Genomic DNA, 56,287 nt, shown 5'->3' with positions numbered 1-56,287 from the left:
TCCAAGTCGTTCGGCGAGGACCTCGCCCAGTTCTACTGGGACAAGCACGGCATCGAGACCGTCTCGGTCCGCATCGGCTCCTGCTTCCCCGAGCCGACCAGCGTGCGGATGCTGTCGGTGTGGATGAGCCCCGCCGACGGCGCCCGGCTCTTCCACGCCGCCCTCACCGCCGAGCACGTCGGCCACACCGTCGTCTACGGCTCCTCCGCCAACACCCGGCTGTGGTGGGACCTGACCACCGCGCGGGCGCTCGGCTACCAGCCGCAGGACGACTCGGAGCCGTACGCGGCCGAACTCGTCGCCGAGCAGGGCGAACTGGACCCGGCCAACCCGGCGCACGCCCGCCTCGGCGGCCACTTCGTCACCGACCCGCCGATCTGGCCGTACTGACCGCCGGCGCACGGCCCGGCTGACCGAAACGGACTGCCGCACGGCAGGGGACGGGCACCGAACGGGCCCGTCCCTTGCCGCATTCGGGCATCCGCACTGCCCGACCAGACCCGCCGCCGCGCCCCAGCCCAGGTCCACGACGGCCGCCCGCGCGCCGGAACGGGCCCAAACGGGCAGTATCGGCTCCGCAACAGACCTGGTCAGCGCCGCGCACCGGCGGTAGAACTCTCCCCAAGGGCCCCACCGGGCCCGAACGGGCAACGGCGCGCGTGAGGCAGGTGTGGCATGGGCACGAGATCGGCGGAAGAGCGCCAGCGGGAGATCGTGCTGGCCGCCCGGGCCGCCGGCTCGGTCGACGTCACCGCGCTCGCGGCCGAACTCGGCGTGGCCAAGGAGACCGTACGCCGGGATCTGCGCGCCCTGGAGGACCACGGTCTGGTCCGCCGCACCCACGGCGGCGCCTACCCGGTGGAGAGCGCCGGGTTCGAGACCACCCTCGCGGTCCGCGCCACCAGCCACGTCCCCGAGAAGCGCCGGGTCGCCGCCGCGGCGGCCGAACTGCTCGGGGACGCCGAGACGGTCTTCGTCGACGAGGGCTTCACCCCCCAGCTCATCGCCGAGGCGCTGCCCACCGACCGGCCGCTGACCGTGGTCACCGCCTCCCTGCCGGTGGCCGGCGCGCTCGCCGGGCGCGGCGACACCTCGGTGCTGCTGCTCGGCGGCCGGGTCCGGCCGGGCACCCTGGCCACCGTCGACCACTGGACCACCAGGATGCTGGCCGGTTTCGTCCTCGACCTGGCGTTCATCGGCGCCAACGGCATCTCCCGCGAACACGGCCTGACCACGCCCGACCCGGCGGTCAGCGAGGTCAAGGCGCAGGCCGTGCGGGCCGCCCGGCGCACGGTGTTCGCCGGGGTGCACACCAAGTTCGGAGCGGTCAGCTTCTGCCGGTTCGCCGAGATCGGCGCCCTGGAGGCGATCGTCACCAGCACCCAGCTGCCCGCCTCCGAGGCCCACCGCTACTCACTCCTCGGCCCCCAGGTCATCCGCGTCTGACCCCGCCCCATGCCTCCCCCTCGTGGGGCGGGGTCACCTCCCATCGCCCGTTACCTCCCCATATGTTCAGGAGCGATCCATGCGAACCCAGAGCCGACACAGGCCGCGAGCGACGCTCGCCCTGGCCGCCGCAGGGACGCTGCTCGCCCCGCTGCTCTCCGGCTGCTGGGTCGGGGCGGGCGGGGCGGGCTCCGGCGGCAACGCCATCAACGTCCTGATGGTGAACAACCCCCAGATGGTCGAGCTCCAGAAGCTCACCGCCGACCACTTCACCAAGGAGACCGGCATCAAGGTGAACTTCACCGTGCTGCCGGAGAACGACGTCCGCGACAAGATCAGCCAGGACTTCGCCAACCAGGCCGGCCAGTACGACGTCGCCACCCTCTCCAACTACGAGATACCGATCTACGCCCAGAACGAGTGGCTGCACGAGATGGACTCGTACGCCGCCAAGGACACCGCCTACGACGAGCAGGACGTCCTCAAGCCGATGCGCGAGTCGCTGACCGGCGCGGACGGCAAGCTCTACGGCCAGCCCTTCTACGGCGAGTCCTCCTTCCTGATGTACCGCAAGGACATCTTCGCGAAGAAGGGCCTGACGATGCCCGCGCACCCCACCTGGCAGCAGGTGGCCGAGCTCGCCGCCGAGGCCGACGGCGCGGAACCCGGCATGAAGGGCATCTGCCTGCGCGGCCTGCCCGGCTGGGGCGAGGTGATGGCCCCGCTCACCACGGTCGTCAACACCTTCGGCGGCACCTGGTTCGACCAGGACTGGACGGCCCGGCTGAACTCCCCCGAGTTCGAGAAGGCGGTGAAGTTCTACGTCGACCTGGTGCGCGAGCACGGCGAGTCCGGCGCCCCGCAGGCCGGCTTCGCCGAGTGCCTGAACAACCTGACCCAGGGCAAGGTCGCCATGTGGTACGACGCCACCTCGGCCGCGGGTTCGCTGGAGGCCGACAACTCCCCGGTCAAGGGCAAGCTGGGCTACGCCCCCGCCCCGGTGGAGAAGACCGAGTCGTCCGGCTGGCTCTACACCTGGGCCTGGGGCATCCAGCAGGCGTCCCGCAACCCCGACAAGGCGTGGAAGTTCGTCTCCTGGGCCTCCAGCAAGGAGTACGAGCAACTGGTCGGCGACGAGATCGGCTGGTCCAACGTCCCGGCCGGCAAGCGCGCCTCCACCTACGAGAACCCGGCCTACCGCGCGGAGGCCGCCGCCTTCCAGGAGATGACCAAGGAGGCGATCGAGGGGGCCAAACCGAAGGACCCGGGGGTGCAGCCGCGCCCGGCACCCGGCATCCAGTTCGTCGGCATCCCGGAGTTCACCGACCTCGGCACCAAGGTCTCCCAGGAGATCAGCGCGGCCATCGCCGGACGCCAGTCCGTCGAAGCGGCCCTGAAGAAGTCGCAGGACCTCGCCGAAGAGATCTCCGAGGAGTACGAAGGACGATGACCGCCACGACAACGGCCCCCGTGGCCGCACCCGACGTCAGCACCCCACCGAAGCAGCCCTCCGCGCGGCTGCGCGCCTGGGCCACCCGGGCGCCGCTGCTGCCGGCCCTGATCTTCATGATCGCGGTCACCCAGCTGCCCTTCGTGGCGACCCTGGTGATCTCCTTCTTCGACTGGAACGCCCTCTACCCGGACGCCCGGCACTTCACCTGGTTCGCCAACTACGGCGACGTCCTGACCGACCCCGACCTGCGCAAGTCGGTGTGGACGACGATTGTGCTGACCGTCGCGGTGGTGCTGGCCAGCCTGGTCCTGGGCCTGGCGCTGGCGCTGTTGCTGGACCGGAGGTTCAAGGGGCGGGGCGTGGTCCGCACCCTGCTGATCGCCCCGTTCCTGGTGGTCCCGGTCGCGGCGGCGCTGCTCTGGAAGCACGTCCTGTACAACCCGGAGTACGGCCTGTTGAACGGGTTGCTGCACTACGTGGGCGGCCCCCAGCCCGACTGGATCTCCAACACCCCGCTGCTGGCGGTGGAACTGTCCCTGGTGTGGCAGTGGACGCCGTTCATGATGCTGATCCTGCTGGCCGGGCTGCAGAGCCGGGACCAGCAGCAGATCGAGGCGGCCCGGGTGGACGGGGCGAGCGACTGGCAGATCTTCGTCCACCTCACCCTGCCGCACCTGCGCCGCTACCTGGAACTCGGCGCCCTGCTCGGCTCGATCTACATCGTGCAGAACTTCGACGCGGTCTTCACGATCACCTCCGGCGGCCTGGGCACCGCCAACCTGCCGTACACCGTCTACCAGAGCTTCTACCAGGCGCACGAGAACGGCCTCGCCTCGGCGGCCGGCGTCCTGGTCGTCATCGGCTCGATCATCATCGCGACCTTCGCGCTGCGCGTGGTGTCGTCCCTGTTCCGCGAGGAGGTGGGCCGCGCATGAGCAGCACCGTGGCCGCAGCACGTAGCCGCCGTACCGGCGGTGCCGGCCTGGGCCTGCTGGCCTGGCTGCTCGGCATCGTCTTCTTCCTGCCCATCGCGTGGATGGCGCTGACCTCCTTCCACTCGGAGGAGGACGCCGCCACCAACCCGCCGTCCTTCGCGGCGTCGCTGACGCTGGACGGCTACCGCGAGTTCTTCGGCGCGGGCGGCGGCGCCAGCCCCTGGCCGGCGCTGGCCAACTCGGTGGTGGCGTCGGTGGCGTCGACCCTGTTCGTCCTGGTCCTCGCCCTGCCCGCCGCCTACGCGCTGTCCATCCGCCCGGTGAAGAAGTGGACCGACGTCCTGTTCTTCTTCCTGTCCACGAAGATGCTCCCGGTGGTGGCGGGCCTCCTTCCGATCTACCTGTTCGCCAAGAACACCGACATGCTGGACAACATCTGGCTGCTGGTCATCCTGTACACCTCGATGAACCTGCCGATCGCGGTGTGGATGATGCAGTCCTTCCTCGCCGAGGTGCCGGTCGCGATCATCGAGGCAGCCCGGGTGGACGGCGCGAAACTGCCCACCATCCTGACCCGGGTGGTCGCCCCCATCGCCCTCCCCGGCATCGCCGCGACCTCCCTGATCTGCTTCATCTTCAGCTGGAACGAACTGCTCTTCGCCCGGGTGCTGACGGGTGTGGTCGCCGAGACCGCCCCCGTCTTCCTGACCGGCTTCATCACCAGCCAGGGGCTGTTCCTGGCCAAGGTGTGCGCCGCGTCGCTCGTCATCTCCCTGCCGGTGCTCGCCGCGGGGTTCGCCGCCCAGGACAAACTGGTCCAGGGCCTGTCGTTGGGAGCCGTGAAATGAAGGCCGCCGTCATCGAGTCCGTGGGCCGGGCCGTCGTCGCCGAGATCCCGGACCCGACGCCAGGGCCGCGCGAGGTCGTCGTCCAGGTCGCCGCGTGCGGGCTGTGCGGCACCGACCTGCACATCCTGAAGGGCGAGTTCGCGCCCAAGCTGCCGATCACGCCGGGGCACGAGTTCGCCGGCGCGGTGGTCGGGGTGGGTACGCAGGTCACCGAGGTGTCGGTCGGCGACCAGGTGGCGGTGGACCCCTCCCTCTACTGCTACGAGTGCCGCTACTGCCGTACCGGCCACAACAACCTGTGCGAACGCTGGGCGGCCATCGGCGTGACGACGGCGGGCGGCGCGGCCCAGTACGCGGTGGCCCCGGTCGCCAACTGCGTGAAGCTCCCCGAGCACGTCCGCACCCAGGACGCGGCCCTCATCGAACCCCTCTCCTGCGCGGTCCGCGGCTACGACGTCCTCCAGTCCCGGCTCGGCGCGCACGTCCTGATCTACGGCTCCGGGACGATGGGCCTGATGATGCTGGAGCTGGCCAAGCGCACCGGCGCGGCCAGCGTCGACATGGTCGACCTCAACCCGGCCCGCCTGGAGACGGCCCGGGGGCTGGGCGTCTCGGCCACCGCGGCCACCCCCGACGAACTGGACCGCCCGCAGGGCTGGGACCTGGTCATCGACGCGACCGGCAACGCGGCGGCCATCCAGGACGGCCTGGACCGGGTGGCCAAGGCCGGCACCTTCCTCCAGTTCGGCGTGGCCGACTACGCGACGCGGGTCCAGATCGACCCGTACCGCATCTACAACCAGGAGATCACCATCACCGGCTCGATGGCGGTCCTGCACAGCTACGAACGCGCGGCGGAACTCTTCGCGAACGGCGTCCTCGACCCGGACGTCTTCATCAGCGACCGCATCCCGCTGGACCGGTATCCCGAGGCGCTGGAGCAGTTCGCGGCGGGGGTGGGCCGGAAGATCGTGGTGGTGCCGTAACCGATCTGCTGAACGCCGGACGCGCTGATGTCTTCCAGCCCGTCCGGCGTTTGAGGACGAGGCCGTCCAGACCGAAGCGGGGGTCTGGGGGCGCGGCCCCCAGGGATGGGACGGGTAGGGGCGGCGGGGGCGAAAACCCCTGGTCGGCCGAACAGCCGACGGTAAGGGAACGGTAAAACCCCCTCGCTCGTTCTCCCGGCATGACAGCTATGACCCCCGGCTCGAACATCCCTCTGTCCGCCGCCCGCGTGACGGTGGACGTCGCCGCGCCCGTGCGCCTCGACGTATCGGGCCTGCTGCTCACCGCCGACGGCAAGGTGCGCTCCGACGACGACTTCATCTTCTACAACCAGCCCGCCGGCCCGGGCGTGACCTACCGCTCCGGCGGCGGCACCGCCCCGGACGCGATCACGGTCGACACCTCCGCCCTCCCCCCGGGCATCGAGAAGATCGTCGTCACCGCGAGCCCGGACGCCGCGGGCCAGACCTTCCAGGGCATCGAGCCCACGGCCACCATCCGCGACGGGGACGACAACTCGGTGCTGGCCACCTTCACGCCCCCGCAGCTCGGCACCGAGACCGCCCTGGTGATCGTCGAGATCTACCTGCGCGGCGGCGTCTGGAAGGCCCGCGCGGTCGGCCAGGGCTACGCCAACGGCCTGGCCGGCATCGCCACCGACTTCGGCGTCTCGGTGGAGGAGCCGGCCGCCCCGGCCGCCACCCCGGCCGCCGCCCCGGCCCAGCCGGTCACGCCCCCGGCCCCCGCCGCCGTACAGCCCCCGCCCCCGCCGGTCACCGCACCCGCCGCACCCGCCGCCTCCGCGGCCCCCGCCCCCGGCGCCGGGAAGATCAACCTGGACAAGGGCCGGGTCAGCCTCCAGAAGAACCAGACCGTCTCCCTGGTCAAGGGCGGCCGCCCGGTCCTCTCCCAGGTCAAGATGGGTCTCGGCTGGGAGCCGGCGTTCCGCGGCAAGGACATCGACCTGGACGCCTCGGTCATCGCCTACGGCCCGCAGCGCAACCACATCGACAGCTGCTACTTCGGCAAGCTGTCCATCGTCGGCGGCGCCATCAAGCACTCCGGTGACAACCTCACCGGCGAGGGCGGCGGCGACGACGAGGTGATCGTCGTCGACCTCGGCCGGCTCCCGCAGGAGGTCACCGGCCTGGTCTTCACGGTCAACTCGTTCTCCGGGCAGAAGTTCACCGAGGTCGCCAAGGCGTACTGCCGCCTGCTGGACGCGGCGACCGGCGAGGAACTGGTCCGCTTCGACCTGACCTCCGCCGAGCCGCAGACCGGCGTGATGATGGCCAAGCTGATCCGGCAGTTCTCCGGCGAGTGGGACATGACGGCGATGGGCGAGTTCGTCAAGTCCCGCACGGTCCGCGGGATGGTGAAGCCGGCCGCCAAGTCGCTGTGACCGCGGACGGCCGGGGTCCCCGCCCCGGGGCCCCGGCCGTCCCGCTCAGCGCCGCTGCTGCCGCTTCCAGGGCCCGGTGATCGCCAGCATGATGCCGGGCGTCTGGATGTTGGCGTACAGGGTGCGGCCGTCGGGCGAGAAGGTCACTCCGGTGAACTCGCTGTACTCGGGGTCGTCCGCGCTCCCGAGGTTCAGCTCGTTGCGGGCGATCGGGTACGTCCGTCCGCTGTCGGTCGCGCCGAACAGGTGCTGGACGCCGTCGCCGTCCTCGGCGACGACCAGGCCGCCGTACGGGGAGACGGTGATGTTGTCGGGGCCGTCGAAGGCGCCGTCCGCCGCGGGGTCGGGGTTGACGCCGAGCAGCACCTTCAGGGTGAGGGTGCGGCGCCCCGGGTCGTAGAACCAGACCTGGCCGTCGTGCGGCGCGCCGGGGCTCTCGGAGCGGGCGTAGGAGGAGACGACGTAGGCGCCGCCGTCGGCCCACCACATGCCCTCCAGCTTGCGGGCCCGGGTGACCTGCCCGTCGGTGAACTGCTTGCGCACGGAGACGGTCTTCGCGTCGCGGTCGGGGACCTCGGCCCAGTCGACGCCGTACACGGTGCCGGTCGTCGTCGCGCGGGAGAGGTCGTCGACGAACCGCCCGCCGGAGTCGAAGCACTTGAAGGCTTCCAGCCGCCCGGCGTCGGCGGCGAGGGTGCGCAGCCGGCCGCGGCCGTGCCGGAAGCCCTCCGGCGGGGTCCAGCGGTAGAAGAGGCCGTTGGGTCCTGAGGCGTCCTCGGTGAGGTAGGCGTGGCCGCGCCGCGGGTCGATGACGACGGCCTCGTGGGCGTACCGGCCGAGCGCCTTGACCGGCTTGGGGTCGCGGCCCGCCCGGCGGTCGGCGGGGTCGACCTCGAAGACGTAGCCGTGGTCCTTGGTCATGCCGTTGGTGCCGGCCCGGTCCTCGGTCTCCTCGCAGGTCAGCCAGGTGTCCCAGGGGGTGGAGCCGCCGGCGCAGTTGGTGGCGGTGCCGGCGATGCCGACCCATTCGGCGACCGCGCCGCCGGGGCGGACCTCGACGACGGTGCAGCCGCCGGCCGCCGCCGGGTCGTAGACCAGACCGTCGGTGAGCGGGACGGGGTGCGGCCAGTTGGCGCGGGGGCCGCCCAGTTCGTGGTTGTTGACCAGCAGCACCGTGCCGCGCGGGCCGTCGAAGGCGGCGGTGCCGTCGTGGTTGGAGGGGGTGTACTCGCCCGACTCCAGCCTGGTGCGGCCGCTGTACGTGATGACCCGGTAGGAGAAGCCGGCCGGCAGCGCGAGGACGCCGTCCGGGTCGGGGAGCAGCGGCCCGTAGCCGAGGCCGCCGTGTCCGTGCTCGTCGTCGGCGCCCTCGGTCTCCGTGGCCGCCAGGGCGTTCGGCGCGGTGGCGAGGGCACCGACGCTGCCCGCCAGCGCGACCCCGGCGCCGGTGAGCGCGGAGCCTCTGGCGAAGTCCCTGCGGGTGAGCGACATGGTGTCTCCTGTGGCGGTCGGCGTGCCGGGGCGGGGGGGTGGCCGAGCGGGTGCGGCGCCACCGTCCCGCCCGCTGCTTAACGCCGGTTGAACACCGGGCGACACCCCGGGACCCGGGCGCGTGAATCCGCCGCCGCGCGCGCCGCCCCGCTCAACCCCCTTGCTGGGAGCGCGCCTTGAACGCCGCCTTGCGGGCCTCCTTGGCGATCTTCTTGTCCGGGTGCAGCCGTCCCATCGCCTCCAGCACGTCGGCGGTGGCGGGGTGACCGACCCGCCAGGCGGTGTCGAAGAAGCCGCTGTGCCGCGCGGCCAGCCCCTCCACCAGGGCCTGGAGCTCCTCGGAGTTGCCCTCCGCGGCGAGCTGCGCGGCCACCGTGTCGATGGTCAGCCAGAACACCATGGACTCCGGCGGCGGCGGCACGTCCCGCGCCCCGTGCTCGGCCAGCCAGACCCTGGCCAGCCCGCCCAGCTCGGCGTCGTCGAGGACCTCCCGCAGCGCGGGCTCCGCCTCGGCGCCGACCAGCGCCAGCGCCTGCTGGCAGCGCAGCCGGCGCAGCGGCGCCCCGGCGTCGGTGCCGCGCGCGGCGGCCAGCAGATCCCGGGCGGCGTCCTGCGGCTCGCGGCGGGCCAGCCAGCCCTCGGTCTCGGCGTGCGCGGCGCCCGGCGGATAGCCGGCCGTCCCGTCGAGCAGCGCGTCGGCACCCTTGTCGGCGAACTCCCCGACGGCCGGCGCGGTGAACCCGGCCTCCAGCAGCCGGGCCCGCAGCCCGTACAGGCCGAGCGGGGTTAGCCGCACCATGCCGTAGCGGGCCACGTCGGTGTCGTCGACGGGCGCGGCGGGCTCCTCGTCGGTGTCGGTCATCAGCGCCTCGTCGACCGGCCGGTAGGCGACCAGCCCGATCGGCTCCAGCAGCCGGAACTGGTCGTCCAGCCGCATCATCGCGTCGGACACCTGCTGGAGCACGTCGTTGCTGGGTTCCGCCATGTCGCCGGGGATCAGCACCGACGCGGCGAGCGCGGGCAGCGGCACCGGGGTGTCGCCGGGCGCGTCCTCGCTGACGGTCAGCAGGTACAGGTTGCCGAGCACCCCGTCGAGGAACTCCGCCTCGGCCTCCGGGTCCCAGTCCAGGGCGGAGAGGTCCAGCTCGTCCTCGCCCTCGGCCATCGCGTCGACCAGGGCGCCGAGGTCGGGCGCGCTCGCGTCGGCGAGCACGGTCTCCAGGGCGGCGAGCCAGGCGCCGAGCACGTCCTGCGGGGAGCCGCCGGTGAGCAGCGCCAGTTCCTCGCCGGCCGCGACGGTGCCCGCGTCCTCGTCGGTGATCTCGACCAGCCCGGCGTCCACGGCGACCCGCCACGCCTCGCCCGCGTCCGCCGCGGCCTCCTCGCCGCTCAGCCCGAGCGCCTCCACCGCCGCACCGAGCTGCTCCTCGGCCAGCTCGCCCCCGGCCTCCACCCGGGTGTCCGGACCGGCCCAGCGGGCGAGCCGTACCGCCCGGGAGAACAAGGGGGCACCGAGCGCGGCGCGGGCCAGCTCGGCCTCGGGCTGGAGCCGCGCGGGCGGCAGGGTGGAGCTGTCTGACATCGGCTGTTTCTCCTCGCGCGCCTCGACGGCCGTACGGCCACCTGGACGCCGTACGGCTCAGCCGCTCAGCCTAGACGGGTTTGGACCCATGCCGCCCGGTTCATCTCCCCGTCGGCCGCCGTACATGGCTGAAACCTTGACAACGGGCGTGGCGGCGCAGGAGATTGACGCGCGTAGAAACAGGGGGGCACAAGTGTTCTCACAGTCATGCGCGTCCCCCCTCCCACGCCTCGTCCGTGCTTCCCGGCGCCTGAAGTCACGTCCCCGGAGGGACCCCATGCCGAGCAAGTCGTCCGCGCGCCTCGCCGCGCTCACCGTCGCCGCCGTCTGCTCCGCGGCCTCCACCGTCGTCCTCACCTCGCCCGCGCACGCGGCCGCCGTGCGCGTCCACGACATCCAGGGCAGCACCCGGCTCTCCCCGTACGCCGGCCAGCAGGTCACCGACGTGACCGGAATCGTCACGGGGATACGGGGATACGGCTCCTCCAGAGGCTTCTGGATGCAGGACCCGACCCCGGACGCCGACCCGGCCACCAGTGAGGGCGTCTTCGTCTTCACCAGCTCCACCCCCAAGGTCGCGGTCGGCGACGCGGTCACCGTCGCCGGCACGGTCTCGGAGTACGTCCCCGGCGGCGCCTCCACCGGCAACCAGTCGCTGACCGAGATAACCCGCCCCACGGTCACCGTGGACTCCGCCGGCAACCCGGTCCCGGCCGCGGCCCGGATCACCGCCCGTTCGGTGCCGCGCGCCTACACCCCCGAGGCCGACGGCGGCTCGGTCAACACCCTGCCGCTGCGCCCCACCCGCTACGCCCTGGACTACTACGAGTCGCTAGAGGGCATGAACGTCCAGGTCGCCGACACCCGCGTGGTGGGCGCCACCGACCCGTACACCGAGCTGTGGGTGACGGTGAAGCCGAACGAGAACCCGAGCGCGAGCGGCGGCACGGTCTACGGCTCCTACGCCGCCCAGAACACCGGCCGGCTCCAGATCCAGTCCCTGGGCGCGGTCGCCGACTTCCCCGAGGCGACCGTGGGCGACACCCTGGCCGGCACCACGGCCGGCCCGCTGGACTACAACCAGTACGGCGGCTACACGCTGGTCGCGAACGAGCTGGGCACGCTGCGCGACGGCGGCACGGAGCGCGAGACCACGCGCCCGCAGCAGCGCGACGAGCTGGCGGTGGCCACGTACAACGTCGAGAACCTCGACCCGTCCGACGACACCTTCGCCGCGCACGCCGAGGCGATCACCGACCACCTCTCCTCCCCCGACATCGTGTCCCTGGAGGAGATCCAGGACAACAACGGTGCCACGGACGACGGTACGGTCGCCGCCGACGAGACGGTGACGAAGCTGATCGACGCGATCGTGGCGGCGGGCGGCCCGCGCTACGACTGGCGCTCGGTCGACCCGGCCGACGGCACGGACGGCGGCGAGCCCGGCGGCAACATCCGCCAGGTGTTCCTGTTCAACCCGGAGCGGGTCTCCTTCACCGACCGCGCGGGCGGCGACGCGACCACGGCCACGGAGGTCACCAAGGTCCGCGGCAAGGCGGCCCTCACCCTCTCCCCCGGCCGCGTCGACCCGGCGAACGCCGCCTGGGAGAACAGCCGCAAGCCGCTCGCGGGCGAGTTCGTCTTCCGCGGCAAGACCGTCTTCGTCATCGCCAACCACTTCGCCTCCAAGGGCGGCGACCAGGGCCTGACCAGCCAGTACCAGCCCCCGGCGCGCAGCTCCGAGACCCAGCGCCACCTTCAGGCGGCGGCGGTCAACACCTTCGTCAAGGACATCCTGGCCACCCAGAAGAACGCCGACGTCGTCACCCTGGGCGACATCAACGACTTCGAGTTCTCCCTCACCACCCAGCTCCTGGAGGACGACGGCGCCCTGTGGTCGGCGGTCAAGTCACTGCCGCGCGCCGAGCGTTACTCGTACGTCTACCAGGGCAACAGCCAGGTCCTGGACCAGATCCTGATCAGCCCCTCGATCCGGCGCGGCGGTCACTTCACGTACGACAGCGTGCACGTGAACGCCGAGTTCGCCGACCAGATCAGCGACCACGACCCGCAGGTGCTGCGGTTCCGCCCGTAGCCGTGGCGGAGGTCACCCCGGCACGAGGCCGAGGGCGTGCTCGTACCTGCTGACGACGAGGCCGCGCGGCGCCGGGGCGGCCTCCGCCCACTCCGCGTAGGTGAGCACATGCGTACCGTCGGTGCTCAGGTGGACGTGGGCGGAGATCAAGCCGGGCTCGCGTTCGACCGGTTCGGCCCGGTCGGCGCGCGCGGTGGTGACGAGGCCGGGGACCCTGCTGTCCCCGGCCTCGCGCGCCAGTCCGCCGTGGCGCCGGTACCGCCCGAGCCCCAGCCGCTCGATGCCCGGCACGGCGGTGTCGATCTCGTCGACCCGTTCCTGCCGCCGCGTCTTGACGAACGCCTCGTAGGCGGCCTCGCTCGCCCACTGCGAGTGGTGCAGCAGCGTCTCCCCGTCGTGCCCGGCGTAGACGTGGTAGCTGCGCAGCCCGTCGCCGGGCCAGTCCCTCCGCTCCCACGTACGCGCGATGGCCTCGACGGTCCGCCGCTGCCGCTCCGGCGTACCGACCCGCCACGTACTGAAGAAGGGAGCCTCGACATCCGGGCGGGTGAGATCGGGGTGGGCGGCGGTACGGCGGGTCATGCGGGCCTCCGTCGAGTGGGTGCGCGTCGCTTGCGGTCACCACCCTGCGACCTCAACCGGACTCGAGGTCAAGCCTGCCGGCCGCCCCGCCGCCGCAGCGCCCCCACCGCGACGGCCGCGCCCACCGCGGCCCCGGCGATCAGCACCGGTCGCGGCACTCCGCGCTCGACGGCGTGCCCGGCCTGGGCGGCACTGCTGCGCAACTGGACAGTCATCGCCCCGGCCTTGTCCCGCAGATCGGCGGCCCGGGCCTTGGCCCGCCCCTTCACATCCGTCCGGCCGGCCAGTTCCCCGACGGTGCCACCGAGCCGGCCGCGGGTCTCCTCGATCTGCCGCCGCAGTTCATCGGGCCCCTTGGCCCCCGTCGCCGTACCGCTGTCCGCCATCGGTCCGCCTTCCCTCCCGCTCGCCACGCTCGTACGTGCCTGACGACCCCGGGTACCCTGCCCCGGCGTCCACTACCCCCGGCCCGGTCAGCTCCACAGCCTCAGCACTGCTTACCGATGACCGGTGGTGAAACTGAACGGCGCCGCCCGCTCGCCGGGAGGCGGTGGGCGACCGGGCGACGGTCGGGGCGGGCGTGGGCACCGCCGACACCCACCACACCACGACCCTGGCCCGCGCCGGCCTGGCGTACTGCCCGGGCTGCGACGAGTACGCCCTCGCCCTGTACGCGACCAGCGGCACGGGTCATGTCAGTACGGTCGCGAACGTGATCCCGGACGAGGTGCGCGCGATCCTGGACGCCACGACGCGGGCCGCCCGGCCGGCGGCCGACGCACTGCGGACGGCGTACGACCGCCTGACGGCGACAGGTGTCACCGAGTGACGAACACGGGCTCCCACTCCTGACGGTCGAAGTCGTCGTCCGGCACCCGCGTGCCGGACAACTGCACCACCTCGTCACTCCCGATCGTGACGAGCACCAGCCGCCCCTGGTACTCCTCGATCCCCGGCGTCCGCTCCCAGGCGATGAGCCGACGGTCGTCCGCCCAGGCCAGCAGGGTGCCCCCGCGCACCTTGGTGACCTCCTTGCCGGAGAGCGGGTCCCGGACGGAGGACCACGACTTGTCGGTCCGCTCCTTGGTCAGCCCGAGCGCGGCGAGCCGACCGTCCGGGGAGAGCCGGGCGGGGACGTCGGAGCGCAGGTACCGCTCGTCGGCGGGTGCCCGAACCGCCTCGCCCGACAGGTCGAAGAACTCTTGCAGCCCGTCGCGCTCGCCGATGACCTGGGCGTAGACCAGGTCCCCGGTCCGCGAGAAGGCGAAGTCCCGCCGCGCGGTGCTGTCCTGGCCGGCCGGTACGGCACTCCAGGTGATGTCCTCGGTGACCACGTCCAGGACGAGGAACCCGGTCCGGCTCGGACGGCCCATCAGCGACAACCACCCTGCCTCCCCCTCCGGCCCACCCACCCGATACCGCAGATCGGGATTCTCGTCGTACGTCGTCGCGACGATCCGCCCCCCGTCCCGCGAGTAGGCGAGCCCGCCGACCCCGTGGTCCACCGGCACCCACCGCTCGACCCGCCCGGTCGCCAGGTCGAGGATGCCGATCCGCCGGGCCGGCAGCTCCCGTTCCAGCACGGCCGCCGTCCGCATCCCGGGCGCGACGGCCACGTAGGACCACCGGTCGTCCTTCTCGTACCGTCCGGTGGCCGGGTCCAGCAGCCAGTAGGTACGCCGGTTGACGCCCTCGTCGGCCGTCCGTTCGACCGTCTCGGCCGTGTAGTAGGCGGCCAGCGCCACGTCCCCGGCGGCGATCAGGTCGCGCGGCGGCGACTGGTCGGGATGGGCACTGATCCCGTTGCCCCGCACCGCCGGGGGCCGCTGTTCCCGGCCGGAGTCCAGCAGCGGAACGCCCACCGCGATGGCGACCACGGCGGCGACGACGGCAGCCAGGGAGGTCAGCCCGCGCAGCCGACGCCGGCGCCGCCGTACCGCGAGCACCCGGTCGGCGAACCCGGGCGGTACCGCCCGCTGGCCGGCCGCCTGTTCCCGCAACGTCTCGCGCACCACTTCCTCGACGTTCACGAACGCACCTCCAGTGGCGCGGGGTTGCGGACCGAGCGGTCCCCGGGTGCCCGCAGGGCGGCCAGTTCGGGCGCGACGGCCCGCAGCCGGGCCAGCGCACGATGGTTGGTGGACCGCACGGTCCCGACCGAACACCCGAGGAGCCGGGCGACGTCGCCCTCGGGCAGATCCTCGAAGTACCGCAGGACCAGTACCGTCCGCTGCCGCGCGGTCAGCCGGGCGAGCGCCCCGCGCATGACCAGCCGCAGATCGGCGTCGGCCAGGACATCGGCGTCCGTACCGCTGTCCGGCGGCTCGGGGACGCTCAACTCCCGCCGCGGCCACTTCAGCCGCCAGCGGCTGACCTGCTGCCGGTACAGCACCCGCCGGACGTACGCCTCGGGCTCCTCGACCCGGTGCCAGCGCCCCGCCACCTTGATCAGCGCGTTCTGGAGCAGGTCCTCACCGGCGTGCCGGTCCCCGCCGCTCAGCAGCACAGCGGTCTTCAGCAGCGCGGACGACCGGTTCGCCACGAACTCGCGGAAACTCTCCTGAGCCTGCGCATCCATCGTCACCTTCTCGCACCCCGGGCGGACCCGCTGTCCGGCCCCCGTACCCCTTGTGACGCGCGCGGCCGTCCCCCACTATGCCGGGGCCCGTCGCACGGACCCCGGCAATTTTCACCTCACTGCCAGCGGTAACCGTCCCCGAACAACAGCGTGTGCTCCAGCACGTCCTCCATCGGGTCGTCGATCTGCCCGATGTTGATCAACCCGATCCGGTGCCCGGTGTGCGTCTCATCGGCGTGCGCGACGCCCGCCGGCAGCCAGCAGACCGAGGCCACGGCCCCCACCCCGGCCACCCAACGTCCCACAGCCTTAGCCCGCTCGCTCCTCATACCAGGACCTCATTTCGTCGGTTCGGCGTCTGATCGGACTGAGCGTCCACCTGTTCATCTCCCTGACCCGGGGGAAGGTCACGGTCGGACTGCTGAGCGCCACGCATCAGCCAGGACGAAGGGGACGACCGTCCCACCGAACTCGCTCGGACCAGAACGCCAGGAGTCGGCAAGGGAGCCAACCAGAAGCAGCCCTCACCCATGTACGTCGTCGGCGTCCGGTCGCCGGAGCCGCACCCTCCCCGGGAACCCAGGACTGTGCACGTTCACCCGGTGCGAAGTCCCTCCCGGAACCACTCGACCCGGACGTCTCCGGTCCCGTCCGGCCGGCCGGTTGATCGATAAGGCGACGCAGGTCACGCGCCGCCGCCGGTCAGTTGTGGCTGTGCAGCACGTCGTTCAACCCGCCCCACACCGCGTTGTTCGGCCGGGCCTCCACCGCGCCCGTCACGGAGTTGCGGCGGAACAGGATGTTGGAGGCGCCGGACAGTTCCCGCGCCTTCACGACCTCCCCGTCCGGCATCGTCACGCGGGTGCCGGCGGTGACGTAGAGGCCGGCCTCGACCACGCACTCGTCGCCGAGTGCGATGCCGACGCCCGCCTCGGCACCGACCAGGCAGCGCTCGCCGATGGCGATGATGACGTTGCCGCCGCCGGACAGCGTGCCCATCGTGGAGGCGCCGCCGCCGATGTCCGAGCCGTTGCCCACGACGACGCCGGCCGAGATGCGGCCCTCGACCATCGACGTGCCCAGCGTGCCGGCGTTGAAGTTGACGAAGCCCTCGTGCATGACCGTGGTGCCCTCGGAGAGGTGCGCGCCCAGGCGGACCCGGTCGGCGTCGGCGATGCGCACGCCCTTCGGGGCGACGTAGTCCGTCATCCGGGGGAACTTGTCGACCGAGGTGACCTGGAGGTGCAGGCCCTCGGCGCGGGCGTTGAGCCGGACCTTCTCCAGGTCGTCCACGGCGACCGGGCCCAGCGAGGTCCAGGCGACGTTGGCGAGGTGGGCGAAGATGCCGTCCAGGTTCTGGCCGTGCGGCTGGACCAGGCGGTGGGAGAGCAGGTGCAGGCGCAGGTAGACGTCGTGCGCGTCGATCGGCTTCTCGTCCAGGGAGGCGATGACCGTGCGGACCGCGACCACCTCGACGCCCCGGCGGGTGTCCGGGCCGGCCGCGGCGGTGGCGCCGCCGCCGAGGAGTTCGGCGGCCTGTTCGGCGGTGAGGCGCTCGGTGCCGGACGGGCCGGGCGCCTCGGCGAGTTCGGGCGCCGGGAACCAGGTGTCGAGAACGGTGCCGTCGGCGGCGACGGTGGCCAGGCCGGCGGCCACGGCACCGGTGGTGCGGGAAGCAGTCGTGTCGGTCATGAGGGCAACTTAACCGGCGGGGCGCGCCGAGGGCGAACCAGCCGCCGGGGGCGTCTCACCTGCCGGTCGGTCTCGTCCGCCGGCTGCCGCCGGGCCGAGTACCCGGCCGAGCGTCTCCCGCGCGTAGACCTCGTCGTACGGCGTCCCCGTCAGCAGCACCTGCAAGCAGATCCCGTCCATCAGCGCGACCACCGCCCGCGCGGTGACCGGATCGACGCGGCGGGCGAGCACCCGCGCCACCCCGTCCGCCCACTCCGCGGCCACCGGGCGCAGGGCGGGCCTGCGCAGCGCGGCCAGATACAGCTCGTACTCCAGCTCCACCCCGGTGCGATCACCCGTGCCGTCGCCGGCCAGCCACTCCCCCAGCACCCGGGCGAGTTCCCCGGCCAGGTCGGCGGCCGGGTCGGCCAGCGCCGGGTGGGCCGCCATCACCTCGGCGAACCCCTCGTTGGCCTGCCGCAACGCGGCCACCAGCAGTTCGTCGAGCGTCGCGAAGTGGTACGTGGTCGAACCGAGCGGTACGTCCGCCTCGGCGGCGACCGTGCGGTGGCTGAGCCCGGCGATGCCGCCCCGGCCCACCACCCGGATCGCCGCGTCGATGATCCGCTGCCGGCGGTCGGGGTCGTGGCGGCGGGGCATCAGTGCGCTCCGCCGAGGTTCAGCATCACCACGCCGCCGATGATCAGGGCGATCCCGGCGGCCTTGGCGGCGGTCATGCCCTCGCCCATGAAGAGGATGCCGATGGCGGCGATGGCGGCCGTGCCCAGGCCGGACCAGATGGCGTACGCGGTGCCGACCGACAGGGTCTTCAGGGTCTGGGCGAGCAGGGAGAAGGAGACCACGTATCCCACCACCGTGAGCAGGGACGGCAGCAGTCTGCTGAACCCCTCGCTGTACTTCATGGCGGTGGTGCCGGCGACCTCCGCGGCGATGGCGCCGACGAGCAGCAGGTATCCCATGCGGACGAGCGTACACAGCCATGCGTACGGGCGTACACAGTCAGGCGTACGGGTGTACACGGCCAGGCGTACGGGTGTACACATGTCCGCCCGTCATCCGGTGGCCGGCAGTGCCGCGACCGGGCCCGCCTCCTTCAGCCGGGCCCGCCGGTCGCGCAGCCGGCGCCGGGCGTGGGCCGCGCGGCGCAGGGCCGCCGTCTTGCGGTAGCGGAGCAGTTCGGCGGGGTCGGGACGGACCGCGCCGCTCGGCTGGTAGCCGGCCCGGGTCAGCCGGTCGCCGAACGCGGCCTCGCACAGCCGGATCTGGTCGGGGGTGAGCCGCTGCCGCCAGGTGCCCGCGCGGGAGGCGTCCAGCGCGCCGTGGGTGTGCCGGTGCCAGGTCTTGCGGGCGGGCACGGCGACCTCCGCGAGCCGGTGCGGCTGGGTCATCGACGGGGCGTACTCCTCGCCGAGGTAGGCGCACAGCTCCCGCAGCACCGGTTCGGGGCCGGTCAGCAGATCCTCGTAGCGCAGTTCGTGCCAGCTGTCGGGGCCCAGCCGGCGGGCGTGGCGGCGGGTGGTGTCCATGACCTGGGCCCAGGTGGCGACCGCCTCGTGGAACCCGGCGTGCCACCAGGGCATCCCGAGCAGCGAGGCGACGCAGTCCCGTCCGTCGCGCACCAGGTGCACGAACTGCGCGTCCGGGAAGAGCCGCAGGATCTCGGGGACGTGCAGGGCGTACGCGGGCCGCTTGTCGCCCCAGCGGGACTTGCCGTGCTGTTCGGCGTAGGCCCGCAGGGTCGTCGCCAGGGCCGAGCCGAGGGTCGGGGGGCCGTCGGCGATGGACGCGGCGACGGTGTCCGGGTCCAGGCCCAGTTCGTGGAAGCGGGTCTCGGCACGGCCGGTGATCCACTCGCCCAGGGCGGCCCGGTTGGCGCGCCGGCCGAGGTCTCCGAAGCGCAGCCGCCGCTCGTAGGCCGGGAGCACGAAGCGGTTCTCCGGGGGCAGCGCGATCCTCGGGTGGGCGTGCAGCATCAGCTGGAGCAGGGTGGTGCCGGAGCGGGGACAGCCGAGCAGGAAGACGGGGCGGGCGGAGGCGGTACTCATCACCCGCGCACGCTGCCACCGGCGTCTGAGCGGGCGGTGAGAAACAGCCGAGAACGCGGTGTGAACGGCTGACGGCCCCGGTGATCACCGGGGCCGTCAGCGCGAAACCACCGGTCAGACGTTGAAGCCGAGCGCGCGGAGCTGCTCCCGCCCGTCGTCCGTGATCTTGTCGGGGCCCCACGGCGGCATCCACACCCAGTTGATGCGCAACTCGCTGACCAGGCCGTCGGTGGCGGACTTGGCCTGGTCCTCGATGACGTCGGTCAGCGGACACGCCGCCGAGGTCAGGGTCATGTCGATGGTCGCGATGTTCGCGTCGTCGATGTGGACGCCGTAGATCAGGCCCAGGTTGACGACGTCGATGCCCAGTTCGGGGTCGACGACGTCCAGCAGGGCCTCGCGGACCTCCTCCTCGGAGGCCGGCTTCATCTCAACGGTCTCGGTCATGCCGTCTTCCTTTCGGCGTCGGCGCCGTCCAGTGCCTGGGCCGTCGCGTCCTTCCACGCCATCCAGCTCAGGAGGGCGCACTTCACCCGGGCGGGGTACTTCGACACTCCGGCGAACGCGACGGCGTCCTCCAGGACCTCTTCCATCGCGTCGTCGGGCTCCAGCTTGCCCTTGGACTGCATCAGCTCCAGGAAGGTCTCCTGGATCTTCTGCGCGTCGGTCAGGTCCTTGCCGACCAGCAGGTCGTTCAGCACGGAGGCCGAGGCCTGGCTGATGGAACAGCCCTGGCCCTCGTAGGAGACGTCCTGGATCGTGGTGCCGTCGTACTTCACTCGGAGGGTGATCTCGTCGCCGCACGTCGGGTTCACGTGGTGTACCTCGGCGTCGCCATCGCGCAGACCGCGCCCGTGCGGGTGCTTGTAGTGGTCCAGGATGACTTCCTGGTACATGGAGTCCAGCTTCACGCCTCAGCCCCTCATCCGAAGAAGTTCCGTACGTGCTCCAGGCCGTCGACCAGGGCGTCGATCTCGGTCGGCGAGGAGTACAGATAGAACGACGCTCGGGTGGTCGCAGGAATTCCGTAGCGCAGGCAGACCGGCCGGGCGCAGTGGTGGCCGACCCGGACCGCGATGCCCTGCTCGTCGAGGACCTGGCCCACGTCGTGCGGGTGGATGTCGCCGAGCGTGAAGGAGATCGCGGCGCCGCGGTCCTCGGCCGTGGTGGGGCCGATGATGCGCAGGTCGGGGACCTCCAGCAGACGCTTGACCGCGTACTCGGTCAGGGCCTGCTCATGGGCGTGGATCTTCTCCATGCCGATCGAGTTGAGGTAGTCGATCGCCGCGCCGAGGCCGATCGCCTGGGCGATCGGGGGCGTGCCCGCCTCGAACTTGTGCGGGGCGGGCGCGTAGGTCGAGGAGTGCATCGACACCGTCTCGATCATCTCGCCGCCGCCGAGGAACGGGGGCAGGTCCTCCAGGAGTTCCTGGCGGCCCCACAGCACGCCGATGCCGGTCGGGCCGCACATCTTGTGGCCGGTGAAGGCCACGAAGTCGGCCTGGAGGGCCTGGACGTCCAGCGGCATGTGCGGCGCGGCCTGGGAGGCGTCGATGCAGACGAGCGCGCCGACCTCCTGGGCGCGGCGGACGATCGCCTCGACCGGGTTCTGGGTGCCGAGGATGTTGGAGACCAGCACGAAGGAGACGATCTTCGTCTGCTCCGTGATGACCTCCTCGATGTTCGACAGGTCCAGGCGGCCGTCGTCGGTCAGGCCGAACCAGCGGAGCTTCGCGCCGGTGCGCTGCGCGAGCAGCTGCCACGGCACGATGTTGGAGTGGTGCTCCATCTCCGTGATGACGATCTCGGTGTCGGAGTCCACCCGGTAGGGCTCGTCGGCCCAGCCCAGCATGTTGGCGACCAGGTTGAGCGACTCGGAGGCGTTCTTGGTGAAGATCACCTCGTCGCGCGAGGGCGCGTTGATGAACTCCGCGACCTTGTCGCGGGCGCCCTCGTACAGCGCCGTGGCCTCCTCGGCGAGGACGTGCACGCCACGGTGGACGTTGGCGTTGTAGCTCTCGTAGTACTCACTGAGAGCGTCGAGCACCTGACGCGGCTTCTGCGAGGTCGCCGCGTTGTCCAGGTAGACGAGCTTCCGGCCGTCGTGGACCCGGCGGTCCAGGATGGGGAAGTCCTTGCGGATCGCCTCGCCCAAAAGATTGGACTCAGCGAGGAGGCCCGGCAGCTGTGTCACGCGGATGCGCCACCCTTCGTGTATGCCTCGTAGCCCTCTTCCTCCAGCTTGTCGGCGAGCTCGGCGCCGCCGGACTCGACGATGCGGCCGTTCGAGAACACGTGGACCTGGTCGGGCTTGATGTAGCGCAGGATGCGCGTGTAGTGCGTGATCAGCAGCGTGCCGACCTCGCCGGTCTCGCGGACCCGGTTGACGCCCTCGGACACGACGCGCAGGGCGTCGACGTCCAGGCCGGAGTCGGTCTCGTCGAGGATCGCGACCTTCGGCTTGAGCAGTTCGAGCTGGAGGATCTCGTGGCGCTTCTTCTCACCGCCGGAGAAGCCCTCGTTGACGTTGCGCTCGGCGAAGGCGGGGTCCATGTTGAGGCGCTCCATGGCCTCCTTGACCTCCTTCACCCAGGTGCGCAGCTTGGGGGCCTCGCCGCGGACGGCGGTGGCGGAGGTGCGCAGGAAGTTGGAGACCGAGACGCCGGGGACCTCGACCGGGTACTGCATGGCGAGGAACAGACCGGCGCGGGCCCGCTCGTCGACGGACATCTCGATGACGTCCTCGCCGTCGAGGGTGACGGTGCCGCCGGTGATCGTGTACTTGGGGTGACCCGCGAGGGAGTAGGCGAGGGTCGACTTGCCGGAGCCGTTGGGGCCCATGATGGCGTGCGTCTCGCCCTGCTTCACGGTCAGGTCGACACCCTTGAGGATCTCCTTCGTGGCGTTGTCGGCCTCGACGGTGACGTGCAGGTCTCGGATTTCAAGCGTTGCCATGGGTGCCTCAGGACTCCTGGGTGAGGGAGACGAGCACGTCGTCCCCTTCGATCTTTACGGGATATACGGGGACGGGGCGCGTCGCCGGAAGACTGTCGGGTTTGCCGGAGCGCAGGTCGAAGCGCGAGCCGTGCAGCCAGCACTCGATGTGGCAGTCGTCGACCTCGCCCTCGGCGAGGGAGACGTTCGCGTGCGAGCAGATGTCGCTGATCGCGAAGACGTCGCCCTCGGTGCGCACGACGGAGACCGGCGTGCCGTCGAGTTCCACCCGCTTGGGGGTGTCCTCCTCCAGCTCGCCGACTCCACAGACGCGTACGAAGGTCATGCGACCGACGCCTCCAGCTCCTGCTCGATCTTGGTGATCAGGCGCTCCTCGATGTCCGGGACACCGATCTGCTGGACCAGCTCGGCGAAGAAGCCGCGCACCACCAGGCGGCGGGCGTCCAGCTCGGGGATGCCGCGGGCCATCAGGTAGAAGAGCTGCTCGTCGTCGAAGCGGCCGGTGGCGCTGGCGTGGCCGGCGCCGACGATCTCGCCGGTCTCGATCTCCAGGTTGGGGACCGAGTCGACCCGGGCGCCGTCGGTGAGGACGAGGTTGCGGTTCATCTCGTAGGTGTCGGTGCCCTCGGCCTTGGCCTCGATGAGCACGTCGCCGATCCACACCGCGTGCGCGTCGTCGCCCTGGAGCGCGCCCTTGTAGACGACGTTGGACTTGCAGTGCGGCACGTTGTGGTCGACCAGGAGGCGGTGCTCCTGGTGCTGACCCCGGTCGGTGAAGTAGAGGCCGAACAGCTCGGCCTCGCCGCCGGGGCCGGCGTACTTCACCCGCGGGTGCAGGCGGACCACGTCGCCGCCGAAGGTGACGACGACCGACTTGAAGGAGGCGTCGCGGCCGATCAGCGTGTTGTGCTGGGCCACGTGGACGGCCTTGTCGGTCCAGTCCTGGACGGAGACGACGGTGAGCTTGGCGCCGTCACCGAGGACGTAGTCGACATTGGCGGCGAGCACCGCGTCGCCGGTGTGGTCGATGACGACCACGGCCTCGGCGAACGCGCCCAGCTCGATCACCTGGTGGGCGTAGGCGACCCCGCCCTGGCCGTGCACGGCGATCCGGATCGGCTCGGTGAGCACCGTCTCCTTGGGGACGGTGATGACCGTGGCCCGCTCGAACGCCGAGTACGCCTGGGCGGCGACCCGGTCCACCGGCACGCCGGCCCGGCCGAGCCGCGCGTCGTCGCGGCCGACGGTCTCGACGACGACGCCCTCGGGGGCCTCGATGTCGGCCTTCAGGCCCTCGCCGGTGCCGGTGGCGGTGCCGTCGTGCAGGCCGCGCAGCCGCTCCAGCGGGGTGAACCGCCACTCCTCCTCCCGGCCGTGCGGGACCGGGAAGTCGGCCACGTCGAAGGACGGGGGCGCGCTCATGCGGGTGGCGACGGTCGAGTCGGCCTCGGCGGCCACCGCGATCGCACCGGCGGTGGTGCTTCCCACCGGGATGTTCTGAGCCTCAGCCATGGCTGTCGTAGTGCTCGCTTTCCGTTACGTAAGGGGCTTCAGGGGCGCGGGAGGGGGTCAGCCGACCGCGCCTTCCATCTGGAGCTCGATCAGCCGGTTGAGTTCGAGGGCGTACTCCATCGGCAGTTCCTTGGCGATCGGCTCGACGAAGCCGCGCACGATCATCGCCATCGCCTCGAACTCGGTCAGACCGCGGCTCATCAGGTAGAAGAGCTGGTCCTCGGAGACCTTGGAGACGGTCGCCTCGTGGCCCATGGACACGTCGTCCTCGCGGACGTCCACGTAGGGGTAGGTGTCCGAGCGGGAGATCGTGTCGACCAGCAGAGCGTCGCACAGCACGTTGGACTTGGCGCCCGGGGCGCCCTCGCCGATCTCGATCAGGCCCCGGTAGGAGGTACGGCCGCCGCCGCGCGCCACCGACTTGGAGACGATGTTCGAGGACGTGTTCGGGGCCATGTGGACCATCTTGGCGCCGGCGTCCTGGTGCTGGCCCTCGCCCGCGAAGGCGATGGACAGGGTCTCGCCCTTGGCGTGCTCGCCCATCAGGTAGACGGCCGGGTACTTCATCGTGACCTTGGAGCCGATGTTGCCGTCGATCCACTCCATGGTCGCGCCCTCGTACGCCACGGCGCGCTTGGTGACCAGGTTGTAGACGTTGTTCGACCAGTTCTGGATGGTCGTGTACCGGCAGCGGGCGTTCTTCTTGACGATGATCTCGACCACCGCGGAGTGCAGCGAGTCCGACTTGTAGATCGGCGCGGTGCAGCCCTCGACGTAGTGCACGTAGGCACCCTCGTCGACGATGATCAGGGTCCGCTCGAACTGGCCCATGTTCTCGGTGTTGATCCGGAAGTAGGCCTGGAGCGGGATCTCCACGTGCACGTTCTTCGGCACGTAGATGAAGGAGCCGCCGGACCACACGGCGCTGTTCAGCGACGCGAACTTGTTGTCGCCGACCGGGATGACGGTGCCGAAGTACTCCTTGAAGAGCTCCGGGTGCTCCTTCAGCGCGGTGTCGGTGTCCAGGAAGATGACGCCCTGCTCCTCCAGGTCCTCGCGGATCTGGTGGTAGACGACCTCGGACTCGTACTGGGCCGCGACGCCCGCGACGAGGCGCTGCTTCTCCGCCTCGGGGATGCCGAGCTTGTCGTACGTGTTCTTGATGTCCTCGGGCAGGTCCTCCCAGGACTCCGCCTGCTTCTCCGTGGAGCGCACGAAGTACTTGATGTTGTCGAAGTCGATGCCGGAGAGGTCCGAGCCCCAGTTCGGCATGGGCTTCTTCTCGAACAGCTTCAGGCCCTTGAGGCGGAGCTTGGTCATCCACTCCGGCTCGGACTTCTTCGCGGAGATGTCGCGGACGACGTCCTCGTTGATACCGCGCTTGGCAGCGGCGCCGGCCGTGTCGGAGTCGGCCCAGCCGTATTCGTACTTGCCCAGGCCCTCGAGCTCGGGGTGGGCGGTCTCCGTGGGGAGCGTCATGCGGGGTTCCTCCCGGCCGTGCTGGCGGATGCGTTGTCGGTGGTCTTGGAAGTCTTCGGAATGAACGTCGTGCAGACGCCGTCGCCGTGCGCGATGGTCGCCAGCCGCTGTACGTGCGTACCGAGCAGCTCGGCGAAAAATTCCGTCTCGGCCTCGCACAGCTGCGGAAACTTCTCGGCGGCGTGCGCCACCGGGCAGTGGTGCTGGCAGAGCTGCTCACCCTGCTGGGGGTGGGGCGCGCTGCGCGCCGTGGCAGCGTACCCGTCCGCGCTCAGGGCCTTGGCCAGCGCTTCCGCCCGGCGCTCGGGGGGCGCCGCCTCGACGGCCTTGCGGTACGTACCGCCCTGGGCGGCGATCCGGGCGCGGGCGAAGGCGGCGACCGCCTGCTCCCCGCCCTCACGCTCCGCGATCCAGCGCAGCGCGTCCACGGCGAGCTTGTCGTAGGACTGGTCGAAGGCGTCCCGGCCGCAGTCGGTCAGCGCGAACGCCTTCGCGGGCCGGCCGCGGGTGCGCGCGCCGTAGACCCGGCGGTCGCGGGGCTCCACCACGTTGTCCCCGGTCAGCGCGTCGAGGTGGCGGCGGACCGCGGCGTGGGTGAGGCCGAGGCGGCCGGCCAGCTCGGCGACGGTCGACGGCCCGTGGTCCAGGATGGACCGCGCGACCCGGTTGCGGGTGGACCGCTCCCCGGTCGCGAGCTCCTCCTGCTGGGGTGCCTCGCCGACGTATTTCACAACGCCATTGTTGCGTAATTCCTTGAGCCCCGGCAAGCCGCGTCCGCACGACCCGACGGTGCTGTGCGTCACTTAGGCTTACCTAATCTGACCTGCGGAAACGATCTTTGATCGATCAAAACGGTAGCGCACCCGGCCCGGCTCGGGGACACTCGCCAGCATGCCCACACCCCCTCCCACCGGCCCACTCGTCACCCGCGGCACTCTCGCCGGCGGGCTGCGCGCGCTGGGCGTGCGGTCCGGCGAGACGCTGCTGGTCCACTCGTCCCTGCGCGCCCTCGGCTGGGTGTGCGGCGGCGCCGTGGCGGTGGTCCAGGGCCTGCTGGACGCGCTGGGTCCGGACGGCACCCTGGTCGTACCGACCCAGACCGCCGACCTCTCCGACCCGGCGCTGTGGGAGAACCCGCCGGTGCCCGAGGAGTGGTGGCCCACGATCCGCAGCGCCATGCCCCCGTACGACCCCCGCACCACCCCCACCCGCGGTGTCGGCGTGGTCCCGGAGACGGTGCGGACCTGGCCGGGCGCCCTGCGCAGCGCGCACCCGCAGACCTCGTTCGCGGCCGTCGGCCCAGGCGCCGCCGAGGTCGTCGCGGACCACGCCACCGACTGCCGGCTCGGCACCCGCAGCCCCCTGGCCACGCTGGAGCGGCTCGGCGCCCGGGTCCTGCTGCTGGGCGCCGGCTACGACTCCTGCACCGCCTTCCACCTGGCCGAGTACCGCATTCCCGCGCCGCTGGTCGAAGTGGGCCGGCCCGGTCCGTACGGCTGGGAGCGGGTGACGGAGGTGTCGATCACCTCGGACCGGTTCGACGAACTGGGGCACGACTTCGAACGGGACCGGCCGGTCGTACGCGGCACGGTGGGCGCGGCCGGGGCGCGGCTGTTCCCGGTGGCGGACGCGGTGGCCTACGCGGAGCGGTGGCTGCCGCTGCACCGGCCCCGGGAGGAGCCCGCCGCGGGGCCCGTGCGCGAGGGACCGCGCACCCCGGCGCCTGGGCCGCCGCCGCCGTACCTAGACTCGTGACCCATGCGAAGCGAGCCCGTGGTCCAGGTCCAGGCCCTGGTGAAGCGGTACGGCACGAAGACCGCGGTGGACGGCCTCGACCTGGTGGCCCGGGCGGGTGTGACCGCCGTCCTCGGTCCCAACGGAGCGGGCAAGACGACCACGGTCGAGACCTGCGAGGGGTACCGGAAGCCGGATTCCGGCACGGTACGCGTCCTGGGCCTCGACCCGCTGCGCCAGTCGGGTGAGCTGCGGCCCCGGGTCGGGGTGATGCTCCAGTCCGGCGGTGTCTACTCCGGCGCCCGGGCCGACGAGATGCTGCGCCACGTCGCGAAGCTGCACGCGCACCCGCTGGACGTGCCGGCCCTGATCGAGCGCCTCGGCCTCGGCTCCTGCGGCCGCACGTCCTACCGCCGGCTCTCCGGCGGCCAGCAGCAGCGGCTCGCGCTGGCGATGGCCGTGGTCGGCCGGCCTGAGCTGGTCTTCCTGGACGAGCCGACGGCCGGCCTGGACCCGCAGGCCCGCCGGGCCACCTGGGATCTGGTCCGGGACCTGCGCACCGACGGCGTCTCCGTGATCCTCACCACCCACCACATGGACGAGGCCGAGCAGCTCGCCGACGACGTCGCGATCATCGACGCGGGCCGGGTGATCGCCCAGGGCTCGCCCGAGGAGCTGTGCCGCGGCGGCGCCGAGAACACCCTGCGCTTCACCGGCCGCCCGGGACTGGACGTGGCGAGCCTGCTCAAGGCGCTGCCGGCGGACTCCTCGGCGGCCGAGCTGACGCCGGGCGCGTACCGGGTGGCCGGCAAGATCGATCCGCAGCTGCTGGCGACGGTGACGTCGTGGTGCGCCCAGCACGGGGTGATGCCGGACCGGATCTCGGTGGAACGGCACACCCTGGAGGACGTCTTCCTGGAGCTCACGGGCAAGGAGTTGCGGTCATGACGCCGATCAGTACGGAGCACGGCCGGGGGTCCGGCCCGCGGCGGAGCCGCGATCGGGCACAGCGTCCCCCGGGAGGACACAGCCTGGAGCTCACCGGCAAGGAGCTGCGCTCATGACCGCGGCGACCGGTACCGGAACGTACACGCCGAAGCCGGGCGCCGCCCCGCTCGGCCGCATGATCGCCGCCCAGGCCGTCCTGGAGACGAAGCTGCTGCTGCGCAACGGCGAGCAGCTGCTGCTGACGGTGATCATCCCGGCGCTGCTGCTGGTGCTGTTCAGCTCGGTGGACATCATCGACACCGGCGCGGGCGAGGCCGTCGACTTCCTCGCCCCCGGCATCCTGGCGCTGGCCGTGCTGTCGACGGCGTTCACCGGCCAGGCCATCGCCACCGGCTTCGAACGCCGGTACGGGGTGCTGAAGCGGCTGGCGTCCGCGCCGCTGCCGCGCTGGGGCCTGATGACCGCCAAGACGCTGTCCGTGCTGGTCACCGAGGTGCTCCAGGTCGTCCTGCTCACCGTGATCGCCCTCGCGCTCGGCTGGTCCCCGCACGGCAACCCGTTCGCCGTACTGCTCCTGCTGATCCTCGGCACGGCGGCCTTCTCCGGCCTCGGCCTGCTGATGGCGGGCACGCTGAAGGCGGAGGCGACGCTGGCCGCCGCCAACCTGGTCTTCCTGCTGCTGCTGGTGGGCGGCGGCGTGATCGTGCCGCTGGACAAGTTCCCGGATGCCGCCCAGGACGTCCTGGGTCTGCTGCCCATCTCCGCGCTCTCCGACGGACTGCGTGACGTGCTCCAGCACGGCGCCGGGATGCCCTGGGCCGACCTGGGTGTCCTCGCCGTCTGGGCGGTCGCCGGACTGGCGGCGGCGGGGAAGTTCTTCCGCTGGGAGTAGCCCGGCGGCGGCACCCCTCGTGAAAGCGTGCACAAGCATCCCCCTACGATGGACGGCGTGCCAAACGTGACCCGCGACGACGTCGCAGCCGCCGTGCGCAATCCGCTCGCCTTCATCGCCGCGCGCTGGACCCCGGGGCCCGGGACCGTCCAGCGGTCGGCGCTGTCCGCCCTCGTGATGTCGGTGATCATCGTCGGCACCGGTGGCGCCGTCCGGCTGACCGGCTCCGGCCTGGGCTGCCCGACCTGGCCCAAGTGCACCGCCGAGTCGCTCACCACGACCAGCGAGATGGGCTTCCACGGCGTCATCGAGTTCGGCAACCGGATGCTGACCTACGTGCTGTGCGCGGCGGTCGGCTGGGCGATCATCGCCGCCCGCTCCGAGAAGCCGTACCGGCGCGCGCTGACCCGGCTGGGCTGGGCCCAGTTCTGGGTCGTGATGGGCAACGCGATCCTCGGCGGCATCGTGGTGCTGGTCGGCCTCAACCCCTACACGGTCGCCGCGCACTTCCTGCTGTCGACGGCCCTGATCGCGGTCGCCACCCTGATGTGGCAGCGCACCCGGGAGGGCGACGCGGCCCCCCGGCCCCTGGTCGGCAAGGCCATCCAGCAGCTGGTGTGGGTGCTGGTCGCCGTCGCGGTGCTGCTGATCGCGGTCGGCACGGTGGTCACCGGCGCTGGCCCGCACGCGGGCGACTCCAGCGAGGTCCCGCGGATGCCGCTCGACTGGGAGACGGTCAGCAAGGCACACGCCGTACTGGCCTGGATCGTGGTGACGCTGACCTTCGCCCTGTGGTTCGTCCTCAAGGCGGTCGACGCGCCCAAGGGACCGCTGGCCCGCACCCGTGACCTGTTCCTGATCCTGCTCGGGCAGGGCGCCATCGGCTACGTCCAGTACTTCACCGACCTGCCGGAGATCCTGGTCGGCCTGCACATGGTCGGCTCGTGCCTGGTGTGGATCGGCGTCCTGCGGGTGCTGCTGGCACTGCGCGAACGAGCGCAGGAGCCGGCCCCGGCCGCCGCGCCGCAGGCCAAGGACTCCGGCACCGCCGGCGTGCCGGTCGCGGGGCTCCGGTGACCGGCAGGCTGACCCGGCTCAATCCCGGGGAACTGCACGAGACGCCCGGGTACCACCACATCACCGTGGTGGAGGCCGGGCGGACGGCCCATCTGGCCGGCCAGTGTCCGCTGGACAGCGCGGGCACGCTGGTCGGCGCCGCGGACCTGGTGGCCCAGGTCGACCAGGTGGTGGCCAACACCCGGATCGCGCTGGCGGCGGTGGCCGCCCGGCCCGAGGACGTCGTCCGGTCGGTGATCTACGTGCGCAGTGACGACCGGGCCGACCTGAGCGCCGCCTGGGAGCGGCTGACCACGTCGCCCATCGGCGCCGCCTTCACCTCGGCCAGCACCCTGCTGGGCGTGTCCCGGCTCGGCTTCCCGGGGCAGCTCGTCGAGGTGGACTTCACGGTGGCGCTGCCCGGCTGAGGCGCCCGGCTCAGTCCAGCCCGTACACCCGCACCGCGTTCCCCGCCGCGATCATTCCCGCCACCCGCTGCGCGTCCCCGGGGCACCACGCGCCCTCGGTCACCCAGGTGCCGAGCACCCGGCCGAGCGCCTCGCGGAACAGCCGGGCGCCCACGACGTGCAGTTCGGGCAGGCCCCGGCCGCCGCTGGAGAAGAGGATCTTGCCGAAGGGGGCCAGCTCCAGGATCTCGGCGAGCACGGTGGCGGCCCGGGCGCCGGTGCGCACCAGGGCGGCGCCCGCGTCGGCGTACACATGGGAGAAGACACCGGCCAGGTGGGCGGCGTGCCGGTGGTACGGGTAGCCGTGCAGCAGTACGAGGTCGGTGCCGAGGCCGGCGGTGGCCCGGACGAAGTCGGTGAGCAGCACCGGGTCGGTGCGGTCGGGGTGCGGGCCGGGCTCGCCGAGGCCCGCGTGCAACTGGAGCGGCAGTCCGGAGGCGACCGCGATCCACAGCAGGTGGCGCAGCAGCACCGGGTCGCGCAGCTCGCCGCCGACCGGCCGGGCGGCCAGCCAGCGTCCGGCGGCACCGCGCACCGCGCCCGGTTCCGGCGGCTCGGGCGCCAGCGCCAGACCGTGCCGGGTGCCCGCCACCGAGGTGAAGGCGACGGCGTGGGCGGCGGCGCCGTGCACCGACTCGGCGAGGTTGGCGAGGAAGGACGCCACCGTGCCGGAGGTGTCGGCCACCTGTTCGGCCAGCGGTTCGAGCCGGACGATCTCATGGGCCTCGGCCGCCGCGGCCGAGGCCAGCTCGGCCGGGCTGGTGAGGTCGCCGGGCAGTCCGGTGTCGACCAGGTACGTGGTGATGCCGGTGCCGCGCAGCAGCCTGCGGTCAGCCGCCAGGACGCCCAGTTCGCGGCGCCGGGCCAGGTAGCGGGCCGGCGGGCAGTGCGGTTCCAGGCCGAGCAGGGGCGGACACCAGCGGCGTACCGCGAACCCGGTCTGGGTGTCGAACAGGGTGGTGCCCGGCGCGGGCGGTCCCTCGGTGCGGCCGAGCTGGGCCTCGAAGGTGCCGAGGCCCAGCTCCGTTCTGAGGACGCCGTGGCAGTACTGGTCGACCAGGGACGGCGTTTCGATCATCCGGGCTCCCCGTGTAGGCACCGTGCCGCTCACGAGTCCTAACGGGTGAACCGGGCTCAGGTGTTGCTGCGGGGACCGCCGAGCTGGATCCCGGCCATCCTCGACCATTCGTACGGTCCGGTCCGCACCTTGCCCGCGAACTCGCCGTCGAACGACTCGTGGACCGTGATCCCGGCCTTCTCGACCGCCCGCGAGGCGATCTCGTAGGACGGCGCGACCACGTCGCCCCACTCGCCGTCCGCCCCGACGAGCACGATCCGCGCCCCGCGCTGTCCGAGATAGGCCACCTGGCCCTCGGCTCCGCCGTGCGCCTTGGAGAAGTTCCCTATCCGCCCGGCCAGCCGGGTCACGGTCCGCTCGGCCTTCGCGTCAACAACCTGCTGCGTGTCTGCCATGACCCCGATGCTACCGAGCAGTAGAGGAACGTGTCCCGCAAGGGGATGTCCCGCGAAGGGCGCGGGATGGCATCGATGTGCGGCTTCGCCGCGTGGGGCGCGAGCGGCCACGCCGGCGCCGCGCCGAACGGCTCACCGCAGGAACGGATCAACCGCCACGGCGAGGAACAGCACCGAGACATAGGTGATCGACCAGTGGAACAGCCGCATCTCCTTGAGCTTGCCCCCGGTCGCCTCCGCCTTCGCCCGGTTCTGCAGCCCGTGCGCCTCCCACAGCCACATCCCGCCCGCCAGCAGCGCGACGGCCGTGTAGAACCACCCGGTGTAGCCCAGCGGGGTCAGCAGCAGGGAGACGACCACCATCACCCAGCTGTAGATGACGATCTGCTTGGCGACGACCTTGTTGGAGGCGATGACCGGCAGCATCGGCACGCCGACGCGCGCGTAGTCGTCCTTCACCTTCATGGACAGCGGCCAGTAGTGCGGCGGCGTCCAGAAGAACATGACGAGGAAGAGGATGACCGGCGCCCAGGAGATCGAATCGGTCACCGCGGACCACCCGATCAGCACCGGCAGACAGCCGGCGATACCGCCCCAGACGATGTTCTGCGAGGTGCGGCGCTTGAGGATCATCGTGTAGACGACCACGTAGAAGAGGAGCGCGCCGAGGGAGAGCCAGGCCGAGAACCAGTTGACGGTCAGGCCGAAGAGCAGCGTCGAGACCACCGCGAGGCTGATGCCGAAGGCGAGGCATTCGCGCGGCGAGACCATTCCGGTGACCAGCGGACGCTGGGCGGTACGGTCCATCAGCGCGTCGATGTCGCGGTCGATGTACATGTTCAGCGCGTTGGCGCCGCCCGCGGACAGATAGCCGCCGACACAGGTCAGCAGCACCAGCTTCAGATCGGGCACGCCCTGTTCGGCGAGGAACATCACCGGAACGGTGGTGATCAGCAGAAGCTCGATGATCCGCGGCTTGGTCAGCGCCACGAACGCCTTGACACGGGCCCCGAACGGCCGGTGACTCGGGCTCTGGCTCGTCCCGATTACCCCCGCAGGACGGGATTCAACGGCCGTCACGCACACCCCTGACAGAGACATCCCAGCGAGCTTCCCGTGCATCCCCGTGTGAAGTGCGGGTAAAGGCTCGCGCGTACCACGCCACTTTAGACCGCACCCGTACCCGGGCCTTCGCGGGGGTGGGGTCGTGTTGGCGGACGTGCTCGGACGTGTGTGACCGGAGCCGATTGAGCGGTCAGATGAGCGCCTGCGTATTCATGTGCCGAATGGCGTTTCACCCGGTCGACAGGCGGATCAGACAGACTCCCGGCAGTCTGGAATAGCGGGGAAAAGCGCACGTACTTACGGGGGTAGGCTCGACAGCGGCCGGCCGATGCCGAAAGAACGCCGGCAGCCGGTGGGCGCGCGACGCGCTTACCGGCATCCGACATGTGGAGAGGAGCCCTGACCCAGGGTGAGCACCAAGCCGACCACCGCAGACCTCGAGTGGACCGAGCTGGACCAGCGGGCCGTAGACACGGCCCGCGTCCTGGCCGCCGACGCCGTACAGAAGGTCGGTAACGGCCATCCGGGTACGGCGATGAGCCTGGCCCCGGCCGCCTACACCCTCTTCCAGAAGGTGATGCGGCACGACCCGGCCGACGCGAACTGGGTCGGGCGCGACCGCTTCGTGCTGTCCGCCGGCCACTCGTCCCTGACCCTCTACACCCAGCTGTACCTGGCCGGCTTCGGCCTGGAGCTGGACGACCTGAAGTCGTTCCGGACGTGGGGGTCGAAGACCCCGGGGCACCCGGAGTACGGCCACACCACCGGCGTGGAGACCACCACCGGGCCGCTCGGCCAGGGCGTGGCCAACGCGGTGGGCATGGCGATGGCCGCCCGCTACGAGCGCGGCCTGTTCGACCCGGAGGCACCGGCCGGCGAGTCGCCGTTCGACCACTTCATCTACTGCGTCGCCGGTGACGGCTGCCTCCAGGAGGGCATCTCCGCCGAGGCGTCCTCGATGGCCGGCCACCAGAAGCTCGGCAACCTGGTCCTGCTGTGGGACGACAACCACATCTCGATCGAGGGCGACACCGAGACGGCCGTCTCCGAGGACACCTGCAAGCGCTACGAGGCGTACGGCTGGCACGTCCAGCGGGTCGCCCCGAAGCCGGACGGCGACCTGGACCCGAACGGGATCTACGACGCGATCGAGGCGGCGAAGCAGGTCACCGACCGGCCGTCCTTCATCGCCATGCGGTCGATCATCGCCTGGCCCGCGCCGAACGCGCAGAACACCGAGGCCGCGCACGGCTCGGCGCTCGGCGACGACGAGGTCGCCGCCACCAAGCGGGTCCTCGGCTTCGACCCGGAGCAGTCCTTCGAGGTCTCCGACGAGGTCATCGGCCACACCCGCAAGGCCCTGGAGAAGGGGCAGGCCGCCCGCGCCGTCTGGGAGAAGTCCTACCAGCAGTGGCGGGACAACAACCCCGAGCGCGCCGCCGAGTACGACCGGGTGGCCAAGGGTGAGCTGCCCAAGGGCTGGGAGGAGAAGATCCCGGTCTTCGAGACCGGCAAGGGGGTCGCCACCCGCGCCGCCTCCGGCAAGGTGCTCCAGGCGCTCGGCGCGGTCGTCCCCGAGCTGTGGGGCGGCTCCGCCGACCTGGCCGGCTCGAACAACACCACGATCGACAAGACGTCGTCGTTCCTGCCCGCGGGCAACCCGCTGCCGGAGGCCGACCCGTACGGCCGCACGATCCACTTCGGCATCCGCGAGCACTCCATGGGCGCGGAGATGAACGGCATCGCGCTGCACGGCAACACGCGTATCTACGGCGGCACCTTCCTGGTGTTCTCCGACTACATGCGCAACGCGGTCCGGCTGTCCGCCCTCATGCACCTGCCGGTGACGTACGTGTGGACGCACGACTCCATCGGTCTGGGCGAGGACGGCCCGACCCACCAGCCGGTCGAGCACCTGGCCTCGCTGCGCGCCATTCCGGGCCTGAACGTCGTCCGCCCGGCCGACGCCAACGAGACCGCCATCGCCTGGCGCGAGATCTTCCGCCGCTGGACCAAGGAGTTCGGCAAGGGCCAGCCGCACGGTCTGGCGCTGACCCGCCAGGGCGTGCCGACGTACGAGGCGAACGAGGACGCGGCCAAGGGCGGCTACGTGCTGTTCGAGGCGTCCTCGGGGACGCCGGAGGCCATCCTCGTCGCCACCGGCTCCGAGGTGCACGTGGCCGTCGAGGCGCGTGAGCGGCTCGAAGCCGACGGCGTGCCGACCCGGGTGGTCTCCATGCCGTCCGTGGAGTGGTTCGAGCAGCAGGACCAGGGGTACCGGGACAGCGTCCTGCCCCCGGCCGTCAAGGCCCGGGTCGCGGTCGAGGCCGGGATCGGCCTGACCTGGCACAAGTACGTCGGGGACGCCGGCCGCATCGTTTCCCTGGAGCACTTCGGTGCTTCCGCCGACGGCAAGGTGCTCTTCCAGGAGTTCGGCTTCACTGCGGAGAACGTCGTCGAAAAGGCGAAGGAATCGATCGCCGCGGCCCAGCGCTGACGCTCGTACAACGACACGTAGGAGATGCAATTTCCATGACAGACGCACTTAAGCGCCTCTCCGATGAAGGCGTCGCGATCTGGCTGGACGACCTGTCGCGCAAGCGGATCACGTCCGGCAACCTCGCCGAGCTGATCGACCAGCAGCACGTCGTGGGCGTCACCACCAACCCGTCGATCTTCCAGAAGGCGATCTCGCAGGGCGACGGCTACGACCAGCAGCTGTCCGACCTCGCCGCCCGCCGGGTGACCGTCGAAGAGGCCATCCGCATGATCACGACGGCGGACGTCCGGGACGCCGCCGACATCCTGCGCTCCACCTACGAGGCGACCGGCGGCAAGGACGGCCGGGTCTCCATCGAGGTCGACCCGCGGCTCGCCCACCACACCAAGGCGACGGTCGCCGAGGCCAAGCAGCTCGCCTGGCTGGTGGACCGCCCCAACACGCTGATCAAGATCCCGGCGACCGAGGCCGGCATCCCGGCCATCGCCGAGGTCATCGGCCTGGGCATCAGCGTCAACGTGACGCTGATCTTCTCCCTGGAGCGCTACCGCAAGGTCATGGACGCGTTCCTGACCGGCCTGGAGAAGGCCAAGGAGCGCGGGCTGGACCTGTCCGACATCCACTCGGTGGCGTCCTTCTTCGTCTCCCGGGTGGACACCGAGATCGACAAGCGGATCGACGCGCTCGGCACCGACGAGGCGGCGGCGCTGCGCGGCAAGGCCGCCGTCGCCAACGCCCGGCTCGCCTACCAGGCGTACGAGGAGATCTTCTCCGGCGAGCGCTGGGCGGCCCTGGAGCAGGCCGGCGCCAACAAGCAGCGTCCGCTGTGGGCGTCGACCGGCGTGAAGGACAAGGCGTACAGCGACACCATGTACGTCACCGACCTGGTCGCGCCCAACACGGTGAACACCATGCCGGAGGCGACCCTGTTCGCCACCGAGGACCACGGCGAGATCAAGGGCGACGCCGTCTCCGGCACCTACCAGCAGGCCCGCGCCGACCTCGACGCCATCGAGGCGCTCGGCATCTCGTACGACGAGGTCGTCCAGCTCCTGGAGGACGAGGGCGTACAGAAGTTCGAGGAGTCCTGGAACGACCTGCTCAAGTCGACCGAGGCCGAGCTCCAGCGCCTCGCCCCGTCGGAGGGCTGAGATCCTTGTCGAGCAGCAACCCGCTGCGTGACCCCGCAGACCGACGGCTCCCGCGCATCGCGGGGCCGTCGGGTCTGGTCATCTTCGGCGTCACCGGCGATCTGTCCCGCAAGAAGCTCATGCCCGCCGTCTACGACCTCGCCAACCGGGGTCTGCTGCCGCCGGGCTTCTCGCTGGTCGGCTTCGCCCGCCGCGACTGGGAGCACGAGGACTTCGCCCAGGTCGTGCACGACGCCGTCAAGGAACACTCCCGGACGCCGTTTCGCGAGGAGGTCTGGCAGCAGCTCATCCAGGGGATGCGCTTCGTCCAGGGCACCTTCGACGACGACGACGCGTTCGAACGGCTGCGCGGCACCATCGAGGAGCTGGACCGGGCCCAGGGCACCGGCGGCAACTTCGCCTTCTACCTGTCCGTGCCGCCCAAGTCGTTCCCGGTGGTCATCCAGCAGCTGAAGAAGCACGGGCTGGCCGACCAGAGCGGCGGCTCGTGGCGGCGCGCGGTCATCGAGAAGCCGTTCGGGCACGACCTGAAGTCGGCCGAGGAGCTCAACTCCATCGTCCACGAGGTCTTCGCCCCGGACCAGGTCTTCCGCATCGACCACTATCTGGGCAAGGAGACCGTCCAGAACATCCTGGCGCTGCGCTTCGCCAACACCATGTTCGAGCCGATCTGGAACCGGTCCTACGTCGACCACGTGCAGATCACCATGGCCGAGGACATCGGCATCGGCGGCCGGGCCGGCTACTACGACGGCATCGGCGCCGCCCGTGACGTCATCCAGAACCACCTGCTCCAGCTGCTCGCGCTGACCGCGATGGAGGAGCCCGCCTCCTTCGACGCCGACGCGCTGGCCGCGGAGAAGACCAAGGTGCTGGGCGCGGTCCGGCTGCCCAAGGACCTGGGCCGGGACACCGTCTTCGCCCAGTACGCGGCGGGCTGGCAGGGCGGCGCGGCGGCGGTCGGCTACCTCGAAGAGGACGGCATCGACCCCAAGTCGAAGACCGACACCTACGCCGCGATCAAGGTGGGCATCGACAACCGCCGCTGGGCGGGCGTCCCGTTCTACCTGCGCACCGGCAAGCGGCTCGGCCGCCGGGTCACCGAGATCGCGGTGGTCTTCCAGCGCGCCCCGCACTCCCCCTTCGACTCCACCGCCACCGAGGAACTCGGGTCGAACGCGATCGTCGTCCGGGTCCAGCCCGACGAGGGCGTCACCGTCCGGTTCGGCTCCAAGGTGCCGGGCACGTCGATGGAGATCCGGGACGTGTCGATGGACTTCGCCTACGGCGAGTCCTTCACCGAGTCCAGCCCCGAGGCGTACGAGCGGCTGATCCTGGACGTCCTGCTCGGCGACGCCAACCTCTTCCCGCGCACGGAGGAGGTCGAGCTGTCCTGGAAGATCCTCGACCCGATCGAGGAGTACTGGGACGCCCACGGCACCCCGGCGCAGTACCCGTCGGGCACCTGGGGTCCGGTCGAGGCGGACGAGATGCTGGAGCGAGACGGACGGAGCTGGCGCCGGCCATGAAGATCGACCTCACGGACACCACGGCCAGCAAGATCAACAAGGCGCTGGTCAAGGGCCGCCGGGCCATCGGCACACCGGCCGTCGGCATGGTGCTCACCCTCGTCATCGTCACCGACGAGGAGAACGCCTACGACGCCCTGAAGGCCGCGGGCGACGCCGCGCACGAGCACCCCTCGCGCACGCTCCTGGTCATCAAGCGCGTCTCGCGCTCCCCCCGGGACCGCACCCGGTCCCGGCTGGACGCCGAGGTCCGCCTCGGCGCCGACGCGGGCACCGGCGAGACGGTCGTCCTGCGGCTGTACGGCGATGTCGTCGACCACGCCCAGTCGGTGGTGCTGCCGCTGCTGCTGCCGGACGCTCCGGTCGTGGCGTGGTGGCCGGTGAACGCCCCGCTGGACCCGGCCAAGGACCCGCTCGGCGCGCTGGCCCAGCGCCGGGTCACCGACACCTACGCCTCCGAAGAGCCGGTACGGGAGCTCGCGGCCCGGGCCGGCGCCTACGCCCCCGGCGACACCGACCTGTCCTGGACCCGGATCACGCCGTGGCGCTCGATGCTGGCGGCGGCCCTGGACCAGGTCGACTGCGAGGTGCGGGGCGTCGAAGTGGAGGGCGAGGAGTTCAACCCGAGCTGCGAGCTGCTCGCCATGTGGCTCGCCGACCGCCTCGACGTACCGGTGAAGCGCACCCACTCCCCCGGACCCGGTCTCACCGCGGTCCGGATGGACACCGACTGCGGGCCGATCGCCCTGGACCGGGCGGACGGCACGCTGGCCCACCTGTCCATCGAGGGCCAGCCCAACCGGGCGGTGGCGCTCAAGCGCCGGGACACCGCCGAACTGATCGCGGAGGAACTGCGCCGGCTCGACCCGGACGACACCTACGCGTCGGCGCTGCGGTACGGGGTGGAGCGGCTGCGCGAGGCGCCCGCCGGCGCGGCTGCCAAAGGAGGGGAGGCCCGCGCGGTCCCCACTCCCGTCGCGGACGCCGCCAAGGCACCTGCGAAAGCCGCGACGCAGGAGAAGACGCCGGTGAAGAAGGGAGCGGCGAAGTGAGCACGCACACTCCCCAACTGGTCGTGCACCGCGACAAGGAGCTGATGGCCCAGGCCGCCGCGGCCCGGCTGATCACCCGGATCGTGGACGCCCAGGCATCCCGGGGCTACGCCTCGGTGGTGCTGACCGGTGGCCGCAACGGCAACGGGCTGCTGGCCGCGCTGGCCGGTTCGCCCGCCCGGGACGCCATCGACTGGGGCCGCCTCGACCTGTGGTGGGGCGATGAGCGGTTCCTGCCGGAGGGCGATCCGGAGCGCAATGTCACGCAGGCCCGCGAGGCCCTGCTGGACTCGGTGCCGCTGGACCCGAAGCGGGTGCACGCGATGCCGGCCTCCGACGGCGAGTACGGCCCCGACGTGGACGCCGCCTCGGCGGCCTACGCGGAGGAACTGGCCCAGGCCGCCGGCCCGGAGAACCACGCCCCCGTGCCCACCTTCGACGTCCTGCTCCTCGGCGTCGGCCCGGACACGCACATCGCCTCGCTCTTCCCGGAGCTGCCGGCGGTGCGCGAGACCGAGCGCACGGTGGTCGGCGTGCACGGCGCGCCCAAGCCGCCGCCGACCCGGGTGACGCTCACCCTCCCGGCGATCCGGGCCGCCCGCGAGGTGTGGCTGCTGGCGGCCGGCGAGGACAAGGCGCAGGCCGCGGCGATCGCCCTGTCCGGCGCGGGCGAGATCCAGGCCCCGGCGGCGGGCGCGAAGGGCCGGGCCCGCACCCTGTGGCTGCTGGACTCGGCGGCCGCTTCCCAGCTGCCGCGCTCGCTGTATCCGCCGGCCTCGGCGTAACCGGCCCGCCGGGCCGGTGCGCCACGGACCCCCGTCGCCCCCGGGCGTGCGGGGGTCCGTCGTTTCCCGCGTCGTTTCCCGCGTCCGCTCACTGCCTGCCGCGCAGCTCCCGGTAGGCGTCGACCAGCGCCTTGGTGGAGGCGTCCAGACCGGGTACGTCGGCGCCCTCGGTCAGCGCCGGCTCCACCCGCTTGGCGAGGACCTTGCCGAGTTCGACACCCCATTGGTCGAAGGAGTCGATGTTCCACACCGCGCCCTGCACGAACACCTTGTGCTCGTAGAGGGCGACGAGCTGGCCGAGGACCGATGGCGTCAGCTCGCGGGCGAGGATGGTGGTGGTGGGGTGGTTGCCCTGGAACGTCTTGTGCGGGACCAGTTCCTCGGGCACCCCCTCCGCCCGTACCTCGTCCGGGGTCTTGCCGAAGGCGAGGGCCTGGGTCTGGGCGAAGAAGTTGGCCATCAGCAGGTCGTGCTGGGCCTTGAGCCGGTCGTCGAGCTCGGCGACCGGGCGGGCGAAGCCGATGAAGTCCGCCGGGATCAGCTTGGTGCCCTGGTGGATCAGCTGGTAGTAGGCGTGCTGCCCGTTGGTGCCGGGCGTGCCCCACACCACCGGACCCGTCTGCCAGTCGACCTCGCGCCCGTCCCGCGCGACGGACTTGCCGTTGGACTCCATGTCCAGCTGCTGGAGGTAGGCGGTGAACCTGGACAGGTAGTGGCTGTAGGGCAGCACCGCGTGCGACTGGGCGTCGTGGAAGTTGCCGTACCAGATGCCCAGCAGGCCCAGCAGCAGCGGCACGTTGGACTCGGCGGGTGCGGTGCGGAAGTGCTCGTCGACGATGCGGAAGCCGTCGAGCAGCTCCCGGAACCGGTCCGGGCCGATGGCGATCATCAGGGACAGGCCGATCGCCGAGTCGAAGGAGTAGCGGCCGCCGACCCAGTCCCAGAACTCGAACATGTTGGCCGTGTCGATGCCGAAGTCCGCGACCTTCCCGGCGTTGGTCGACAGGGCGACGAAGTGCTTCGCGACCGCGGCGTCGTCCTTGAGCGCGGCAAGCAGCCAGGACCGGGCCGAGGTGGCGTTGGTGATCGTCTCGATCGTGGTGAACGTCTTGGACGCGATGACGAACAGCGTTTCCGCCGGGTCCAGGTCGCGGGTCGCCTCGTGCAGGTCGGCGCCGTCCACGTTCGAGACGAAGCGGACCGTCAGGTCCCGGTCGGTGAAGGCGCGCAGCACCTCGTAGGCCATCGCGGGGCCGAGGTCGGAGCCGCCGATGCCGATGTTGACGACATTGCGGATGCGCCGGCCGGTGTGGCCGGTCCACGCGCCGGACCGCACCCGGTCCGCGAAGCCGGCCATCTTGTCCAGCACGGCGTGCACCTGGGGCACGACGTCCTCGCCGTCGACCTCGACCGCCGCGTCGGCGGGGGCGCGCAGCGCGGTGTGCAGCACCGCCCGGTCCTCGGTGACGTTGATCTTCTCGCCGCGGAACATCGCGTCCCGCAGTCCGAAGACGTCGGTGGCGGCGGCCAGCTCGCGCAGCAGCCGCAGCGTCTCGTCGGTGATCAGGTGCTTGGAGTAGTCGACGTACAGGTCGCCCACCCGCAGGGTGTACCCGGTGCCGCGGTCCGGGTCCACGTCGAACAGCTCGCGCAGGTGTGTCCCGCCCAGCTCCTCGCGGTGCTTGGCCAGCGCGGTCCATTCGGGTGTCTGGTTGAGCCTGGTACGGCCGTCTGCGTTCATTTCGGAGTTCCGCCTTCTTTTTTCTGCCTGTCCCTGCCGCGCGACCCTGCCGCGTGCCTTGCCCCGCTGCCGGTCCAACCTAATTGATCTGGGGTTGACCTGACTCGTCGTCGGCATGGCACCCGGGTATCAGCGCGGCGACGGACAGGGCGAAGCAGGCGGCGGCGAACAGCGCCGGGGTGTGCGCGCCCCAGGCGGCGGTGACGGCCCCGCCCAGCAGGGCGCCCAGCGGCGCGCCGGCCACCCCGAGGGTGCGGAAGGCGGAGCCGACCCGGCCCAGCATGCCGGCCGGGCTGCGTCGCTGCATCAGGGTGTGCGAACTGACGTTCCACACCATGCCCATGAAGCCGAACACCGCGAGCGCCACCGCCAGTACCGGCAGGCTGCGCACCGAACCCATCACGACCAGCGCCCCGAGCTGCACGGTGCCGGCGACGAGCACCCCGCGCGCGTACCCGGTACGGGCGGTGAGGCGGCGGTGGGCCGCTCCCCCGGCCAGTGAGCCGACGGTGTACGCGGTGATCACCGCCGCGTACCCGGCCGGGCCCGCGTCGAGCCGGTCGGTGACCAGGAGGACGAGGGTGGCGATCAGGGCGCCCATGCCGACGTTGCACAGGGCGGTGGCGGCGCACAGTCCGCGCAGCAGCCGGTCCCGGGCCAGGGCGCGCAGCCCCTCGGCGATCTCCCGGCGCAGGGTGCCGCCCGACGCCGCGGGAGCCCGCTCGGGGGCGGCCGGCCGCAGCGAGGCCACCAGCGCGGCGGCGGCCAGGAAGGTGGCGGCGTCGACCGCGAAGGGCGCGGCGATCCCCGCGGTGAGCAGCAGGGCGGCGACCGGCCCGCCCAGCAGTCCGCCGGCGGCCCGCTGCCCGGTCAGCAGCCGGGCGTTGGCGCTGCCCAGGGCGTCGGGGCGGACCAGGGTGGGCAGCAGGGCCGTGGCCGCGTTGTCGAAGAGGGTCTGGAGCGTGGTAAGGAGGAAGGCCAGGGCGATGAGCAGGGCGATGGAGCCGTGGCCGAGACCCACGGCCGCCGCGAACCCCGCGACCGCCAGTCCGCGTACCGCGTCGACCGCCCACATGGCGCGCCGCTGGTCCACCCGGTCGGCGACCGCGCCGCCGAGCAGTCCGAAGACCAGCCAGGGCAGATAGCCGCAGGCGGTGACCGAGGCGATGAGCAGCGGGTCGCCGGTGAGCGACACGGCCAGCAGGGGCAGCGCGGCGGTACGCAGCGCGTCGCCGAAGGAGGAGAGCACCGCGGCGCTCCACAGCCGCCCGAACCCGCCGCGCCACGCGGGCGCGCACTCGCCCACCGCCTCGACCGTCGCCATGCCCGTCCCCCCACGGTTCGTCATCGATTTCGTCGATGCACAAACCGTAGACGGCACCACTGACAATGGGGTGACGCACGGGTCCGCGGAACGCACCGGCCGGGCACCTCGTGGGTGCCCGGCCGGTGTCAACTCCTAGATCTCGCCGCGCAGTTTGGCGAGCGCCTCGGCGAGGATCGCCTCGCCGTCGGCGTCGCTGCGGCGTTCGCGCACGTACGCCAGGTGGGTCTTGTAGGGCTCGGTGCGCGGTGGGTCGGGCGGGTTGTCCCGGTCCTGTCCGGCGGGGAAGCCACAGCGGGGGCAGTCCCACGTGTCGGGCACCTGCGCGTCGCTGGCGAAGCTCGGCTGTGTCTCGTGCCCGTTGGAGCACCAGAAGGAGATGCGCAGACGCGGCGCGGACTCGCCACGCTCGGCCTCGCCCATCGGCCCCGCTCCGACCCGGCTTCCCCGGATCGCGTTGCCACTTGCCACGGTCGTAACTCCCTGCGTGATGGTGCCGCAAAGCGAGTCGGCGTTTCGCTTCGCTGCGAGCGCCTCAGTCTACGTAAGGCCCAACGCGCGTCCAGTGATTGGAGTTACCGGCCCCACAACAAGACGCAAGCCCCATGATAGGGCGCGCTCAGGAACGCGTACCGAAGCATGGGGCTTTACGTCGAAAACTGTGAACTGTGAACCGCGCGGTGCGGACCGGGGTCGTGCGGGTCAGCTGTTCGTCTTCATCAGCAGAGCCAGCACGATGATGCACGCGAACCAGAGCAGACCGACCACCACGGTGATCCGGTCGAGGTTGCGCTCGGCGACCGAGGAGCCGCCGACGGACGACTGCATGCCGCCACCGAACATGTCGGAGAGGCCGCCGCCCTTCCCCTTGTGCATCAGCACCAGCAGCATCAGCAGCAGGCTGAAGACGATCAGGGCGATCGAGAACCCCATAACCACGGCTGGACCAACTTCCTCGGATTCTGATGGACGACGGGGTCCAGCGAATACCGCTGGACCCCGCCAGAGTACGACGTAACGCCGTTACCGCATACTCGCCGGTGGATCTACTGGTCGCGGAAGCGGACGATCTTGACGAACTCGTCGGCGTCCAGTGAGGCCCCGCCGACCAGGGCGCCGTCGATGTCGGCCTGCGCCATGATCTCGGCGACGTTGCCCGACTTGACCGAGCCGCCGTACTGGATGCGGACCTGCTCGGCCAGCTCCGCGGAGTACAGCTCGGTGAGCTTGCCGCGGATCGCCGCGCAGACCTCCTGGGCGTCCTCGGCGCCGCAGACCTTGCCGGTGCCGATGGCCCACACCGGCTCGTAGGCGATCACGACGGTCTCGGCCTGCTCGGCGGGCAGGTCCTTCAGACCGCCCTCGACCTGGGCGAGGGTGTGGGCGACGTGGTTGCCCGCCTCGCGGACGTCCAGCTCCTCGCCGACGCACAGGATCGGGGTCAGACCGTGCTTGTAGGCGGCCTTGACCTTGGCGTTCACCTGCTCGTCGGTCTCGGCGTGGTACTGCCGCCGCTCGCTGTGGCCGATCGCCACGTACGTGCACTTCAGCTTGGCCAGCATCGGACCGGAGATCTCGCCGGTGTAGGCACCGCCGTCGTGCGCGGAGATGTCCTGGGCGCCGTACTTGATCTTCAGCTTGTCCCCGTCGACCAGGGTCTGCACCGAGCGCAGGTCGGTGAAGGGCGGCAGGACGGCGACCTCGACGGCCTCGTAGTCCTTGTCCGCGAGGGCGAAGGCGAGCTTCTGGACGTGGGCGATGGCCTCCAGGTGGTTGAGGTTCATCTTCCAGTTGCCCGCCATCAGCGGCGTGCGAGTGGTCATGCGGGGTCAGTCCTCCAGTGCGGCGAGACCGGGGAGCGTCTTGCCCTCGAGGTATTCGAGGGAGGCGCCGCCGCCGGTCGAGATGTGGCCGAATGCCGTTTCGTCGAAGCCCAGGGTGCGGACGGCCGCGGCGGAGTCGCCACCGCCGACCACGGAGAAGCCCGGGGACTCGACGAGGGCCTGGGCGACCGCCTTGGTGCCCTCGGCGTAGTCGGGGTGCTCGAAGACGCCCATGGGGCCGTTCCAGAAGACGGTGGCGGCGTCGGCGAGCTTCGAGGCGTACAGCTTGCGGGTCTCGGGGCCGATGTCCAGGCCCTCCTGGTCGGCGGGGATCGCGTCCGCCGCGACGGTGGAGGGGTGGGCCGGGGCCTTGGTCTTGAGGTCCGGGAACTCGGTCGCCACCAGCACGTCGACGGGGAGCACCAGCTCCACGCCGCTCTGCTCCGCGCGCTCGATGTACTCCTTGACGACCGGGATCTGGTCCTCCTGAAGGAGGGAGATGCCCACCTCGTATCCCTTGGCCTTGAGGAAGGTGTACGCCATGCCGCCGCCGATGAGCAGCCGGTCGGCCTTGCCGAGCAGCTGGTCGATGACGGCGAGCTTGTCGGAGACCTTGGCGCCGCCGAGCGCGACGACGTAGGGGCGCTGGACGTCGTCGGTGAGCTTCCTGAGGACGCCGACCTCGGTGGCGATGAGGTAGCCGGCGTAGTGCGGGAGCCGCTTCGGCAGGTCGAAGACGGAGGCGTGCTTGCGGTGCACGGCGCCGAAGCCGTCGCCCACGTAGACGTCCGCGAGGCCGGCCAGCTGGTCGGCGAAGGCGGCGCGCTCGGCGTCGTCCTTGCTGGTCTCGCCGGCGTTGAAGCGCAGGTTCTCGATGACGGCCACCTGGCCGTCGGCGAGGTCGGTGACGACGGACTCGGCGGCGGTGCCGACCGTGTCCTCGGCGAAGGCGACGTCCGTGCCGAGCAGCTCGCCGAGGCGGGCGGCGGCGGGGGCGAGGGAGAAGACCGGGTCCGGGGCGCCCTTGGGGCGTCCCAGGTGCGAGGCGACGATCACCCGCGCGCCCGCCTCGGCCAGGGCCTTGACGGTGGGCAGCACGGCGCGGATGCGGCCGTCGTCGGTGATGGTGGTGCCGTCCAGCGGGACGTTCAGGTCGGCGCGGACGAAGACGCGCTTGCCCGCGACGCCTTCGGAGAGCAGTTCGTCGATCGTCTTCATGCAGCAACTCCTGGGCTGGTGATCGCTCGTGATCCTACGAGGGCGGGTCGTACCGGACGCGCGTCAGGGCCCGGACGGCGCGCACACCGTCCGAGCCCTGCCGGCGCATCGAGAATGCCTGCTCAGTCGATCAGAGCTGGTTGCCGACGAAGACCGTGAGGTCGACGAGGCGGTTCGAGTAGCCCCACTCGTTGTCGTACCAGCCGAGGATCTTCACCGTGCTGCCCTCCTGGACCATGGTCAGGGAGGCGTCGAAGGTGCAGGACGACGGGTCGCTGACGATGTCCGAGGAGACGATCTCGTCCTCGGTGTAGGTCAGGTAGCCCTTGAGGTCGCCGTCGTCGGCGGCCTTCTTGAACGCGGCGTTGACCTCGTCCTTGGTGACCTCGCGCTGCAGGGTGACGACCAGGTCGGTGGCCGAGCCGGTCGGGACCGGGACGCGCATCGCGATGCCGTCCAGCTTGCCCTTGAGCTGCGGGAGCACCAGCGCGGTGGCCTTGGCGGCACCGGTGGTGGTCGGGATGATGTTCTCGGCGGCGGCCCGGGCGCGGCGCAGGTCCTTGTGCGGGAAGTCCAGGATGCGCTGGTCGTTCGTGTACGCGTGCACCGTCGTCATCAGGCCCTTGACGATGCCGAAGTTCTCGTCGAGGACCTTGGCCATCGGCGCCACACAGTTGGTGGTGCAGGAGGCGTTGGAGATGACGTGGTGGTTGGCCGCGTCGTACTTGTCCTGGTTGACGCCCATCACGATGGTGATGTCCTCGTCCTTGGCCGGAGCCGAGATGAGGACCTTCTTGGCGCCGCCGGCGATGTGCTTCTCGGCGTCGGCCTTCTTGGTGAAGATGCCGGTCGACTCGATGACGATGTCGACGCCCAGCTCACCCCACGGGATGTCGGCGGGGTTGCGCTCGGCGAGCACCTTGATCGTCTTGCCGTCGACCGTGATGGTGTCGGCGGTGTGCGTCACCTCGGCCTTCAGGCGCCCGAGGATGGTGTCGTACTTCAGCAGGTGGGCGGTGGTCGCGGTGTCACCCAGGTCGTTGACAGCCACGATCTCGATGTCTGCACCCTGCTCCAGCAGCGCGCGGAAGTAGTTACGACCGATGCGGCCAAAGCCGTTGATGCCTACGCGGATCGTCACGAACCGATCTCCTCGTTGGTACGTCGGCGGCTCGACGCCGACGAGCTGTATGGGATGTCCCCGACCGCCTCCGACCCTACCTCTCCAAGGGCCCGGGGGTGACATCGAGAGGGCCTTGGACGGCATGGCGTTCCGTACCCGTCGGTACGGGTACGGAACGCCATGTGAGCGGTGTGTCGATCACCTGTTTAGGCGTCGGCGGCGCACTCCGCCGGCGCCGGTCGGGTCACTCGTCCAGGGCACTCAGTGCCTTGCCGAGCAGGGCCGTCCGGTCGGCCGCCGCGGTCAGGTGTTCCAGGCCGAAGCCCAGCAGCACGGTGTCGTCCGTGGTGACCGCGCCATAGGTCTGGAACAGGGTTCCGGTACGGGTCCAGTCGCGCAGCACGGCCGGGCTGCCCGGCGGCGGTCCGGCCGCCTGCCAGGCACCCAGCGACGTCTCGAAGCCCTCGGTCCCGGTCGCGGTGCCGCCGACGACGACGGACGCCTCGTCGGCCAGGACGCCGCGGCCGCCGGTGCCGGGGTCGGTGACGTAACTGATCGACACCTCGACGGCCCGGCCGGCGTAGGCGCTCAGGTCGAAGGAGACCTGCTGCCAGCCTCCGGAGGAGCCGGTGAGGCTGTTCCAGGAGCCGCTGCTGCCGGTCGCGGCGCAGCCGTCGTCGGACGGCGTCAGGTAGTGCTCCAGCCAGGGGTGCTCGTTGATGTAGTAGCCGGCCGCGCACTCCGCCGGTACCGCGGTGCCACTGGCGCCGCCGGCCTCCGGGAGCGTCGTCCAGTCGTCGCCGCCCGCGGTGCGGGCCTCGACGATCACGTTGTCGTAGCCCTCCTCGGTGTCCCACAGCAGTCGGGTACGGAGCGCGGGGGCCTGCGCGGCGGTGGTGCCGGTGAGGTCGACGGTGCGGGTGAGGCGCTTGTAGGCGTCGTCGGTGTGCACGGCGGCGGCCATCCAGTCGCCCGCGTAGGGCCCGTACGGGTTGACCGTCCCGGCGAACTGTCCGGCGCCCGCGCTCGCGAACTGCGGGTAGCTCTCGACGGGCAGTTCGTCCGAGGTCACGCTGTAGGTGCCGGCCCGGTCCAGCGGGTTGCCGGGCGCGGCGCCGAGCGGTCCGCCGGTGCCGTCCAGCGCGCCGGAGCCGGTGAAGCCGGTGGCTCCCGAGGTGGCGGTGCGGGTGTAGGCGCCCAGGTAGTACTGGCTGAAGTCGTCCGACGGGTTGCCGCCGCCGAGGTCGACGCTGCCGCCGGCCTGTTCGCCTGCCTCCACCAGTTTGCCGCCCTCGTTGAGGTAGGCGCGCAGCTGGAGCTGGGTGGCGTTGCCGGGGGCGCCGGCGCCGGTGTAGTGGACGACGGTCCCGAAGTGGGAGAGGACGCCGAGCGCGTCGGGCGCGCCCTGGGCGGCGACGTCCCATACGGCGGCCCGGCGGCCGTTGGCCCTGAGCGCGTCCACGTAGGTCCGCGTCTGGGTGGCCGTGGCGCCCTCCTCGGCGACGACCAGGACGTCGGCGCGGGCCCGTTCGGCGACCGTGTAGGTGAAGTGCGCACTGGCGACCGGCTTGCCCTGCCGGCTCCGGCCGGTGAACCACACCTCGACCTGGTCGCCCGGCGCGCCGTCCTCGACCTCGGCGCGGTACTCGTCGAAGTAGAGGTTGTCCTCGCCGCCGTAGGTCTCGCCGCCCCGCCAGGGCCGCAGCGCCGCGTCGTGCGTGCGGCCGCCGTTGACGCGGTACTTCAGTTCCTTGTCGCGCACCGACTTGCGGGCGACGACCGCGACCTCCTGGTCGGCGCCGCGCGCGTAGGACGTGGTGAACGCCTTGGGAGTGAAGTCCGCGGCGTCCAGGCCGACCGACGAGGACGGCCGGTCGGGGTGGGGTGCGGTCTCGGCGACGGAGAGCGCGAACGGGACGTTCTTCTCGAACTCCTGCTGGATCAGCGTCTCGTCGTCGGGGAAGTTGAAGACCGACTGGCAGTCGCCCGCGTTCCACTCGTCGTCGGGGTCGGCGTTCGACGCGGTCTGACAGGTCGACATCTCGGGGGTGAACATCGCCATGCCGTTGACGTTGGCGGCGTGTCCGTCGGCCTCGCCGTTGGTGGTGTACAGCTCCGAGGAGACCTGCGGCCGGTAGCCGGGGATCGCGGAGTTGTCGGGCGTACCGGCGAGGGACCGGTACAGGACGTCGTCGGGCGTGTCGGTGGCCACCTGCCAGCCGACGCCGTAGAGCAGGAGTTCGGCGGCGGAGTGGTAGTTGATGCCGTACGTGAAGCCGATCCGCTTCTCGAAGGCGTCCAGGGCCTTGGTCTCGGGCTCGGAGTTCGGGCCGGCGCCGCGGTAGGTCTGGCTGGTGGGGTTGGGGGACGAGCCTTCGTCGTCGTAGCCCCATTTGTAGGCGAAGTTGCGGTTGAGGTCGACGCCGTCGCCGGTGCTGATGGCGCCGTCCCCGTTGACGTCGCGCAGGTTCTTGCGCCACAGGCGGTTGTCGGTGTTCTCGAAGGTGTAGTCGTAGCCGTCGGGGTTGGCCGACAGCAGGAACCACAGTTCGGTGGAGTCGACGATCTTCTTGATGCGCCGGTCGGACTGGTAGTTGTCCAGGTAGTGGTGCATCAGCCGCCGGGTCATCTCCGGGGTGATCCACTCGCGCGCGTGCTGGTTCGACGCGTACAGGACGGACGGCTTGGAGCCGTCCTTGGTCTGCTTCGCGCCCTTGGTGAGCTTCAGCGCGAGGATGTCCTGGCCCTTGACGGTCTTGCCGATGGAGACGACCTTGGTGAGGCCGGGATGCTCCTGGGCGGTCCGGAGGATCTCCTCCTTCAGCCCGCCGCTGCCGCTGTACGGGCGGAAGACCCCGTCGGCGGCGGCCTCGACGCGCTGTTCGGCGCGGGCGGAGAGGGTGTGTTCGGTGAGGTCGACGCCCTGCTCCTCCAGTTCCTCGGCCTGCCCGCCGGTGAGGTAGACCTCGACGGAGGCCGTGCCCTTGGCGGGCACCTGCTCGCCGAGTTCATGGGCGTCCTGGCCGGCGGCCAGCAGCAGGGGTACCTGCTGCTGGGTGACCTCGGCGCGGAAGACCTTCACTTCCTGCGGGTCCGGGGCGGCGGCCGCGGGCTGCGCCTGGGCCACGGGGGCGAAGCCCGCCGCGCCGAGCAGGAGTGCGCCGAGGGTGCCGGCAGCGAGGATCGGTCTCGCTCTGCGTCGTCCGTGCTGTCCGTGTCGTCCCTGTCTCATGAACCCCCCTCGCGGTGGTTCGCCACAGTGGCGAACAGGTTGCCAGGCTCATGACACTCCATGATCGAGTCAAGAGCGCGGTCACGACACGCGGAGGGCGGTGCCGGCCACCCAAGTGGCGGCCGGCACCGGCTTGTTGAGGTCTTGCGGGCTGGGGGTTGGGGGCCGGCGGGGGGCGGTGCGCCCGGCCGGGGCGGGGGTGGGCGGGGCACCGGCGACGGGGGCTCGGGGGGCTGGCGACGGAGGCTCAGGGGGCTGGCGACGGGGGGCGGGGACGAGTTGGTGACCGGCGGTCGTGCTGTGGTGTCGGCCGTCAGCTGTCCGTGGCCGGCTGTCGTTGCGCAGCCGTCGACCGTCGGCGCGCAACCGTCGACCGTCGGTACGCAGCCGTCAGCTGTCCGCGGCCGGCCGTCGGCGCGCAACCGTCGACCGTCGGCACGCAACCGTCAGCTGCCCGTGGCCGGCCGTCGTGGCCGGCCTCCGCGCCGGCCTGTCGAGGAACCGTCGGGTCAGCCCGCGAGGTTGTCCGCCAGGTCCTCGGAGAGGTTGGCCTCCGTGCCCGGGATGCCGAGGTCGGCGGCCCGCTTGTCGGCCATCGCGAGCAGCCGGCGGATCCGCCCGGCGACCGCGTCCTTGGTCAGCGGCGGGTCGGCGAGCGCGCCGAGCTCCTCCAGGGACGCCTGCTTGTGCTCCATCCGCAGCCGGCCGGCGGCGGCGAGGTGCTCGGGGACGTCGTCGGCGAGGATCTCCAGCGCGCGCTGGACCCGGGCCCCGGCCGCGACGGCCGCGCGGGCGGAGCGGCGCAGGTTGGCGTCGTCGAAGTTGGCCAGCCGATTGGCGGTGGCCCGGACCTCCCGCCGCATCCGGCGTTCCTCCCAGGCCAGCACCGAGTCGTGCGCGCCGAGCCGGGTGAGCAGGGCGCCGATCGCGTCGCCGTCGCGGACGACGACCCGGTCCACGCCGCGCACCTCGCGGGCCTTGGCGGCGATCGACAGCCGGCGGGCGGCGCCGACCAGGGCGAGTGCGGCCTCGGGGCCGGGGCAGGTCACTTCCAAGGAGGAGGAGCGGCCGGGCTCGGTGAGCGAGCCGTGCGCCAGGAACGCCCCGCGCCAGGCGGCCTCCGCGTCGCAGGTGGCCCCCGAGACCACCTGCGGGGGCAGCCCGCGGATGGGGCGGCCCCGGCCGTCCACCAGACCGGTCTGCCGGGCCAGCTGGTCACCGCCGGCGACCACCCGGACCACGTAGCGCGAGCCGCGGCGCAGTCCGCCCGGGGCCATCACGATCAGTTCCGAGCTGTGGCCGAAGATCTCCAGGATGTCCCGCTTGAGCCGCCGGGCCGCCGCCGAGGTGTCCAGCTCCGCCTCGATCACGATGCGCCCGCTCACCAGGTGAAGGCCGCCGGCGAACCGCAGAATGGCGGAGACCTCTGCCTTTCTGCAGCAGGTCCGGGTGACGGGAAGCCGCGCAATCTCGTCCTTCACCGCTGCCGTCATCGCCATGGGCCGATCCTTCCATGCATCCGAAAAATACGGTCGTACGCGGCGGCCAGCAGCTCCGGGTCGTGCCTCGGGGTCCCGTCGGTCCGGGCGACCGGAGCCAGCTCGACCGCGGCGCCGAACCGTTTCGCGGCTTCGGTGAGCGAGTCACGGTCGGGCACGGCGGCCTCGTCGGCCAGCACCACGTCCAGGGCGAGTTTAGGGGCGTGTCGTCCCAAAACCTCCAAATGACGCTGCGGTGAGAAGCCCTCGGTTTCTCCGGGCTGCGGGGCGAGGTTCAACGAGAGCACCCGGCGGGCCTTGGTCTCGGTGAGCGCGTCCAGCAGATCGGGCACCAGCAGGTGCGGGATGACCGAGGAGAACCAGGACCCGGGACCGAGCACCACCCAGTCGGCGTCGAGGACCGCGTCGACCGCCTCGGGCACGGCGGGCGGGTCGGCCGGCACCAGGTGCACCGACTGCACCTCGCCCGGCGTGAGCGCCACGGTCGCCTGCCCGCGGACCGTGTCCACGTCCTCGGGCCGCTCCGGGTCATGGCCCTTGACCAGGGCCTGGAGCTCCAGCGGCACGGCGGACATGGGCAGCACCCGGCCGTGCGCGCCGAGCAGCTTGCCGACCAGGTCCAGGGCCATGACGTGGTCGCCGAGCTGCTCCCACAGGGCGACGATCAGCAGGTTGCCGACCGCGTGTTCGTGCAGCTCGCCCTTGGACTGGAAGCGGTGCTGGATGACCCGGGCCCAGGTCTGGCCCCAGTCGTCGTCGCCGCACAGCGCGGCCAGCGCCTTGCGCAGGTCACCGGGCGGCAGCACACCCAGTTCGTCGCGCAGCCGGCCGCTGGAGCCGCCGTCGTCGGCGACCGTGACCACGGCCGTGAGGGCGCCGGTGATCCGGCGCAGCGCGGCGAGCGAGGCGGACAGGCCCATGCCGCCGCCCAGGGCGACGACCTTGGGCTGGGCGCCCCGGCGGCGCGGCTTGCCGCCCCGGGCCTCGGCGGGGCGGCGAGCCTCGGCCGAGCGGCCCTCGGGCATCGCCCGGCCCAGTCTGCCGAGCCGGCTCAGCCGCGGAGTACGTGCTGTCATTCCCGTCCCATGTCCCGGTGCACGACCACCGTCTCCACGCCCTCGGCCACGAGCCGGGCGGCGAGCTTCTCCGACATGGCGACGGAGCGGTGCTTGCCGCCGGTGCAGCCGACGGCGATGGTCACGTAGCGCTTGCCCTCCCGGCGGTAGCCAGCGGCGACCAGTTGGAGGAGTTCGGCGTAGCGGTCCAGGAACTCCTTGGCTCCCGGCTGGTTGAGCACGTACGACGACACCTCTTCGTTGAGGCCGGTGAACGGGCGCAGCTCCGGGACCCAGTGCGGGTTGGGCAGGAACCGCATGTCCGCCACCAGGTCGGCGTCGACCGGCAGGCCGTACTTGAAGCCGAACGACATGACGGTGGCCCGCAGCTCGGGCTCCTCCTCGCCGGCGAACTGGGCGTCCATCTTGGCGCGCAGCTCGTGCACGTTGAGGCTGGAGGTGTCGATCACCAGGTCGGCGTCGCCGCGCAGCTCGCGCAGCAGTTCGCGCTCGGCTGCGATGCCGTCGACGATGCGGCCGTCGCCCTGGAGGGGGTGCGGGCGGCGCACCGACTCGAAGCGGCGCACCAGGGCCTCGTCGGAGGACTCCAGGAAGACGATGCGCCGGGTGACGCCGCGGGCGTCGAGGTCGGCCAGTGATTCGCGCAGGTTGTCGAAGAAGCGGCGGCCGCGCACGTCGACGACGACCGCGATCCGGGCCACGTTGCCCTGTGAGCGGGCGCCCAGTTCGACCATGGTGGGGATCAGCGCGGGCGGCAGGTTGTCGACGACGAACCAGCCGAGGTCCTCCAGACACTTGGCGGCCGTCGAGCGGCCGGCCCCGGACATGCCGGAGATGATCACCAGCTCGGGGATGGCCCCGGCCGGCTCGCTGCCCGTACTCACCTGTGCTCCGTCTTCCTGGGGCGCCTCGCGCCCGTCCTGCTCGTCGTGCCCGTCCCGCTCGTCCTGATCGCCTTGCCCGTCGTGCTCCTGCCGCCGGCCGCGCGCCTGCCGCCCGTCGTACTCGTCGCGCCCGTCGTACTCGTCGCGCTCGCTCTGCTCGTCGTACTCGCTGGGCTCGGGGTGATCTTCGCTCGTCTTCTTGTGTGCCGCCTGGCTTCCGGCTGGGTCTTTCGCCTGACGTGGATCGCGCTCGCTCATGTCTCCTGCCCCCGTCGTTCGTCCGGGAGGCCCGCGGTCACGGGCTCCCCCGGGGCATCCGCCCTCGTCTCGGACGCCCCGGCCGTCTCGTCTGCGTCGTCTTCCATGATCTCTCCGGTCGCCGTGTTCACGGCGGGTCCGGCCGGGACCGCGCCGGCCAGTGCCGCCGTGACGGTCTCGGCCGTCTTGCGGCCTATGCCGGGCACCTCGCAGATCTGGTCGACGGTCGCGGACCGCAGCCTCTTCAGCGAACCGAAGTGCTTGACCAGGGCCTGTTTGCGGGTCTCGCCGAGTCCCGGCACGTCGTCCAGGGGGCTGGCACGGAAACGCTTGGCGCGCTTGGTGCGCTGGTAGGTGATCGCGAAGCGGTGGGCCTCGTCCCGGACCCGCTGGAGCAGGTAGAGGCCCTCGCTGGTGCGGGGCAGGACCACTGGGTCGTCGTCGCCGGGCAGCCAGACCTCCTCCAGCCGCTTGGCGAGGCCGCACACCGCGATGTCGTCGATGCCCAGCTCGTCGAGGGCCCGCTGGGCCGCGGCGACCTGGGGCTGGCCACCGTCGACGACGACGAGCTGCGGCGGGTAGGCGAAGCGCTTGGGGCGGCCGTCCTCGTCCTTGAGGTCCGCACCGGACGGGACCGCCTCCCCCGCCGGCGCGGCCCCGGCACCGGCCGGCTCCTCGGCCGATTCCTCCGCCCACTCGCCGGTCTTCTCCTTCTCCGCGAGATAGCGCCGGAAGCGGCGGGTGATCACCTCGTGCATGGAACGGACGTCGTCCTGTCCCCGGAAGCCCTTGATCTGGAAGCGCCGGTACTCGCTCTTGCGGGCGAGGCCGTCCTCGAAGACGACCATGGAGGCTACGACGTCGTCGCCCTGGAGGTGCGAGATGTCGTAGCACTCGATGCGCAGCGGGGCGCTGTCCAGGCCGAGGGCGTCGGCGATCTCCTCCAGGGCGCGCGAGCGGGTGGTCAGGTCGGAGGCACGCTTGGTCTTGTGCAGGACCAGCGACTGCTGGGCGTTGCGCTGGACCGTCTCCATCAGGGCTTTCTTGTCACCGCGCTGCGGAATCCGCAGCGACACCGCTGAGCCGCGCCGCTCGGTGAGCCACTGCTGGACCGGGTCCACCGGGTCGGGCAGGGCCGGGACCAGGACCTCCTTGGGGACGGCGTCGCCCCGCTCCTCGCCGTAGAGCTGCTGGAGGGCGTGCTCGACGAGGGCGGCGGTGGTGACGTCCTCGACCTTGTCGGTCACCCAGCCGCGCTGGCCGCGGACCCGGCCGCCGCGCACGTGGAAGATCTGGACGGCCGCTTCCAGCTCGTCCTCGGCGACGGCGATCAGGTCGGCGTCGGTCGCGTCGGCGAGCACGACCGCGTTCTTCTCCATGGCCTTCTTCAGGGCGCCGATGTCGTCGCGCAGGCGGGCCGCCCGCTCGTACTCCATGTCCTCGGCCGCCTCGGCCATCCGCTTCTCCAGGCGCCGCAGGTAGGTGCCCGTGCGCCCGGCCATGAAGTCGCAGAACTCGTCGGCGAGCTCCCGGTGGTCCGCGGCGGAGATCCGCTCCACACAGGGCGCCGAGCACTTGCCGATGTAGCCGAGCAGGCAGGGGCGGCCGGTGCGGGCGGCGTTCTTGAACACGCCGGCCGAGCAGGTGCGGACCGGGAAGACGCGCAGCAGGAGGTCGACCGTGTCGCGGATCGCCCAGGCGTGCCCGTACGGGCCGAAGTAGCGCACGCCCTTCTTCTTGTGGCCGCGCATCACCTGGACGCGCGGGAACTCCTCGTTCATCGTCACCGCGAGGTAGGGGTAGCTCTTGTCGTCGCGGTACTTGACGTTGAACCGGGGGTCGTACTCCTTGATCCAGGAGTACTCCAGCTGGAGCGCCTCGACCTCCGTGGACACCACCGTCCACTCCACGGACGCTGCCGTGGTGACCATGGAGCGGGTGCGGGGGTGCAGGTTCGCCAGGTCCTGGAAGTAGTTGGCCAGGCGCTGGCGCAGGCTTTTCGCCTTTCCGACGTAGATCACCCTGCGGTGCTCGTCACGGAACCTGTACACCCCGGGCGAGTCCGGGATCTGTCCCGGACTGGGGCGGTAGCTGGAGGGGTCGGCCATGACTCACACCCTACTGGCGGGGACCGACAGACCGGCGGGCCTGTGGACGACGTGCCGGAACGCCCGCCGGTGCCCCGCCGGTCCCCGGCCGGGAACGGGTGGCCGTCCGGTCGGAAGTGTTGTCGGGGCCTGGTCAACACGCTTCAATGCGGGGGAACTCGGGGGCCCTGGGGCGCGGCACAGGCAGATGCGGGGCCCCGCGCCGTGCCGGGGGCGGCCCCGGCCGATGCGCGCCGGGCGGCCCGAGCG

The 56,287-nt window shown here is 71.6% G+C and carries 52 protein-coding genes and 2 pseudogenes (1 of these 54 cut by a window edge); 19 read left to right on the top strand and 35 right to left on the bottom strand.

Features of this window, described 5'->3' with window-relative positions:
* The 7 genes from AB0G32_RS10455 to AB0G32_RS10425 all read left to right on the top strand — a co-directional run.
* Positions 1 to 390, top strand: partial view of an NAD(P)-dependent oxidoreductase gene (locus AB0G32_RS10455; protein ID WP_361161078.1) — the 3' end only. It extends 420 nt beyond the left edge of the window; only the last 390 of its 810 coding nucleotides appear in the window; the start codon falls outside the window, past its left edge; the stop codon is at positions 388 to 390.
* A 285-nt stretch (positions 391 to 675) separates the two neighbouring features.
* Entirely contained in the window at positions 676 to 1,446 is a 771-nt protein-coding gene (locus AB0G32_RS10450; protein ID WP_361161075.1) for a DeoR/GlpR family DNA-binding transcription regulator, read from the top strand.
* 79 nt (positions 1,447 to 1,525) lie between these two features.
* Positions 1,526 to 2,896 carry a sugar ABC transporter substrate-binding protein gene (locus AB0G32_RS10445; RefSeq protein WP_361161072.1) on the top strand — a complete coding sequence of 457 codons (1,371 nt, stop codon included), beginning with the start codon at positions 1,526 to 1,528 and terminating at the stop codon, positions 2,894 to 2,896.
* On the top strand, positions 2,893 to 3,834 hold the full coding sequence (locus tag AB0G32_RS10440) for a sugar ABC transporter permease (RefSeq protein WP_361161069.1): 942 nt from the start codon (positions 2,893 to 2,895) through the stop codon (positions 3,832 to 3,834). Before AB0G32_RS10445 ends, AB0G32_RS10440 begins: the two co-directional genes overlap by 4 nt.
* The gene (locus AB0G32_RS10435; RefSeq protein ID WP_361161066.1) at positions 3,831 to 4,682 is read left to right on the top strand and encodes a carbohydrate ABC transporter permease; all 852 of its coding nucleotides are present in this window, start codon (positions 3,831 to 3,833) and stop codon (positions 4,680 to 4,682) included. The genes AB0G32_RS10440 and AB0G32_RS10435 overlap by 4 nt, the downstream gene beginning before the upstream one ends.
* Positions 4,679 to 5,668 carry a zinc-dependent alcohol dehydrogenase family protein gene (locus tag AB0G32_RS10430; protein ID WP_361161063.1) on the top strand — a complete coding sequence of 330 codons (990 nt, stop codon included), beginning with the start codon at positions 4,679 to 4,681 and terminating at the stop codon, positions 5,666 to 5,668. The genes AB0G32_RS10435 and AB0G32_RS10430 overlap by 4 nt, the downstream gene beginning before the upstream one ends.
* Positions 5,669 to 5,877: 209 nt before the next feature.
* Entirely contained in the window at positions 5,878 to 7,089 is a 1,212-nt protein-coding gene (locus tag AB0G32_RS10425) for a TerD family protein (protein ID WP_361161158.1), read from the top strand.
* 45 nt (positions 7,090 to 7,134) lie between these two features.
* Here the strand turns inward: AB0G32_RS10425 and AB0G32_RS10420 are convergent, their stop codons facing one another.
* Positions 7,135 to 8,580, bottom strand: coding sequence for an alkaline phosphatase PhoX (locus AB0G32_RS10420; RefSeq protein WP_361161060.1), 1,446 nt, complete (start codon positions 8,578 to 8,580; stop codon positions 7,135 to 7,137).
* Positions 8,581 to 8,731: 151 nt separating this feature from the next.
* Positions 8,732 to 10,162, bottom strand: coding sequence for a hypothetical protein (locus AB0G32_RS10415; RefSeq protein WP_361161057.1), 1,431 nt, complete (start codon positions 10,160 to 10,162; stop codon positions 8,732 to 8,734).
* A 277-nt stretch (positions 10,163 to 10,439) separates the two neighbouring features.
* Here AB0G32_RS10415 and AB0G32_RS10410 point away from each other — a divergent pair, with 277 nt between their 5' ends.
* The gene (locus tag AB0G32_RS10410) at positions 10,440 to 12,257 is read left to right on the top strand and encodes an endonuclease/exonuclease/phosphatase family protein (RefSeq protein ID WP_361161055.1); all 1,818 of its coding nucleotides are present in this window, start codon (positions 10,440 to 10,442) and stop codon (positions 12,255 to 12,257) included.
* Between the two features lie 12 nt (positions 12,258 to 12,269).
* Here AB0G32_RS10410 and AB0G32_RS10405 read toward each other — a convergent pair whose 3' ends face one another.
* Entirely contained in the window at positions 12,270 to 12,839 is a 570-nt protein-coding gene (locus AB0G32_RS10405) for a hypothetical protein (RefSeq protein WP_361161052.1), read from the bottom strand.
* A gap of 68 nt (positions 12,840 to 12,907) precedes the next feature.
* Positions 12,908 to 13,225: a DUF3618 domain-containing protein gene (locus tag AB0G32_RS10400; RefSeq protein WP_361161049.1), complete on the bottom strand. Its 318-nt coding sequence runs from the start codon at positions 13,223 to 13,225 to the stop codon at positions 12,908 to 12,910.
* A 149-nt stretch (positions 13,226 to 13,374) separates the two neighbouring features.
* On the opposite strand from AB0G32_RS10400, the pseudogene AB0G32_RS10395 reads away from it, so the two are divergent.
* Positions 13,375 to 13,587: pseudogene (locus tag AB0G32_RS10395) on the top strand (hypothetical protein); the annotation flags it as partial.
* Between the two features lie 70 nt (positions 13,588 to 13,657).
* On the opposite strand, the gene AB0G32_RS10390 reads toward AB0G32_RS10395, so the two are convergent.
* From AB0G32_RS10390 to AB0G32_RS10315, 16 genes and pseudogenes are all read right to left on the bottom strand, one after another.
* Positions 13,658 to 14,869 (bottom strand): WD40 repeat domain-containing protein, encoded by a 1,212-nt coding sequence (locus AB0G32_RS10390; protein WP_361161046.1) that lies wholly within the window; start codon positions 14,867 to 14,869, stop codon positions 13,658 to 13,660.
* Positions 14,866 to 15,417: a SigE family RNA polymerase sigma factor gene (locus AB0G32_RS10385; protein ID WP_361161044.1), complete on the bottom strand. Its 552-nt coding sequence runs from the start codon at positions 15,415 to 15,417 to the stop codon at positions 14,866 to 14,868. Before AB0G32_RS10385 ends, AB0G32_RS10390 begins: the two co-directional genes overlap by 4 nt.
* A gap of 116 nt (positions 15,418 to 15,533) precedes the next feature.
* Entirely contained in the window at positions 15,534 to 15,746 is a 213-nt protein-coding gene (locus AB0G32_RS10380) for a hypothetical protein (protein WP_361161042.1), read from the bottom strand.
* A 78-nt stretch (positions 15,747 to 15,824) separates the two neighbouring features.
* Positions 15,825 to 16,054 (bottom strand): annotated as a pseudogene (locus AB0G32_RS10375) (ATP-binding protein); the annotation flags it as partial.
* A 65-nt stretch (positions 16,055 to 16,119) separates the two neighbouring features.
* Positions 16,120 to 17,109: a 2,3,4,5-tetrahydropyridine-2,6-dicarboxylate N-succinyltransferase gene (gene dapD, locus AB0G32_RS10370; protein ID WP_361161039.1), complete on the bottom strand. Its 990-nt coding sequence runs from the start codon at positions 17,107 to 17,109 to the stop codon at positions 16,120 to 16,122.
* A 9-nt stretch (positions 17,110 to 17,118) separates the two neighbouring features.
* A complete protein-coding gene (locus tag AB0G32_RS10365) occupies positions 17,119 to 17,748 on the bottom strand; it encodes a TetR family transcriptional regulator (RefSeq protein WP_361161037.1) in 630 nt (209 codons plus the stop codon).
* The gene (locus AB0G32_RS10360) at positions 17,748 to 18,068 is read right to left on the bottom strand and encodes a multidrug efflux SMR transporter (RefSeq protein WP_361161034.1); all 321 of its coding nucleotides are present in this window, start codon (positions 18,066 to 18,068) and stop codon (positions 17,748 to 17,750) included. The genes AB0G32_RS10365 and AB0G32_RS10360 overlap by 1 nt, the downstream gene beginning before the upstream one ends.
* A 93-nt stretch (positions 18,069 to 18,161) precedes the next feature.
* On the bottom strand, positions 18,162 to 19,154 hold the full coding sequence (locus AB0G32_RS10355; protein ID WP_361161031.1) for a sulfotransferase: 993 nt from the start codon (positions 19,152 to 19,154) through the stop codon (positions 18,162 to 18,164).
* Between the two features lie 114 nt (positions 19,155 to 19,268).
* On the bottom strand, positions 19,269 to 19,601 hold the full coding sequence (locus AB0G32_RS10350) for a metal-sulfur cluster assembly factor (RefSeq protein WP_064727279.1): 333 nt from the start codon (positions 19,599 to 19,601) through the stop codon (positions 19,269 to 19,271).
* Positions 19,598 to 20,065 (bottom strand): Fe-S cluster assembly sulfur transfer protein SufU, encoded by a 468-nt coding sequence (gene sufU / locus AB0G32_RS10345; RefSeq protein WP_361161028.1) that lies wholly within the window; start codon positions 20,063 to 20,065, stop codon positions 19,598 to 19,600. The genes AB0G32_RS10350 and sufU overlap by 4 nt, the downstream gene beginning before the upstream one ends.
* Before the next feature lie 11 nt (positions 20,066 to 20,076).
* Positions 20,077 to 21,348, bottom strand: a complete 1,272-nt coding sequence (locus tag AB0G32_RS10340; protein WP_361161026.1) for a cysteine desulfurase — start codon at positions 21,346 to 21,348, stop codon at positions 20,077 to 20,079.
* Positions 21,345 to 22,109, bottom strand: a complete 765-nt coding sequence (gene sufC, locus AB0G32_RS10335) for a Fe-S cluster assembly ATPase SufC (protein WP_361161023.1) — start codon at positions 22,107 to 22,109, stop codon at positions 21,345 to 21,347. Before sufC ends, AB0G32_RS10340 begins: the two co-directional genes overlap by 4 nt.
* 7 nt (positions 22,110 to 22,116) lie before the next feature.
* On the bottom strand, positions 22,117 to 22,434 hold the full coding sequence (locus AB0G32_RS10330) for a non-heme iron oxygenase ferredoxin subunit (RefSeq protein WP_361161020.1): 318 nt from the start codon (positions 22,432 to 22,434) through the stop codon (positions 22,117 to 22,119).
* Entirely contained in the window at positions 22,431 to 23,621 is a 1,191-nt protein-coding gene (gene sufD, locus AB0G32_RS10325; protein ID WP_361161017.1) for a Fe-S cluster assembly protein SufD, read from the bottom strand. Before sufD ends, AB0G32_RS10330 begins: the two co-directional genes overlap by 4 nt.
* 57 nt (positions 23,622 to 23,678) lie before the next feature.
* On the bottom strand, positions 23,679 to 25,100 hold the full coding sequence (gene sufB, locus AB0G32_RS10320; protein WP_361161014.1) for a Fe-S cluster assembly protein SufB: 1,422 nt from the start codon (positions 25,098 to 25,100) through the stop codon (positions 23,679 to 23,681).
* Entirely contained in the window at positions 25,097 to 25,831 is a 735-nt protein-coding gene (locus AB0G32_RS10315; RefSeq protein ID WP_361161011.1) for an ArsR family transcriptional regulator, read from the bottom strand. The genes sufB and AB0G32_RS10315 overlap by 4 nt, the downstream gene beginning before the upstream one ends.
* Positions 25,832 to 25,991: 160 nt before the next feature.
* Between AB0G32_RS10315 and AB0G32_RS10310 the strand changes: the two genes are divergently transcribed.
* From AB0G32_RS10310 to AB0G32_RS10290, 5 genes are all read left to right on the top strand, one after another.
* Entirely contained in the window at positions 25,992 to 26,855 is an 864-nt protein-coding gene (locus AB0G32_RS10310; protein WP_361161009.1) for an AAC(3) family N-acetyltransferase, read from the top strand.
* Positions 26,856 to 26,858: 3 nt separating this feature from the next.
* The gene (locus tag AB0G32_RS10305) at positions 26,859 to 27,782 is read left to right on the top strand and encodes an ABC transporter ATP-binding protein (protein ID WP_361161005.1); all 924 of its coding nucleotides are present in this window, start codon (positions 26,859 to 26,861) and stop codon (positions 27,780 to 27,782) included.
* A gap of 112 nt (positions 27,783 to 27,894) precedes the next feature.
* A complete protein-coding gene (locus AB0G32_RS10300) occupies positions 27,895 to 28,674 on the top strand; it encodes an ABC transporter permease (RefSeq protein ID WP_361161002.1) in 780 nt (259 codons plus the stop codon).
* A gap of 48 nt (positions 28,675 to 28,722) precedes the next feature.
* Positions 28,723 to 29,751 (top strand): COX15/CtaA family protein, encoded by a 1,029-nt coding sequence (locus AB0G32_RS10295; RefSeq protein ID WP_361160999.1) that lies wholly within the window; start codon positions 28,723 to 28,725, stop codon positions 29,749 to 29,751.
* Positions 29,748 to 30,158, top strand: coding sequence for a RidA family protein (locus AB0G32_RS10290; RefSeq protein ID WP_361160996.1), 411 nt, complete (start codon positions 29,748 to 29,750; stop codon positions 30,156 to 30,158). Before AB0G32_RS10295 ends, AB0G32_RS10290 begins: the two co-directional genes overlap by 4 nt.
* Before the next feature lie 10 nt (positions 30,159 to 30,168).
* On the opposite strand, the gene AB0G32_RS10285 is transcribed toward AB0G32_RS10290, so the two are convergent.
* From AB0G32_RS10285 to AB0G32_RS10275, 3 genes are all read right to left on the bottom strand, one after another.
* The gene (locus tag AB0G32_RS10285) at positions 30,169 to 31,275 is read right to left on the bottom strand and encodes an amidohydrolase family protein (RefSeq protein WP_361160994.1); all 1,107 of its coding nucleotides are present in this window, start codon (positions 31,273 to 31,275) and stop codon (positions 30,169 to 30,171) included.
* A gap of 56 nt (positions 31,276 to 31,331) precedes the next feature.
* Entirely contained in the window at positions 31,332 to 31,670 is a 339-nt protein-coding gene (locus AB0G32_RS10280; RefSeq protein WP_361160991.1) for a hypothetical protein, read from the bottom strand.
* Between the two features lie 132 nt (positions 31,671 to 31,802).
* A complete protein-coding gene (locus AB0G32_RS10275) occupies positions 31,803 to 32,756 on the bottom strand; it encodes a heme o synthase (RefSeq protein ID WP_361161155.1) in 954 nt (317 codons plus the stop codon).
* A 388-nt stretch (positions 32,757 to 33,144) separates the two neighbouring features.
* Between AB0G32_RS10275 and tkt the strand changes: the two genes are divergently transcribed.
* Genes tkt through pgl form a run of 5 tightly spaced genes read left to right on the top strand, consistent with a single transcriptional unit; the run spans position 33,145 to position 39,752 of the window.
* The gene (gene tkt, locus AB0G32_RS10270) at positions 33,145 to 35,232 is read left to right on the top strand and encodes a transketolase (RefSeq protein ID WP_361160988.1); all 2,088 of its coding nucleotides are present in this window, start codon (positions 33,145 to 33,147) and stop codon (positions 35,230 to 35,232) included.
* Positions 35,233 to 35,267: 35 nt separating this feature from the next.
* Entirely contained in the window at positions 35,268 to 36,386 is a 1,119-nt protein-coding gene (gene tal / locus AB0G32_RS10265) for a transaldolase (protein WP_361160986.1), read from the top strand.
* Positions 36,383 to 37,915, top strand: a complete 1,533-nt coding sequence (gene zwf / locus AB0G32_RS10260) for a glucose-6-phosphate dehydrogenase (protein ID WP_361161152.1) — start codon at positions 36,383 to 36,385, stop codon at positions 37,913 to 37,915. Before tal ends, zwf begins: the two co-directional genes overlap by 4 nt.
* A complete protein-coding gene (gene opcA / locus AB0G32_RS10255) occupies positions 37,912 to 38,967 on the top strand; it encodes a glucose-6-phosphate dehydrogenase assembly protein OpcA (protein ID WP_361160984.1) in 1,056 nt (351 codons plus the stop codon). Before zwf ends, opcA begins: the two co-directional genes overlap by 4 nt.
* Complete coding sequence (gene pgl, locus AB0G32_RS10250) at positions 38,964 to 39,752, top strand: 6-phosphogluconolactonase (RefSeq protein WP_361160981.1); 789 nt, start codon at positions 38,964 to 38,966, stop codon at positions 39,750 to 39,752. Before opcA ends, pgl begins: the two co-directional genes overlap by 4 nt.
* 88 nt (positions 39,753 to 39,840) lie before the next feature.
* Here the strand turns inward: pgl and pgi are convergent, their stop codons facing one another.
* The 12 genes from pgi to uvrC all read right to left on the bottom strand — a co-directional run bounded on the left by pgi (position 39,841) and on the right by uvrC (position 56,038).
* On the bottom strand, positions 39,841 to 41,493 hold the full coding sequence (gene pgi, locus AB0G32_RS10245) for a glucose-6-phosphate isomerase (protein WP_361160978.1): 1,653 nt from the start codon (positions 41,491 to 41,493) through the stop codon (positions 39,841 to 39,843).
* 79 nt (positions 41,494 to 41,572) lie between these two features.
* Positions 41,573 to 42,817 carry an MFS transporter gene (locus AB0G32_RS10240; protein WP_361160975.1) on the bottom strand — a complete coding sequence of 415 codons (1,245 nt, stop codon included), beginning with the start codon at positions 42,815 to 42,817 and terminating at the stop codon, positions 41,573 to 41,575.
* A gap of 135 nt (positions 42,818 to 42,952) precedes the next feature.
* Positions 42,953 to 43,288, bottom strand: a complete 336-nt coding sequence (locus AB0G32_RS10235; RefSeq protein WP_003957010.1) for an RNA polymerase-binding protein RbpA — start codon at positions 43,286 to 43,288, stop codon at positions 42,953 to 42,955.
* Between the two features lie 231 nt (positions 43,289 to 43,519).
* Positions 43,520 to 43,750 (bottom strand): preprotein translocase subunit SecG, encoded by a 231-nt coding sequence (secG, locus tag AB0G32_RS10230; RefSeq protein ID WP_361161149.1) that lies wholly within the window; start codon positions 43,748 to 43,750, stop codon positions 43,520 to 43,522.
* A gap of 113 nt (positions 43,751 to 43,863) precedes the next feature.
* Complete coding sequence (tpiA, locus tag AB0G32_RS10225; RefSeq protein ID WP_361160972.1) at positions 43,864 to 44,640, bottom strand: triose-phosphate isomerase; 777 nt, start codon at positions 44,638 to 44,640, stop codon at positions 43,864 to 43,866.
* Positions 44,641 to 44,646: 6 nt separating this feature from the next.
* The gene (locus AB0G32_RS10220; protein WP_361160969.1) at positions 44,647 to 45,858 is read right to left on the bottom strand and encodes a phosphoglycerate kinase; all 1,212 of its coding nucleotides are present in this window, start codon (positions 45,856 to 45,858) and stop codon (positions 44,647 to 44,649) included.
* 130 nt (positions 45,859 to 45,988) lie between these two features.
* A complete protein-coding gene (gene gap, locus AB0G32_RS10215) occupies positions 45,989 to 46,999 on the bottom strand; it encodes a type I glyceraldehyde-3-phosphate dehydrogenase (RefSeq protein WP_361160966.1) in 1,011 nt (336 codons plus the stop codon).
* Between the two features lie 226 nt (positions 47,000 to 47,225).
* Positions 47,226 to 50,213: a M14 family zinc carboxypeptidase gene (locus AB0G32_RS10210; protein ID WP_361160963.1), complete on the bottom strand. Its 2,988-nt coding sequence runs from the start codon at positions 50,211 to 50,213 to the stop codon at positions 47,226 to 47,228.
* Between the two features lie 509 nt (positions 50,214 to 50,722).
* Positions 50,723 to 51,712: a DNA-binding protein WhiA gene (gene whiA, locus AB0G32_RS10205; RefSeq protein ID WP_215172793.1), complete on the bottom strand. Its 990-nt coding sequence runs from the start codon at positions 51,710 to 51,712 to the stop codon at positions 50,723 to 50,725.
* A complete protein-coding gene (yvcK, locus tag AB0G32_RS10200; RefSeq protein WP_361160960.1) occupies positions 51,703 to 52,788 on the bottom strand; it encodes a uridine diphosphate-N-acetylglucosamine-binding protein YvcK in 1,086 nt (361 codons plus the stop codon). Before yvcK ends, whiA begins: the two co-directional genes overlap by 10 nt.
* On the bottom strand, positions 52,785 to 53,930 hold the full coding sequence (rapZ, locus tag AB0G32_RS10195) for an RNase adapter RapZ (RefSeq protein WP_361160957.1): 1,146 nt from the start codon (positions 53,928 to 53,930) through the stop codon (positions 52,785 to 52,787). Before rapZ ends, yvcK begins: the two co-directional genes overlap by 4 nt.
* Positions 53,927 to 56,038 carry an excinuclease ABC subunit UvrC gene (gene uvrC / locus AB0G32_RS10190; protein WP_361160956.1) on the bottom strand — a complete coding sequence of 704 codons (2,112 nt, stop codon included), beginning with the start codon at positions 56,036 to 56,038 and terminating at the stop codon, positions 53,927 to 53,929. The genes rapZ and uvrC overlap by 4 nt, the downstream gene beginning before the upstream one ends.
* Between the last annotated feature and the right edge of the window lie 249 nt (positions 56,039 to 56,287).

Source organism: Streptomyces sp. NPDC023723, from assembly GCF_040639815.1.
GTDB lineage: Bacteria > Actinomycetota > Actinomycetes > Streptomycetales > Streptomycetaceae > Streptomyces.
Note: the sequence above shows the minus strand (reverse complement) of the source record. Positions and strands in the feature narration are given on the sequence as shown.

Bases quoted from the DNA above. Each gene is read 5' to 3' on its own strand.
- AB0G32_RS10450 (WP_361161075.1), top strand. From the start codon at position 676: ATGGGCACGAGATCGGCGGAAGAGCGCCAGCGGGAGATCGTGCTGGCC.
- AB0G32_RS10445 (WP_361161072.1), top strand. From the start codon at position 1,526: ATGCGAACCCAGAGCCGACACAGGCCGCGAGCGACGCTCGCCCTGGCC.
- AB0G32_RS10440 (WP_361161069.1), top strand. From the start codon at position 2,893: ATGACCGCCACGACAACGGCCCCCGTGGCCGCACCCGACGTCAGCACC.
- AB0G32_RS10435 (WP_361161066.1), top strand. From the start codon at position 3,831: ATGAGCAGCACCGTGGCCGCAGCACGTAGCCGCCGTACCGGCGGTGCC.
- AB0G32_RS10430 (WP_361161063.1), top strand. From the start codon at position 4,679: ATGAAGGCCGCCGTCATCGAGTCCGTGGGCCGGGCCGTCGTCGCCGAG.
- AB0G32_RS10425 (WP_361161158.1), top strand. From the start codon at position 5,878: ATGACCCCCGGCTCGAACATCCCTCTGTCCGCCGCCCGCGTGACGGTG.
- AB0G32_RS10420 (WP_361161060.1), bottom strand. From the start codon at position 8,580: ATGTCGCTCACCCGCAGGGACTTCGCCAGAGGCTCCGCGCTCACCGGC.
- AB0G32_RS10415 (WP_361161057.1), bottom strand. From the start codon at position 10,162: ATGTCAGACAGCTCCACCCTGCCGCCCGCGCGGCTCCAGCCCGAGGCC.
- AB0G32_RS10410 (WP_361161055.1), top strand. From the start codon at position 10,440: ATGCCGAGCAAGTCGTCCGCGCGCCTCGCCGCGCTCACCGTCGCCGCC.
- AB0G32_RS10405 (WP_361161052.1), bottom strand. From the start codon at position 12,839: ATGACCCGCCGTACCGCCGCCCACCCCGATCTCACCCGCCCGGATGTC.
- AB0G32_RS10400 (WP_361161049.1), bottom strand. From the start codon at position 13,225: ATGGCGGACAGCGGTACGGCGACGGGGGCCAAGGGGCCCGATGAACTG.
- AB0G32_RS10385 (WP_361161044.1), bottom strand. From the start codon at position 15,417: ATGGATGCGCAGGCTCAGGAGAGTTTCCGCGAGTTCGTGGCGAACCGG.
- AB0G32_RS10380 (WP_361161042.1), bottom strand. From the start codon at position 15,746: ATGAGGAGCGAGCGGGCTAAGGCTGTGGGACGTTGGGTGGCCGGGGTG.
- dapD (WP_361161039.1), bottom strand. From the start codon at position 17,109: ATGACCGACACGACTGCTTCCCGCACCACCGGTGCCGTGGCCGCCGGC.
- AB0G32_RS10365 (WP_361161037.1), bottom strand. From the start codon at position 17,748: ATGCCCCGCCGCCACGACCCCGACCGCCGGCAGCGGATCATCGACGCG.
- AB0G32_RS10360 (WP_361161034.1), bottom strand. From the start codon at position 18,068: ATGGGATACCTGCTGCTCGTCGGCGCCATCGCCGCGGAGGTCGCCGGC.
- AB0G32_RS10355 (WP_361161031.1), bottom strand. From the start codon at position 19,154: ATGAGTACCGCCTCCGCCCGCCCCGTCTTCCTGCTCGGCTGTCCCCGC.
- AB0G32_RS10350 (WP_064727279.1), bottom strand. From the start codon at position 19,601: ATGACCGAGACCGTTGAGATGAAGCCGGCCTCCGAGGAGGAGGTCCGC.
- sufC (WP_361161023.1), bottom strand. From the start codon at position 22,109: ATGGCAACGCTTGAAATCCGAGACCTGCACGTCACCGTCGAGGCCGAC.
- AB0G32_RS10330 (WP_361161020.1), bottom strand. From the start codon at position 22,434: ATGACCTTCGTACGCGTCTGTGGAGTCGGCGAGCTGGAGGAGGACACC.
- sufD (WP_361161017.1), bottom strand. From the start codon at position 23,621: ATGGCTGAGGCTCAGAACATCCCGGTGGGAAGCACCACCGCCGGTGCG.
- sufB (WP_361161014.1), bottom strand. From the start codon at position 25,100: ATGACGCTCCCCACGGAGACCGCCCACCCCGAGCTCGAGGGCCTGGGC.
- AB0G32_RS10310 (WP_361161009.1), top strand. From the start codon at position 25,992: ATGCCCACACCCCCTCCCACCGGCCCACTCGTCACCCGCGGCACTCTC.
- AB0G32_RS10305 (WP_361161005.1), top strand. From the start codon at position 26,859: ATGCGAAGCGAGCCCGTGGTCCAGGTCCAGGCCCTGGTGAAGCGGTAC.
- AB0G32_RS10300 (WP_361161002.1), top strand. From the start codon at position 27,895: ATGACCGCGGCGACCGGTACCGGAACGTACACGCCGAAGCCGGGCGCC.
- AB0G32_RS10295 (WP_361160999.1), top strand. From the start codon at position 28,723: ATGGACGGCGTGCCAAACGTGACCCGCGACGACGTCGCAGCCGCCGTG.
- AB0G32_RS10285 (WP_361160994.1), bottom strand. From the start codon at position 31,275: ATGATCGAAACGCCGTCCCTGGTCGACCAGTACTGCCACGGCGTCCTC.
- AB0G32_RS10280 (WP_361160991.1), bottom strand. From the start codon at position 31,670: ATGGCAGACACGCAGCAGGTTGTTGACGCGAAGGCCGAGCGGACCGTG.
- tal (WP_361160986.1), top strand. From the start codon at position 35,268: ATGACAGACGCACTTAAGCGCCTCTCCGATGAAGGCGTCGCGATCTGG.
- opcA (WP_361160984.1), top strand. From the start codon at position 37,912: ATGAAGATCGACCTCACGGACACCACGGCCAGCAAGATCAACAAGGCG.
- pgi (WP_361160978.1), bottom strand. From the start codon at position 41,493: ATGAACGCAGACGGCCGTACCAGGCTCAACCAGACACCCGAATGGACC.
- AB0G32_RS10240 (WP_361160975.1), bottom strand. From the start codon at position 42,817: ATGGCGACGGTCGAGGCGGTGGGCGAGTGCGCGCCCGCGTGGCGCGGC.
- secG (WP_361161149.1), bottom strand. From the start codon at position 43,750: ATGGGGTTCTCGATCGCCCTGATCGTCTTCAGCCTGCTGCTGATGCTG.
- tpiA (WP_361160972.1), bottom strand. From the start codon at position 44,640: ATGACCACTCGCACGCCGCTGATGGCGGGCAACTGGAAGATGAACCTC.
- AB0G32_RS10220 (WP_361160969.1), bottom strand. From the start codon at position 45,858: ATGAAGACGATCGACGAACTGCTCTCCGAAGGCGTCGCGGGCAAGCGC.
- AB0G32_RS10210 (WP_361160963.1), bottom strand. From the start codon at position 50,213: ATGAGACAGGGACGACACGGACAGCACGGACGACGCAGAGCGAGACCG.
- whiA (WP_215172793.1), bottom strand. From the start codon at position 51,712: ATGGCGATGACGGCAGCGGTGAAGGACGAGATTGCGCGGCTTCCCGTC.
- yvcK (WP_361160960.1), bottom strand. From the start codon at position 52,788: ATGACAGCACGTACTCCGCGGCTGAGCCGGCTCGGCAGACTGGGCCGG.
- rapZ (WP_361160957.1), bottom strand. From the start codon at position 53,930: ATGAGCGAGCGCGATCCACGTCAGGCGAAAGACCCAGCCGGAAGCCAG.
- uvrC (WP_361160956.1), bottom strand. From the start codon at position 56,038: ATGGCCGACCCCTCCAGCTACCGCCCCAGTCCGGGACAGATCCCGGAC.